Origin of the sequence: Actinophytocola sp. (genome assembly GCF_036378875.1) — a bacterium.
In the GTDB taxonomy this organism is placed as follows: Bacteria; Actinomycetota; Actinomycetes; order Mycobacteriales; family Pseudonocardiaceae; genus Actinophytocola.
This window is the reverse complement of sequence record NZ_DASUVO010000011.1, coordinates 1-57671: the sequence shown is the minus strand read 5'-3', so window position 1 is coordinate 57671 and position 57671 is coordinate 1. Positions and strand designations below refer to the sequence as shown.

The window sequence follows — 57671 nt, the reverse complement described above, 5'->3', positions numbered from 1 at the left end:
CTCCAGCAGCGACGGCCCGATCCGGGTGCCGCCGTCCGCGTCCCGGACCACGTTCGTGAGCGCTGACAGCGCGGCGTCGACGTCCCGTGCGCGCAGCGCTGGAGTGACATGGGTGAGCCGCGTGCCGAACGTGAACACCTCCGCCCGCTCGCACGACGCGACGACGGCGTGTGCGAACCGGAGGTGGTCGCGGCTGTGCTGTTTCATCGAGCCGGACACGTCGATGAGCACGAGCACCGGCCGTTGCCGCGTCGGGCGCCGACGCCACCGGAAGCGGACGACCTCACCGCCGGCCCGCCAGGCGTCCCGGTGCACTCGACGAACATCGAGCCGGTCACCACGTCGTGCCGGCACCCGGCGCCGCGACCGGATCACCGGCATCGCCGCGGGCAGGTCGGAGCGCAGGCGCACCAGGAGCCGACGCTGTCCCGCTGTCGTGGCGGCGAAGACGGCGTTTCTGTCTACTGTGGACCAACTGGCCCGGTGTCCGGAGCCTTCCTGTACGGCGCCGTCCGGCTGCGTGTCGTCACCCATGCCGCCGGTCCCCGTCTGTCCCGGCTCGTCCATCTCGGACAGTTCCGGCAGACCGCGTCCCGTGAACCAGTGCGCGAAGACCGGATCGAAGACCTCCCGGTCCGCCACCGACGTGGTGAGCGTGGCGACCGCGATCCTGTGCAGGTGCCCCACATCCCGCGGCGGCACCTTTGTGAGCGCACACATGAAGTCGCGCTGCTTGACCACCGGCACCGGCAACCCCGCCGCCCGCAGGCCACGCAGGAAGCCGAGTAGATGGTCGATAGCGGTCATGGGGCGATCAGTTCGTCGAGGTGGTCCCGGACGACCGTCATGTCCTCCGCGTCCTTGATCAGCAGTCCGAGCGCGCGGCGTAGCGCGACCGGCCACGGGTCACCGTTGCCGGCGAGTGCCGTGGCGCCGCGTGCCCATTCCACCGACTCGGCGATGCCCGGCCGCTTCAGCAGGTCGAGCCGCCGCGCGCCGGACACCGCACGCACCAGCGATTCCGCCGCGTCCTCGGCGATCCGCGGCACGTGCGCGCGCACAATCGCCCGCTCACGGTCGGTGTCGGGGAACGGGATCCAGTGGTACAGGCACCGGCGTTTCACCGCGTCGTGCAGCTCGCGGGTGCGGTTGGACGTCAGCACCACGATCGGTGGGACGGCGGCCCGGACGGTGCCCAGTTCGGGAACGGTGATCTGGAAGTCGCCGAGGAACTCCAACAGGAACGCCTCGAACTCGCTGTCGGCGCGGTCGATCTCGTCGACCAGCAGCACGGACGGCCGGCGCAGCGCACGCAACAACGGCCGCTCCAGCAGGAAGTCCTCGCGGTAGACGTCCGTCGCGTCGGCGCGCACGTGCAGCAGCTGCTTCGGATAGTCCCACTCGTACAGCGCCTGCCCCGCGTCGAGCCCTTCGTAGCACTGCAACCGCACCAGCTCACGACCGAGCACACGCGCGAGCACCGCCGCCAGCTCGGTCTTGCCGACACCCGGCTCGCCTTCCAGCAGCAGTGGCCGGTCGAGCGTCAGCGCCAGGTACACGGCCGTGAGCAGGCCGTCGTCGGCGAAGTACCGTTCGGCACGCATGCGTTGCGCCAGCTCGGCTTCGTTCATGACGAGCGTAGTGCGTCGAGACCACGCAGCACGGCCTCGGGGGTGAACGGCATCCGGGTGAGGCGCACGCCGCACGCGTCGTGGATCGCGTTCGCGATGGCGGGGATCGGCGCGTTGGCCGTCATCTCGCCGATTCCCTTGGCGCCGAACGGACCCGTGTCGGTCGGCCGTTCCAACAGGACACTGTGCTGGTCGGGGATGTCACCGGGGCCGGGCATCAGGTACTCGCTGAAGTCGGCCGGACCGTGGTCGCGGGCCGGGTAGTACGGCTCGGTCGCCTCGAACAGCGCGTGTGACAGGCCCATCCACGCGCCGCCCTCCACCTGCTGTGTCGCCATGGCCGGGTTGAGGGCGCGGCCCACCTCGTACACGCTGTACATCCTGAGCACGCTCACCACGCCGGTCTCGTCGTCCACCTCGACCTCGGCGACCGTGCACGCGTGCGCGTGGCAGGAGTCGGGGTCCATCTCGCCGGTCTCCGGCACGACCTCGCTCTTGTCCTTCATGAACACGCCGCGACCCGAGATCGTGCGGCCGTGCGTGAAGTGCGCGGCCATCGCGAGGTCCGTGACGTGGATCTTCTTGAGCTCCGCGCCCTTCACCTTGACATAGCTGGAACCGTCGGTCTCCAGGTCCGCCGCGTCGACCTCGAGCTCCTCGGCCGCGACGTCGAGCATGATCGCCCGGGCCTCGGTGGCCGCCATGACGACGGCGTTGCCGATGCGGTGCGTGCCCCGGCTCGCGAACGTGCCCATACAGTGCGGCCCGGTGTCGGTGTCGGCGGTGTCGACGAGGACGTACTCGATCGGCAGGCCGAGTGTCTCGGCCGCGCACTGGGCCACCACCGTCTTCAGTCCCTGTCCGAGGTCCACGGAGGACAGTGAGATGACGAAGGTGCCGGTGGTGGTGGCGTGGATGAGCGCCTGTGACGGGTCGCCGCCGAGGTTCATCCCGGTCGGATAGTTGACCGCCGCGTAGCCGCGACCACGCAGCATCGTCATTGTCCCTCCACGGAGGACAGTCGACGGTCCTCTTCCGACAGCTCGTGCCCGACCAGCTCGGCCGCCTTCTGCATGACCTCGATGAGCGCCGTGCCCTCGGCAGCCTTGCGGTGTGCCTTCATGTCGCCGTCCCGGTAGGCGTTGTGCAGCCGGAACCGCAGCGGGTCCATGCCCAGCTCCCCCGCCACCCGGTCCATCTGCGACTCGATGGCGAAGTCCCCGATGGTGACGCCGAACCCGCGCATGGCACTCGACGGCGTGCGGTTGGTGAACACGCAGTGGCAGTCGATCCACACGTTCGGAATCCGGTACGGGCCAGGGAAGTGCGCGGCCGCCTTGGTCGTGCCGTACGGCGTGTGCCGCGAATAGGCGCCGGCGTCGATGTAGTCGATGACCTGGCGGGCGACGATCGTGCCGTCGCTCATCACGCCGTCCTTGACATAGATGCGTTCCGCGGCCCGAGGAGAGGACACCTGCATCTCCTCGTGGCGGCTGTAGACGAACTTCACCGGCCGGTTCGTGGTCATCGCGGCCACACAGGCGACCGGCTCGACGACCACGTCGACCTTGCCGCCGAACCCGCCGCCGACCGTGCCGCCGACGATGCGGAGCTTGTTGAAGTCGGTACCGAGGATCAGCGCGGTGTTGTCCAAGGTGAAGAAGCATGCCTGGGTGTCGGAGTGGATGCGCAGCCGCCCGTCTGGTTGCGGCACCACGACACAGCCCGTTGTCTCGACCGGCGCCTGCTCGATGGGCGAGGACTGGTAGCGCCACTCGAAGACGTGGTCGGCGGCCGCGAAACCCGCTGCCACGTCGCCGAAGCGGACTCGGCGGCAGTGATGTCCCTCGTAGGTGAAGTAGTTGCGGCCGTGGTATTCGTTCACGATCGGGGCGCCGTCGGCCAGGGCCTCCTCGACGTCGAACACGGCGGGCAGGTCCTCATAGGACACATCGACCGCGGCGGCACCCGCGAGTGCGGCCGCCTCGGTCTCCGCGACCACGGCGCAGATCGGCTCACCGAGGTAGCGGACCTTGCCCTCGGCGAGGATCGGCTCGTCGTCCGGGGTGACGCCGATGAGCTTGAGCGGGGTGTAGAGGTTGTTCGGGATGTCCTTGTGCGTCAACACGGTCACGACGCCGGGCACCGCACGCGCCGCGGTGGTGTCGACGCTCACCAGCCGGGCGTGGTGGCGGGCGGAGCGGTGCATCTTGAGGTGCAGCAGACCGGCCGGGCGGATGTCCTCGAAGAACTCGGTGCGGCCGGTGACGTGGCCGCGCGCGTCGGTCCTCGGCACGGCCGAGCCGATGACGGAGAAGTCGCCGGTGCGCTCGTTCGCGAAGTAGTGGTGGTCGATGGGCGTCTGCCGGTACGACATCAGGCGGGCCTCCTCGAGACCCGCCGGCGCTCGGCGGCGTCGAGGATCGCGGCCACGATCGGCGCGTAACCCGTGCAGCGGCACACGTTCCCGGAGATCGCCTCGACCACCTCGTCGCGGGTCGGGTTCGGGTTGGTGGCCAGCAACGCCTCCGCCGTCATGATCATGCCCGCGGTGCAGAACCCGCACTGCGTGGCGAAGTCCTCGAGGAACGCCTGCTGCACCTCGTCGAGCTGCCCGTCCGCGGCGACGCCCTCCAGCGTGCGCACCGAGGCGCCGTCGACGGTCTCGACCGGCACGAGGCAGGCCGGCACCGGCCGCTCGTCCAGCAGCACCGTGCACGACCCGCACGCACCCTGGGCGCAGCCGCGTTTCGCCGCTGTGAGGCCGAGGGTGTCGCGGAGGGCGCTGAGCAGCGAGGTGCCGGGACGGGCGAGCAGCTCTTCTTGTCTGTCGTTGACGGTGAGGGACACGATCCGGGAGGCCATGCATTCCCCTTCAGTCTTCGCCCAGCAGGGCCCGGCGCACGTGGACAGGGAGGACGCGGGTGCGGTACCAGGCCGAGGCGTACGCGTCGTCGAACGGTTCGATGCCCTCCCGCGCGGCCTCGGCGGCGGCTTCTGCCGCTCCGGGCTCGGCGGCGAGGATCCGCTCGGCCGCCCGCGCGCGGATGGGGCGCGGGGCCACCCCGCCGAGCGCGATGCGGGTGTCGTCCCCGAGCACGGCGGCCACCGTGACGATCGACGCCGAGTTGTGCTTGCGCCGCATGGCCTTGCGGTAGCGCCACTGACCGTTCGGCAGTCCGAAGTGGACCTGCGTGACGATCTCGTGCCGGGCCACGGGCGCGTCGACCGGGATCGTCCGCGTGCCGTCCACGCTCAGCACGTCGATGCGCGCGTCGAGGGCGAGCAGCGCCACGGCGAGGTCGCCGTGCGGTTGCGGGACCAGGAGGTTCCCGCCGACCGTGGCCAGGTTGCGCACCGGAGGCGAGGCGATCGAGGAGATCACGGGATGAAGGAAGCGGAGCTCGTCGTGGGCGCCGAGCTCCGCGAGCGTGGTGGCCGCGCCGATCGTCACCGTCCGCCCGGCGACGCGGATGCCGGCGAGCCCGGCGTGTCGCAGGGAGATCAGGTGCTCGACGGGCACAGCGCCGGTGTTGACCTTCGGCATCACGACGGTGCCGCCGCCGATGACCCAGCCGCCGAGCCTCAGGAGGTCGACAGCTTCTGCCGCCGAGCACGGCAGGTGGAGCTTCGAGAGCACAAGGCCTCCTCATCGAGGCTCGAATTATCGATAATTGATAATCTATGTGCGACGCTACGGTTGCCGACGACGACCGTCAAGCCCCTCCGGAGGAGCACAGTGACCGAGACGACGCCCCTCCCCCGGCTCACATTGGGCCGGCAGATCCGCGACGCGCTGGTCCGGCGCATCGTGACGGGTGAGCTGGAGCCGGGCACGCGCCTGGTGGAAACCCGGATCGCCGACGAGTACGGCACGAGCCAGGCACCGGTGCGGGAGGCGCTGCGCGAGCTGGAAGCCATCGGCATGGTGGAAACCCGCCCGCGGCGCGGCACGTTCGTGCGCCACTTCATCCAGCAGACGCTGAAGGAGAGCTACGTCGTACGCGCGGCACTGGAGGAAACGGCGACCCGCCTCGCCATCCCGGCCGGCACCCTCCCGTTCGAGGACCTACAGGCGGACGTCGACACCATGCGGAAAGCAGCGCGTGCGGGCGACACCCAGGCGATCGGCGCCGCGAGCGTGTCGTTCCACCGCCACGTCATCGAGGCCGCCGGCAACGAACTGCTGAAACACGCCTGGGAGGCCCTACAGATCGAGGCCCGCACGGCGGTCACGTTGCTCGCCGTCGAACCAAACCTCCCCGAGGTGGCCGACGAACACGCGGAGTTGTTGCGAGTACTACGATCCGGCGACCTGGAAGCGGCGTGCCAACTAACCCGCGACCACCAGTGGCACTACGCCGACCTCCCCCACGACGCCCACGGCCGCGCGCGCTGACTTCGTTCCGACCCCGCGGGAACGCGACGGGCGGCGAAGAGAAGCGATTCGTCCGAAACGAGTCGACCACACGCCGTCACGCTCCTACCCTGCACGGCATGCAGCTCACCAGCCTCGATCCCCAACCCCGGTCCTACGCCCAGGGCGCACTGATCACCGACGTCGACCGCATCCTGTTCATCAGCGGCCAGGTTCCCGAAACACCCGACGGAACCGTGCCCGACGACTTCGACGCCCAATGCCGCCTCGCCTGGCACAACGTGCTGACCGTCCTCAAAGGCGCCGGTATGACCGAACGCGACCTCGTCAAGGTCACCATCTTCTTGGCCGACCGGCGGTATCGGGACGCCAACGCCCGCATCCGGCACGAGGTCCTCGGCGATCACAACCCCGCGCTGACGATCATCATCACCGGCATCTACGACGAAGCTTGGCTGCTGGAGATCGAAGCAATCGCCGCCGCCTGACCTCCACCCAGCCTCCAGTTCGCACATTCGACGAAGGGACGGGAGAGGCGGGCCCCAGTACCGGCCGGCCGAGGCGATCTGTGACGAGTTCGAACTCACCCCGCGCGCACGCGGGCATCGCCGCCATGACCGCCCCGGCGTGACAGGCCCATCTCAAGGGCTCCCGGCGGATCAGGGCGTCGGAACCGGGGCCTGGTAACCGTGTTCCACGATTCGCTTGGCGGACTCGGTGTAGGCGGCCGGGTCTGCCGGGGCCAGGGTGGCCAGGCCGTCGACGTAGCGGTTGTACATGCAGAACGCGGCCGCGATCAGGACCGTGTCGTGGATCTCGAGGTCGGTGGCGCCCTCGTCGCGGGCGGCGGCGACCAGTTCGGTGGTGACCTCGCGTCCTGACTTCTGTACCGCGGCGGCGATGTGCAGCAGGGCACGGAGTTTGGGTGAGACCGGCGCCTCGTCGACGCTCGCGCGGACCTCGTCGACCAGTTGCATGCCGGTCGGTAGTTGGGCCGCGGCGAAGGCGGAGTGTGACGAGCAGCAGAAGTTGCAGTTGTTCAGCCCGGACACGTACGCCGCGATCAGTTCGCGTTCGCCGGGGGTCATGGAGTGGGGTTGGGCCCGTAACAGGACTTCCGCCAGCTCGTTCAACGGCTTGGCGGTCTCCGGCCGGTACATCATCGGTCCCCTGATACCAGGGAACTCGGTCTCGTCGACGCCCAGATCGATGTGTGCCATGCACATGAACCTAGTCGCTGCAAAGGAGGTTGCACAGACTCGGTCAAGTGGAGATCAAGGGCCCCGGTGCTGGAGCGTGTGCTCCAGCACCGGGGTGGGACCGGCCGGCACCGGTCCCGGTCGGTTATGCGGTGAGCGCTCCCTTCAGGACCGTCGCGACGGCCGTCAGCTGGGCGCGGACCTCCGCGTTCGGGACCTTCGCCGCGATCGAAGCGAAGCGGTCAAGTGACGCTGCCGCCAACTGGTCCAGTCCCACCTGGCTGAACACCTCCGCCGCGCGGAGGAACACGTACAGCTGGAGGTAGTAGCCCAGTCCGAGCTTGCCCTCCGCGCGGTAGCGGGTGAGCAGCTCGGCCGCCGTCTCGTAGGTGACCGCGATCGTGAACGGGACCACCGCTTCCGCGGCGTTGCCCGCCTCATCCGTTGCCACCACACGGAGTTCGTGCGTGCCCGCGGTCGGGGTCACCGACAGCGGGGTCTGCACCGGCTTACCGTCCAGACGCACCTGTACCGAACCGACACCGGAGGCCGGGTCGTCCGCGGCCGCGGCGAGGTTGAGCGCCGTGCCAACGTCGTAGCTGGCGCCGGCCGCGACCCCGGTGACCGTCACCGCGGGTGCGGTCTTGTCCACCAGTGCCATGGCCGCCACCGGCTCCGACACGTTGCCCGCGGCGTCGACCGCCCGGAACTCCAGCGAGTGCGTGCCGTCCTCGGACAGCACCACCGGCGCGGTGTACGGCGTCCACTCTCCCTCACCGGACCGGTACTGGACGCTGACGCCGTCCGTCCGGTTGTCGGTGGCCTCCGCCGTCACCGTCGCCGGTGTGCGGTGCCAGCCGTTCGCACCGTCCGGCTGCGACACCGTCGCCGTGACGACCGGTGCCTCGCGGTCCGGCGGCCCGCCGACCCGGAAGTAGTCGAACGCCACCGTCACCGGCGCCGTCTGCTCCGGACCCATCGCCATCAGGCCGAACGAGGTCAGGTCGGCGTCGTTGGTCACCGGGTCACCCAGGGACCGCCAGTTGACGCCGCCGTCGCTGATCTCGGCAGCGTAGGTGTCGCCCGTCTTCGACAGCCGCAGGTGGAACCATCCGCTCTCGGACGTCTCCGCGATGTCGATGTTCCGGTTGCCGCCGTTGCCGAACTGACCGTTCTTCTCGGAAACCAGCTCCGCGACCAGGCTCTTCGCCGAGCCGCTCGTGTTGTTGGCGAGGATGTCGAACTTCACGTAGTTGTCGTCGTTGCCGTACACGATCAGGCCGGCCAGCTGCCACTGGTGCAGCATCGCCGGTGTCACCCTGGTCTCCGCGGTCCAGTCGCCTTCGGGCACCCGCTGGAGCACGAAGTTACGCGGATTCTGGTTGTCACCGCCGTTGATGTCGCCCAGCTGCGTCTTGATCCGCAGCTGACCATCCACAACGGACAGGTGGGCCGAGTCGTACCGCACCACCCTGTTCCACCGGCAACCGTCGATCGCCGTGCCGTCGAACTCGTCGGTCGGCGCCCGCTCGCCCGTGTCGGTCGAGTCCGGGGTGACGGTGAAGTGGTCGAACGACGCGTCCACTTCGTGTGCCGCCGTGTCACCGGCGGCCAGCAGGCCGACGGTGGCGTTCGGCAGCAGTGCCGCCGAGCCGGGCAGTGCCGTCCACGTCTCGCCGTTCGTCGAGTACGCGGCCGTCAACGCGGTGCCGTTGCTGGACAGTCGCAGATGGACAGTGGAGGGGAAGTCCGCCGGGAGCGCCTGGTTCGCGTGCCATGTCCGCGTACCGTTCGCCTCCGTCTGGAACTCCATCAACCGGCCGCCCGAGTTGTTGCGGGTGAACGCCAGCTTCACGTAGTCGTTGTCGCTGCCGTGCACCAGCATGCCCGCGTGCTGCCACTGCCGGGTGTGCGGGATCGACAACGTCGTCGTCGCCGTCCACTCACCGGAGCGCGCCGGCTGGCCGACGTAGCTGATCGGGCCGGTGGCGCCCTCGTTGATGTCGCCGTTCGTCACCGGCAGCACCAGCTTGCCGTTCTCGACCCGCGCCGGCAGGTCGTTCGCGCCACGCACGGTGCTCCACCGGGTCCGGTTCAGCGCCGACCCGTCGAACGCGTCGGTGCCCTGTACCTGGCACGTGGGCGCAGGCTCGGGCTCCGGGTCCGGACCCGGGGTCCACGCCTCGTCGTCCAGGTCCCACCCGGAGAACTCGACCTCGCTCGTCGCCGCCGCGTTGTGCGCGGTCACCACGAGCCCGATGTCCTGTGTGGACGCCGCGTTCGGCAGGGTCACCGGATCGCCGACGGCGGTGAAGTTCTCCCCGTCCCGGCTCCAGTAACTGGTGTAGGAGTCGCCGTCGCGGACCAGCCGCACCCATGCCGGGTAGCCGGTGGTACCGGCGCCCGTGCTGGAGTCGAGCGTGCCGTTGCCATCGCCGTCCCGCAGCCACTCGAAGCCCGGTCCCGGTCTCAGCACCATCGCCGCGTAGCCCGGCGACCTGCCCGGCTGCGTCACGTCGTTGCGGACGATGATCCCAGCCTTCGCCGAGCCGGCCGAGTTGCCCTGCCGCTCGATCTTGACGGTGGCCGTCCACTCCGTGTCGGCCCCACCCGGCAGGTAGACCGAGCCGTACTCGTCGGTACCCTGCCACATGTTCGCGCCGCCGGCGTTGATGATCCACCTGTCGGTGTCCGGGCGGTCGAAAGTGGACTGGACGTTCGTGAACGTCTGCCAGTCGCCGAACAGGTCACCGACCTCGGCCTGCACGATCCTGGACGTGGTCGACGCCCCGCGATCGTTCGTGGCCACCGCGGTCAGCCGGTAACGCCGCTCGTCCGCCGCGTTCCACGTGACCTCGTACGGGGCGGCGGTGTCCACGCCGATCGACTGACCGTCCACGAAGAACTCGACCTGGGTGATCGCGCTCTCCGCGTCGGTGGCGGACGCCCGGACCGGGATGGCTCCCGGCTCCAGGTCAGCCTCCGCGGTCGGCGCGGTGATGGCGACCTTCGGCTTGGCCGCCGGGGAGGCGCCCTTGCCGTCGGCCTCGATGAAGTTCACCCGGCGCTCCCCGGCACCCGGGAAGACCGCGTACAGCGTGAACGACTCACCCGGGTCCGTCACCGACACCGGAACATCCACATAGGACGTCGGACCGGTGGCCGGGACATCTGCCGTGCCGAGCAGCGGACCGTCCGGTGCGCCGCGGCGCAGCTCGATCTTGCCGGCCGCGTTCGCGGACGCCCGCACGACGAGAGCGTCCACATTGTGCAGGTTCACCGGGTCGTACGCCGCCCACGCGCCGTTCTGCCCGATGACCGCGTCGCCGTGGCCCTCCATGTCGCGCGACGGACCGACCGTCACCTGGCTGGACCTGGTGAAGAACTCGCCCTCCCGCTGCTTGGGGAACAGCAGCGTGGTCGCGGAGCCGGTGAGCGACGGAATGCCACCCGGGCCACCGTTGTCGGCGTAGCGGCCGTCGATCGCGTAGAAGACGTTCATGCCCTCGGCATGCCCGCCGCCAAGCGATGTCGTGACCGTGCCGGTCCGGCCGTGCAGCGGATCCCCGGGGTGCGCGTGGGCGTCATGCCCGAGCGCGGCCTGGATCACCACGGACTCGTCGGGAATCGTGGTGTCCTCGGCGTCGGAGACGTCGACCTGCCAGCTGATGTCGTCGCCGAAGTCGAAGAACGCCCCGTTGGGCGGCAACTGGAAGGCCAGGTTCGGCCTGGTGTTGCCGACCGTGATCGGCACCGTGGTGGTGCCGGTCTTGCCCGCGGGGTCGGTCACCGTGAGCCGGGCGTCGTAGACCCCGTTCGCCGTGTAGGTGTGCGACGGCGAGACCTCGGTCGAGTCGGTCGTGCCGTCACCGTCGAAGTCCCACGCGTACGTGAGCGTCTCGTTCTCCGGGTCCGTGCTCGACGATCCGTTGAACCGGGCTTCGAGTGGCGCCTGGCCCGAGTCCGGGGTCGCCGTGGCCGTCGCGGTCGGCGAGCGCGAACCGGACACGTAGTCGATCCGGTACAGCCCCGAGTCCGGGTTGTCCCGGCCGAAACCACCGCCCCAGTCCAGCACGTACATCGAACCGTCCGAACCGAACTTCGAGTCGATCGGCGCGAGGAACTGCGTCTGCGGCAGGAACGGGTTGACCTTCTCGACAGTCCCGGCGCGGTCACCCTCGCCGGGGATGACCGAGTACATCTTGTTGCGGGACCACTCGTAGAAGAAGGCCTTGCCGTCGTAGGACGCCGGGAACTTCGTGTCGGAGTCCAGGTTCTCGTCGAAGTCGTAGAACGGGCCGCCCATCGGCGCGAGACCACCGCCCTGCGGGATGACCGCCGGCACCGAGGAACGCTGGTAGCCGTACCACATCTTCGCCGGCTTGGCCGGCGGCAGCTGGGTCAGCCCGGTGTTGCGGATCGAGTCGTTGACCGGGTTGGCGCAGTCGAAGTACGGACCGACCGTCACCGGGTTCGTCCGGTAGTCGACGTCCCGGAACGGCTCGTTGTTCCCCATGCACAGCGGGAAGCCGTAGAAGCCCGGCTCGTCGACCAGGTTCCATTCGACGATGCCGGCGGGTCCTCGGTTCGGGTTGTCAGTGCCGGCGTCCGGCGCGTAGTCCGCCACCCCGAGCGCACCGGTCTTCGGGTCGATCGAGAACCGGAACGGGTTGCGGAAGCCCATCGCGTAGATCTCCGGACGGGTCTTCTCCGTGCCCGGCGCGAACATGTTGCCCGACGGGATCGTGTAGGTGCCGTCCGGTTGCGGTGTGATGCGCAGGATCTTGCCGCGCAGGTCGTTGGTGTTGGCCGAGGTCGCCCGCGAGTCGTGGAAGGTTCCGTCCCGTTCGGACAGTGGAGCGTAGCCGCCGGACGGTTCGGAGTGCGGGTTCACGTCGTCGCCGACGCCGAGGTACAGGTTGCCGTTCTGGTCGAAGTCGAGACCCCCGCCGGTGTGGCCCGGCTCGTCGGGCAGCCGGCGGGCCGGCACCTCGAGCAGGACCTTCTCCGATGCCGGGTCGATCTGCGAGCCCCCGCCGACGGTGAAGCGGGACAACCGGTTGAAGAAGTTCGCCGGGTCCGTGTCGTTGGTGCTCGCCGGCGAACGGTAGACGTAGAGCCAGCCGTTCTCCGCGAAGTTCGGGTCGAGCGCGATACCGAGCAGTCCGTCCTCACCACCCGAGTAGACCGGGAGGGTGACGGCGGTCGAGGTCGTGCGCGTCTCCGGGTCGTACACCCGGATCTGACCGCGGACCAGCTCGGTGAAGAACACCCGGCCGTCGGGGGCGACGTCGATCGCATACGGCGCACTGGTGTTCTGGTCGAGCGGGACACGCTCGAACTGGTCCCACTTCGTGCCGCCGCAGTCGCCGGCCTCCATGCCGGCGGCCCACTTCACGCCCCCGAGGATGTGCTCGACGAGCCCCGTCTCCTGGGTGTAGTGCGCGCCGAAGTGCCCCATGCCGGTCATCCACGCACGGCCGCCGTCGTACGGTTTGCACCACGAGATCGGATGGTCGTAGCCCATGGCGTTGCCGCCCGGGTCGTACGTGGTTTCGTCCATTGTGGCCAGCACGTGGGCCGAGCCGCGCACGTTGGCCGAGAAGTTGTACCACTCGTCGGCGCGGTTCCAGCGCTGCGGCAGGTGCTTGGTCGACGGGTGCGTGCGGTCCTCGACCCGGACGGTGCCGGGGAGGCCGGGGCTTGAGCCGGTGGCGGCGTGACCGGGCATCAGCGCGCCGATCATGTTGTCCCACCAGGCGTAGTTGCCACGCATGTCGGTCGCGTTGTGGATTGCGACGATGCCGCCGCCGCGTTGCGTGTAGCGTTCGAGTGCGGCCTTCTCCGCGGCGTTCCACGGATCGCCGGACGCCTGGAACATCACGAGCGCGTCGAAGTGGGACAGTGCCTCGTCGTTGAAGACCGAGGAGTCCTCTGTGTGCTCGGAGGTGATGCCGGCTTCCTCGAACGAGGCCCGGAGCACGGGCACGCCCTGCTCGATGGCCTCCGTGTGCCGGAACTGGGTGGTCTTGGTGAAGATCAGGACGTGCGCTTCGCCGTGGTCGCCCGGATGGGCCGTGGCCGGCGCGCCGCCGAGCATCGAAAGCCCCACGGCGCCGGCGGTCACAACGGCCAGCGATCTGCGTAGGTTCATGAGAAAGTGGTGCCTCTCCACTGAGGAACTACGTGGATGTCATGACCCGTGCGGCGTGCCGGCGCCGATGGGGTGGTGCAGGGGGTTACGGCATCACCTTCCTCAGGAACGCCAAGCCGTCCGTGGCGATGTGGTCCTGTGTCGGGGCGAGCGGCCGCCACACGGATGCGGCGGTCGCGATGGTCGCGTTCTCGGCGGTGAACGACTCGATCACGAGCGGGCCCTGATAGCCGGCGTCGTCCAACGCCGCGAGGAAGCCCTGCCAGTCAAGGTGATCCGTGCCCGGCGCGCCTCGGTCGTTGGCGCATACCTGGACGTGCGCGATGCGGCCGCCCGCACGACGGACGGCCGCTGGCAGGTCGGTCTCCTCGATGTTCATGTGGTAGATGTCCAGCGCGATCCCGCAGGTGTCCGGCAGGCCGTCGAGCGCCTCGAGTGCCTGGTCGACGGTGTTGATCAGGCTGGTCTCGTAGCGGTTCAACGGTTCAACGGCCACGCGCACGCCGGCCGAGGCCGCGTGCTCGACCACCGGCACGAGCCCGTCCCGAAGCTCCGCGTACCGGGTTTTCCTCTCGTCGGGCGACATCCGCCAGGTGCGGCCGACCGACGCGTACGCGGGACCGGCGATCGCCGGGGAGCCGACCGCCGCCGCCACGTCGACCACGTGGCGCAGGTAGTCCTGTGTGGACAGGACGGTGGTGGCGTCGGCCGCCACCAGCTCCCGACCGGCGCCCATCACGAGCACGACGCTGGCGGCCAGCCCGAGGTCGGCCAGCAGCGTCGCGGCTCGTGCCGGGTCCCAGTCACCCGGGTTCTCGACCGGGAGCTCGACCACGTCGAACCCCCAGCCGGCAATCCTCGGCGCCAACTCCGCGAGCGAGGCATTCGTGAGCGGGGACGTCCACACCCAGGTGTTGACGCCGAGGGTACGTCTCAACTCAGCGGTCCTTCCAGGCGGTCGGGAAGCCGGGCAGGTCCTCGCCGCCGAACTTGGCGTAGTGCAGGCTCGGCATGTCCTTGTTGCGGTCGAGATACTCGTCGCGGTCGGCGTCGGTGATCGGCTCCTGCGGCAGCACCCACTCCTTCGCCACCTGCTCGCCCTTCCAGATCTTCACCGCGGCGAGGATCGGCGTGCGCCACTGGAAGTTCGAGTACACCGGCGCGATCGCGGTCATCCCGGTGTCCTTCCACTTGCGCATGAAGGAGAGCTCGTCCTCTCCGGCCATCACCGGGTAGTCCTTGCCGGCGTCCTCGAACGCCTCGATGGCCGCGACCGCGCCGTCACCGGCGTCCATCCAGATGCCGTCGACGTCACCGCGCTGCAGGTACTGGGTGACGATGTCCTTGATCTTCGCGCCGTCACCGCCGGTGAACTCGTCACCGAGGACTTCCAGCTCGCTGTCGCCGAAGATCTGCTGTGCTGCGGCCCAGCGGTGCTCCAGCACGTCGACACCCGGCAGGATGCGCAGTGCCAGCACCTTCGAGCCCGGCTCCAGCTTGTCCACAAGGAACTCGGCCGCGTCCGCGCCGTAGGCGTAGCCGCCGATCGGGTGGATGAACGTGACCATGCAGTCGGTCTCGACACCACGGTCGAACACGATGACCGGCACGCCGCTCTTGCACGCCGTCTCGACGGCCGGGGTCAGCGTCGCGGTCGTGGACGGGGAGATGATGATCGCGTTGCAGTCGCCCGCGTCCACAAAGGCCTGGATGTCGGAGATCTGCTTGTTGTCGTCGTCCGCGGCGTCGGAGACCCGGAACTCGCCGATCTCACCGGCCTGCTTGAGGACGTCCACCTGCTGCTGCATGGTGATCCAGCCGGTGACGCGCCACGGGTTGCTGATCGACGCGTTGGAGAAGCAGAGGGTCTTGCCGTCCTGTTTGTACTGGGCGGTGTCGACCATCTGGGGTTCGATGGCCTGCAACCACGGCTGGTCGGCGGGACCCTCCGGGGTGGCGTCGCGCTGGGCGAGCTGCTTGTCGTAGACGGCTTGGTCGAACCACTCGCCTTCCTGCGACTGCTCCTGTTCCGGCTGCTCGCCGCCGGGTGCCGACTCGGTCGGGGTGTCGGTGGCGCAGGCGGTCAGCGTGAGCGCCGCGGCGGCGATCCCCGCGACCAAAGTTCTCCGCATCGGTTTCTCTCCTCCTAGAGCTTGGGGGTCGAAGTTGCTCGTTCGCGGGCGGCGTAGGCGACGGCCGCGATGATGATCAGTCCCTGCACGGTCGGCCGCCAGGTGGCTTCCAGCCGGAGCTGGTTGAACAGGGTGAAAAGGGCCTCGACGGTGAGTGCGCCGGCCATCGCGGCCAGGACCGTGCCCCGGCCGCCACCGAGCACCACACCACCGAGGACCACCGCGGTGATCGCGGTGAACTCCAGGCCGTTGCCGACCTGTGCGTCGACCCCCGCGTAGCCGCCGATGAGCACGGCGGCGACGGTGGCCAGCACACTCGACAGCACGAACGCGACCGTCCGCACCTGCCAGACACGGACGCCGGCGAACGCCGCCGCCTTGTCGTTGTCGCCGGTCGCGACGAGCGTGCGACCGTAGGGGCGCCGCATCAGCACGGCCACCACCACGACGACCGCGACCGCCACCAGCACCGCCCACGGCAGCTGTCGCACCACCGGCAGGTCGATCCCCTCGCGACCGACCTGCCGGAAACCATCGGAGAGCGCACCCGTCGGCGCGCCGCCGGTCCACAACCGGATCGCGCCGAACAGCACGAGCATCATGCCGAGCGTCGTGATCAGCGAGTGGACTTTGAGGAGGGTCACGACGAGCCCGTTGACCAACCCGACGAGCACGCCGAACGCGATCATCACCAGCATCACCGGCAACGTCCGGCTCTCCTCGCCGTCGATCAGACCGGCAGCGATCGCCACCTGAGCACCGACGAGCGAGCCGACCGACAGGTCCATCTCCCCGCACACGATCACGAGGTACTGCCCCACGGCGAGCACGACGAGCGGCGCGGCCTTCTTGAGGAACGCCATGAGCGACGGCGGCTCGAAGAAGCTCGGGTTGAGGAAGAAGATGACGGCGAAAACCACGAAGAGCAGAGCGAAAACGGTGGCGCTGCCGCCGCCGAACAGCCGCCCGAGCGTGTCCCGCGCGCTGGAGGCACGGGTAGCGGTGGCGGTCATCGACCCACCCCCGAGTTGTCCACAGCAACGCAGTTGTCCACAACCGGCCAGTAACAACCGGGGAATGTCAGCCCCCACCGGTAGACTGGCACGGCGGGACGCCCCCGGGAACGGGTGGGGGCTGGGTAACGCGCGCGCGAGATCATCGTGTCGCTCCCTGCGTTGCCGGGGCCGGATCAGGGGTTGGCGCCGGTTCTGGTGGTGCGCCGCCGTTTCCGCCGAAGCGCGGACGGCTTGCCTTGCGGTCGATCTGGCGGCGGGCGTAGATCGCGACCGCGGCGATGATCACCACGCCGCGCAGCACGTCCTTGAAGAACGGGTCCACCTGCAGCAGGTTGAACACCGTGTCGAGCACCGCGAGGATCAGGACCCCGCCGAGCGTGCCCGCGGCGCCGCCGCGGCCACCCATCAGCAGGGTGCCGCCGAGCACGACCGCCGCGATCGAGTCGAGGTCGTAGCCGGAGCTGTAGACCAGCGCGCTGCCGGTGCCGAACCGCGCCGCGATCAGCAGCCCGGCCACGCCGGCGGCGACCGAGCACAGCACGTGGGCGGTGACGATCACGCGCCCGGTGCGGATCCCGGACAGCCGCGCCACGTCCTTGCTGCCGCCGACCGCGAACATGTGGTAGCCGGTGCGGCTCTTGCGCAGGTACAGGATGCCGAGCACGACCGCGATCAGCATCACCGCCGTCGACAGCGGCACGAACCCGATGCGGGTGTAGCCGAACTGCTGGAACGACGCGGGCACGTCACCGGCAGGTCCCTGGTAGTTGGTGTCCAGGTAGCCCTTGATGATCAGGCCGACGCCGAGGGTCGCGATGAACGGGTTGACCTTCAGCACGGACACGGCCAGCCCGTTGACCAACCCGATCCCGGCGGCCACCACGAGCACGGCCGCGATGCCGAGCGGCACCTTCGCCGGGTCGCCGGCCATCGTCGTCGCCCCGATGAGGCTGCACAGCGCCATCGTGTAGCCGACGGAGAGATCGAGCGAGCCGCACAGGATGACGAACGTCTGTCCTAACGCGACGAACCCGAGCAGGCTGGAGCGGGTCAGCATGTCGACGAGATTGGCCGTGGCGAACAGGTTCCCGCCCTTGGTGGCGACGAGCACCGCGCCGATCAGAAGTATCCCGACCAGGGCCAGGTAGACCAGCTCGGTACTACCCAGCCGCGCCATGAGCCGGGGCTTGATAATGGTCGTCATGCCGCCTCCTCGCCCGCTCCGTGGCACCGGAACGCTCCGCAGGCGCCGCTCATGCCGTCTCCACCTGCCCGGTCGCGACCGCCATCACACTCTCCTCATCGGACCCCGAGGGCAGTTCTCCCGCTATACGGCCATCTCTGAGCACGACGACGCGGTCGGCCATGCCGATGACCTCCTGAAGCTCGGAGGAGATCATCAGGATCGCCACGCCGCGCTCGCACAGCTCCCGCATCAGCGTGTACACCTTCTGTTTCGCGCCGACGTCGATACCGCGCGTCGGTTCGTCGAGCACGATCACGGCCGGATCGGTGGCGAGCCACTTCGCCAGCACGACCTTCTGCTGGTTGCCGCCGGACAGGAACCGGACCTCCTGGTCGGGTCCTCGGGACACCAGCTCCAGCGACGAGAGGATGCCGGGGATCCGCTTGGCCCCCCGGCCGGCCTGTCCGGGCAGCACCGCGTCGAGCACGAGCCGGGCGTTCGCGGCCACGGACTGGTTGAGCACCAACCCTTCCGCCTTGCGGTCCTCTGTCACGAGCGCGAGCCCGGCCTTCACCGCCTGGCGTGCCGAGCGCAGCCGTACCGGCTTGCCGTCCAGCTCGACCGTGCCCCTGGTGAACCGGGCGACACCGAACAACGCGTGCGCGATCTCCGTGCGGCCACTGCCCTGCAGCCCCGCGAGCGCGGTGATCTCACCGCCCCGCACGTCGAGGTCGATGCCGTCGAGCTGGTCGTTGCCGCCGCCGCGGATCCGCAGCCGGACCTCGCCCACCTCGGTGCCGGGCAGCTTGTCGGGGAAGAAGCTCGTGATCGGCCTGCCGACCATCTTGCGGACCAGCTCGTCCGGGGTGATCTGCGCGGTTGCCACCGTGTCGACGAGCGCACCGTCCTTGAGGATCGTGACCCGGTCGGAGAGGTCGAAGATCTCCTTGAGCCGGTGGGAGACGTAGAGGATGGCCACGCCGCGTTCGCGCAGCGTGCGGACGAGCCCGTAGAGCAGCTCGACCTCCTCGTCGGCGAGTGCCGCGGTCGGCTCGTCCATCGAGATGATCCGCGCGTCGTACGACAGCGCCTTCACGATCTCGACGATCTGCTGCCCCGCAACGGAAAGAGTGCGCACCCGGCGTCGCGGCGTCAGCCAGTCGAGGCCCAGGTCGGTGAGCAGTGCCTCGGTGTCGGCGTTCATCTTCTCGGCGTCGACCAGCCCGCGCCGGCGAGGCTCACGCCCGAGGAACACGTTTTCCGCGACCGTGCGCTCGGGTAGCAGGTTGAACTCCTGGAACACGGTCGAGACGCCGGCCTGCTGGGCCTGGAGCGGGTGGGCGAAGGCGACGGACTCGCCCGCGAGCTCGATGGTGCCGCCGTCGGCCTGGTAGACCCCGGCAAGGATCTTCATCAGCGTGGACTTGCCCGCGCCGTTCTCCCCCATCAGCGCGTGCACCTCGCCGGCGCGCAGGTCCAGGTCAACCCCGTGCAGGACGGGCACTCCGAGGAACGACTTCCGGATGTCACGCATCCGCAACACGGTGCCGGTGAGCGGCGTCACTGCCATGCCGTGAACCTAACCCGACTTTTGACACTTAACAATCAAAAGTTGCGATGTTGTTGCCATCGTACGTTCTGGGCATCCGGCAGAACCCCCGTGTGTTTCACTGTTGACGTGGTAGAAGGCCCGGTGGTGAGCTACGTAGCCGACGTTGGTGCGGGCGCCGGCGCCCTGTTACGCCTGATGCGTGACGGGCAGCCCCGCACCCGTTCTGAGCTGGCCGCCATCACCGGGCTCGCCCGGTCGACGATCGCCCAGCGGATCGACGCGCTGCTCGGCGCCAACTTCATCGGCCCGGCCGGCGAGGCCACGTCCACCGGCGGCCGGCCGCCCGCGCAGTTCGCGTTCAACCCGTCGGCGCGGGTCGCCCTCGCCGCCGATGTGGGCGCTACCCACGCCCGCGTCGCCGTCACCGACCTGGCGGGTACGGTGCTGGCCGAGAACCGGGACGACCTGGACGTCGCGCTCGGCCCGGAGACCGTGCTCGGCTGGACCATCGACCGCTTCCACGAACTGCTCACCAGCATCGGCCGCAGCCCGGCCGAGCTGATCGGCATCGGCGTCGGCCTGCCCGGCCCGGTCGAGCACTCGAGCGGACGCCCGGTGAACCCGCCGATCATGCCCGGCTGGGACAACTTCGACGTGCAGAGTTATCTGCGGGACCGCCTCGGCGTCGTGGCCATGGTCGACAACGACGTCAACATCATGGCGCTCGGCGAGCACTTCACGCAGTGGCCGATGGCCGAGCACATGATGTTCGTCAAGGTGGCGACGGGCATCGGCAGCGGCCTGATCAGCCACGGCCGCCTGCACCGAGGCGCCCAGGGCGCGGCAGGCGACCTCGGCCACCTACAACTACCGCACGGCGCGGACATCGTGTGCCGGTGCGGCAACACGGGTTGTCTGGAGGCCGTGGCCAGCGGTGCTGCCATCGCGGCGAAGCTGACCGAGCAGGGCCTGCCGGCCACGACCAGCCGGGACGTGGTGACGCTGGCCCGCGGCGGCTCAGTGGAGGCACTCCACCTCGTCCGCCAGGCGGGCCGCGACATCGGCGAGGTCCTGGCGGCGGCCGTGTCGCTGTTCAACCCGTCGGTGATCGTGATCGGCGGTTCCCTCGCGCAGGCGGGCGAGCACCTGATCGCCGGCGTGCGAGAGGTCGTCTACAAGCGGTCGCTCCCACTCGCCACACAGGACCTGCGAATCGTGCAGTCCCGCACCGGCGACCGGGCGGGCATCATCGGCGCCGCGGTCATGGTCATCGACCACGCACTGTCTCCCACCCAGGTGGACGCACTGATCAGCTCGCAGGCCGGCTAGCGGTGTCAGTATCCCGTCAGGGCGCCGTGGCGCTCACGCTCGCGGTCGAGTAGTCGCATGACCGGGGTCGCGGTGATTCCGTGTAGGACGATGGAGCCGATCACGACGAGGGTGACGATCCGCCAGAGCGTGTCCGGGAACTGGCCGGCCTGGAACGCGTAGGCCACATAGAACACCGAGCCGACGCCACGCACACCGAACAACGAGATGACGGTCCGTTCGCGCGGTCCGGTCGGGCCGCCCACCAGCCCCACGAGGCTCGCCGCGGGCCGGACGACGGCCAGGACGAGAACGGCGAACAGCACCTCCCGCCACGTGGTGCCCGCGAGCAGTCCGGTGGCAGCGGCCCCGCCGAGCAGGAAGATCACCAGCACGGTCAGCATCCGCTCGACCTGTTCGACGTACTGGTGCAGAACGCGGTGGTAGCCGTGGGCTCGCTCGCCCGCGCGGAGAGTGCACGCGCACACGAACACCGCCACGAAACCGTAGCCCTCGACGACTTCCGCGAGGCCGTAGGCGAGGAAGGTCGCCGCGAGCACGACGAAGCCTTCCGCGTGTTCGGCGAGACGCACCCGCTCCGACGGCGCGTCGAAGAAGAGCTTGCGCAGCGCCCAACCGGCACCCAGGCCCACAAGGAGACCGGCGGCCAGGCGCCACACGACGTCCACGCCGAGCCAGTGCCACACGGACGGCGCCGCACCGCTGACGGCGATTGCCGCGTAGACAAAGGGAAAGGCCAGGCCGTCGTTGAGTCCCGCCTCGGAGGTCAGCGCGAACCGCACCTCGTCCTCTTCGTCGTCCGGGTGTGCGGCCGGCTCCGCGACCTGTACCTCGGTCGCCAGCACCGGGTCGGTCGGCGCGAGCGAGGCCGCGAGCAGCAACGCCGACGCGAGCCCCAGACCGAGCACGGCCCACCCGAGGAACCCGACGGCCGCGATGGTCAGCGTCATCGTGATGCCCAACAGTCGCCACGTGATGGACCAGCGGCGCCAGCCGACCGGGCGGTTCAGCGCGAGTCCGGCCCCCATCAACGAGACGATCACGCACAACTCGGTGAGGTGCAGCGCGACCGCGCTGTGCTGACGCGGATCCGGCGCCGGCAGCGGTTCGATCACGGTGAACGCCAGCGCCCCGACCGCAAGGAACACCATCGGCATCGACACCGGTGCGCGCCCGAGAACCCGCGGCAGCAACGCGGCGGCAAGAGTCGCCGCGCCGGCAGCGGTGTAGACCACCGCTACCGCGTCCGCCACGAACACCCCCTCCGTCGGCTGGTGGACATACCCACCGAGCGGAGCGACAAACCGAGGGCTCTCAGCTGACGTGAACCGACAGCTCCTCATCGGAGTGTCCGATCACGCCGACGAACACCAGTCGATCAACGGAGGTCACGTTGATCTCCATGCGGGAACCGTTCGAGAACCGCAACGTCAACCGTTCGGCACCCGGCGCCGCCACCCCGACGAAGGTCGAAACGTAGGTCTGCTGGTCCTAACCTTCCGGCCATCGGTGGACGACATCCACCGCGCCCCGGAGAACAGCGACCGCGAGGTCCTCGGTCGAGCCCACTCTCACCCCTGGTTTCAGGCCGTTCGGACGACGGGCTCCGAACGTGCGCGACTGGTCAGCAGGTTACCCAGCCAGAAGCTCGCGGCGAGCCCCGTCACCAGCAGTGCGATGGCCTTCACCTCGGCCGGCAGGACCAGCGGCCGCTGTGCCACCGCGAGCAGCACGAGCACCGGCCCCTGCAGCACGAACGCCGGGAAAGCACCGCGTGCGCACGCGCTCGCGAGCGGTCCGGACCATGTGAACCGCCGCTGTGCGAGACCGAGCAGCCACACCGAGCCGAACACCACCAGCACACCTTCCAGTGCCGCGGTGAGGAGTGACTCCCAGTGCCAGCCGCCGACGTAGGCGTCGACGCCGGAGGCCGCGCTGGTGACGCCCAGCACGAGAGCCAGGATCGGCACGAGGACCAGTGTGCCGCCCGCGACGGCCCCGGTGAGCCGGAACAGGCGGTTCGGCAGTCGGCGCACCCAGTCGGAGCGTGCCGCGGCGACGCCGAGCAGGAACATCCCCAGGCACTGCGGCCACTGCCACAGGTGGAGGTCGCCCGGTTGGCCGCTGCGAGCCGGGAACCACAGCCGGGTGACGAAGCTGCCCACCGTGATGGCGCCGGCCGCCACGACCAGGTGACGCGCGGCCGGCACGGTGCCCCGCGCCCGCCACGGCCACAGGGCGTAACCCAGCGAGAACAGCAGCAGTACGAGCGCGAACCACAGCGCGCCCGAGTCGAGGAACGGCTCCCGGTCGGCCAGCACCGACCACGGGGTCGCGTCGTGCCCGGCGGCTCGGTAGGCGATCCACAGCGACAGCGGCCACAGCAGCAACGCGGAGAGCAACCACGGCAGACCGAGGCGCCTGAACCGATCCAGCACGAAGTCGCGACGCCCCTTGCGCCGCACCGACGCCGGCGTGAACAGCCCGGCCACGAAGAAGAACGCCCCGATCACGAACAACCCGGAAGGGCCGATCAGGATCGTGAGCACCAACTCGGACCCCGGCGCGAAGGTGACCTCGTTGACCTCGTCATACGCCCAGCCACCGACCGTCGAGTAGCCCATCAGGGCATGAGCCCCGATCACCCACGCCACCATCATGGTGCGCAGGTTGTCCACCTCAGACACACGATGACCGCTCACACTGCTGAGGGTAGGACAGTGCACCGACACCTGCCTCCCCTGAGAGCCACAGAAGGCGATGTCACCAGCAGGCACCTTCCGGCCACACTGGGTCCGCGCCCCGGTTCTGAACATTGTCCAATACCCGGCCCTCTGGTAGAACCTGTTCTAGATTCGCCATGCGGGAGGGTGTCATGGGTGACGGTTCGGCGGAGGTCGTCTCCGGGCAGGCGTGGGCGGAGTTCTGCCGTGCGCTGGAGAAGGCCGGCGAGGTCGTGCTGCGGGACAGTGCCCCGGCCACCCCGCTCGACCGGGTCGAGGGCTACCGGTACCTGACGCGGCTGGTCCGCGAGATGCTCTACTCCACCGTCGAGAACGCCGACCCCGATTTTCCCCGCTTCCACGAGCTGGACCGGGTCAAGATCGGGGCCGACAACCCCGACAACGTCTACCTCTCGGCGAACATCCGGGGCGACCGGACCTACCGGATCACCGGCACGCGGGGCACCATCGCCTACTTCAGCATCGGCTCGAAGGCCAACCGGTACGCCAAGGACGGCACCATGGCCTCCACCGGGGAGCTGTCCGACCGCGATCTCCTCGTCGACGAGGACGGCACCGTGGAGATCATCGCCAGCGCGACGCCGCACGACAAGAACTGGTTGCCGCTCGCGCCGGACTCGACCGGGCTCGTCGTGCGTCAGACCTACCTCGACCGCACGACCGAGTCGCCAGGGCAGTGGCACATCGAGCAGGTCGGTGGGCCGGCGACGCCCAAGGACCTGGAGCCCGCCTTTCTCGCCAAGGCGTTGAAGCGCGCGGCCCTGTCGGTGCACGGCACGGCGGCGACCTTCGCCCACTGGACCGAGCTTTTCTCCAGCCGCCCCAACGAGTTGCCGGACTTCGGGCAGGACATGTTCCAACGGGCCGGCGGCGATCCGGAGATCTTCTACCTGCACGGGTACTGGACGCTGAAACCCGGGCAGGCGTGGGTGATCGAGACCGAGGTCCCTGACTGTCCATACTGGAACTTCCAGCTGGACAACTGGTGGATGGAGTCGCTCGACCACGAGCGCCGGATCACCGTCAACAAGCACACGGCGAAACTCGACGGCGAGAAGCTGACGATCGTCGTCGCCGAGCGGGATCCGGGGTGGGGCAACTGGATCGACACCTGCGGCCACACCAGCGGCACCGCGCTGCTGCGCTGGCTCGGCGCCACGAACCACCCCATACCAACGTGCCGCGTGATCGACCTGGAGGCATCGTGACAGCTCTCGATCTCGACGACCTGCTCACCACGGCACGCGAGAAGACCGGGCTGAGCGACTACGGCGACGAGTGGTTCGTCGAGCCCCTACGCGTGCTCGTCGGCGCGCTCGCGACCGAGGCGCGCCTGTCCGAGTTGGGGCTGGCGCTGACACAGCGGCGGCTCACCGCGTTGCTCGCGGATCGCCTGCGGCTGCGGCAGCTGCAACGCGAGCACCCCGAGGTGGTGGCCGAGGAAGTCGCTGTCGCGGCGGAGATCTGTGGGCTGCCACGCACGGGATCCACGCTGTTGCACCGGCTTCTGGCGTCCTCACCGCACGTGACCTCCACGCTGTCGTGGGAAACCTCGTACCCGCTGCCGTTCCCGGGTGAGGGACCGGACGCGGCACAACGCAAGCAACGCGCGCAGGACCGAGCGAAGCTGTTCCTGGAGATGACCCCGGAGTTCGGCGACATCCACACGATCGAGTGGGACGGGCCGGAGGAGGACGTCATCCTGCTCGACCGCACGTTCACGTCGATGAGCTTCGACTCGTTCTACCAGGTGCCGACGTACGGTCTGTGGCTGCGCAAGGTCGACCAGGGCCCGGCCTACCGGGAACTGCGTGAGTGGCTGCAGGTGCTGCAGTGGCAGGACCCGTCGCGGCGCGGCAAACCGTGGGTGCTCAAGTCGCCGCACCACCTCACCGCGGTGGACACGGTGCTCGACACGTTCCCCGGTTGCAAGATCGTCATGACGCACCGGTCCCCCGCCGAGGCCGTGCCGTCGTACGCGTCCATGGTCAGCTCGATCTGCCGGCAGTACAGCGAGGACGTCGACCAGGTCGCGATCGGCCGCTACTGGCGCGACCGCTTCGCGACGACGCTGCGCGAGTTCATCGCGGTTCGGCGCCGCCGGCCGGACCGGTTCGTGGACGCTCGGTTCCGGGACGTCGTGGCCAACCCGGTCACGGAGGCAGCGCGCGTCATGACCGGGCTGGGGCTGCCCGCGGACGAGGACGCGTTCGCCGCGTACCTGGACCGCAACCGCGAGCAGCGACACGGCTCGCACACGTACACGGCGGAGGACTTCGGGCTCAGCAAAGCGGAACTGACGCGGGACTTCGCATTCTACGAGGAGGTCATTCCATGATCTTGGACGGTGAGGTCGTCATCGTCTCCGGTGTCGGGCCGGGGCTCGGCTCGAAGCTCGCCGCGCGGGCGGCCGCCGAGGGCGCGAAGGTCGTGATGGCCGCCCGGTCGAGCCAGGTCATGGACCAGGTGGCGAAGGAGATCGCGGCGGCGGGCGGGGACGCGGTCGCGGTGCCGTGCGACGTGCGCAAGTCCGACGACGTGGCTCGCGTGGCGGCGACGGCCGTCGAGCGGTACGGCAAGGTCACCGGCCTGGTCAACTCCGCCTACTCGCACCCCGGGTTCACCGATCTCCTTGACACGCCGGACAAGCAGCTGCGCCGGTCGCTGGACATCATCCTGCACGGGTCGCTGGAGATGGCCCGCGCGGTGGTGCCGCACATGACCTCCGGCGGCTCGATCGTCAACGTTGGCACGCAGTCCACCCGCAAACCCATGCGCGGCGAGGGCGGCTACGCGGTCGCGAAGGCCGCGATGGGGTGCGCGACGCAGTATCTGGCGCTGGAGCTCGGCGAGCGCGGAATCCGGGTCAACCAGGCCGTTCTCGGCTGGCTCGACGGTCCCGGGGTGCGGTTCTACCTGAAGATGACGGCGGAGCAGCGCGGAGTGTCCGAACAGGACATCTACGACGAGATCGCCGGCCGCAACCCGCTGAACCGCATCCCGCCCGACGAGGCGTGCGCCGGCGCGATCCTGTTCCTGCTGTCGCCCCTGGCCTCCGAGGTGACGGGCGCGGTACTGGACGTCAACGGTGGGGAGTACATGCCGGCATGACGCACGTAGTCACTTCAGTCAAGGTGGAGATCGCGGCGCCTGCGGCGTTCGTGTGGGACGTGCTGGTCGACTACCCCAACTATCCACAGTGGAATCCGTATACGGTCTCGGTGGCGACGACCCTCGAGATCGGGTCCCCCATCGATCTCACGTTGCCGGCGGTGGACGGGTCGGACAGCACGTTCCTCAACCGCGAGTACGTCCGGATCGTCGACCGCCCGCACCATCTCCAGTACGACACCGCCGAGGAGATGCCGGGCATCTTCGCGATTCGCGACCAGTGGATCGCTGAGCTGGGCCCGGACCGCTGCGCCTACCACACCACGGACACGATCAGCGGCAAGTACGCCGACAGGGTCATGGAGATGACCGGCGACTGGATCAAGGCCGGCTTCGACTCGGTCGCGCACGCACTCAAAGTCCGCGCGGAACAACTCATCCGCGCCTAGCCCCAACCTCGCGAGTCTCGCTCTCGGCCCCCGCGACTCGCGGGGGCTGAACGCGCGACTCGCGGGGTTACCAGACGCCGCTCGTGGTTAGGTGGGCCAGTACCGCGTCCGCGGCTTGTTCTGGGGTCAGTTCTGTTGTGTCCAGGTGGAGTTCTGGGGTGTCCGGGCGTTCGTACGGGGAGTCGATGCCCGTGAAGTTCGGGAGTTCGCCTCGGCGGGCCTTGGCGTACAGGCCCTTCGGGTCGCGTTGTTCGGCTACCTCCAGTGGGGTGTCGACGAAGACTTCGCAGAACTCCTCGGCCGCGACCTTGCCGCGGGCCAGCTCACGCTCCGCACGGAACGGGGAGATGAACGACACCAGCACGATGAGGCCGGCGTTGACCATGAGCGCCGCCACCTCCGCGACGCGGCGCACGTTCTCCACGCGATCGGCGTCGGTGAAGCCCAGGTCCTTGTTCAGCCCGTGCCGCACGTTGTCGCCGTCGAGGACGAACGTATGCCGGCCCGCCAGGTACAGGCGGCGTTCCACCAGGTCGGCGATCGTCGACTTGCCCGCGCCGGACAGGCCGGTGAACCACACGACACAGCCGCGGTGCCCGTTCAGCCTGGCGCGCATCGTCTTGTCCACCGACATCGACTGCCAGTGCACGTTCGTGGCCCTGCGCAAGGTGTGGCGTACGAGGCCGGCGCCGACCGTCGCGTTCGTCAGGTGGTCGATCACGACGAACCCGCCGAGGTCGCGGTTGGCGCGGTAGGAGTCCAGCGCGACCGGCTGTTCGAAGTGGACGTTGCCCCTGCCGATCTCGTTGAGCCGTAGCGTCTTCGCGGCAAGGTGGGTTCCCGTGTCGATGTCCAGCCGGTGCTTCGGCGCGTCGACCGTGAGCCCGACGGTCCTGGCGCCGACCTTGGCGAGGTACCGCCTGCCGGGCAGCATCTCCTGCTCGGACATCCAGATCAGGTCCGCCTGGCACGCGTCGGTGACCTCCGGCAGGTCGGTCGCGGCCAGCACCGCGCCGCGCGAGACGTCGAGATCGTCGGCGAGCACGACCGTGATCGACTGCCCGACAGACGCTTCAGCCAGGTCGCCGTCGAACGTGACGATGCGCGCAACCGTGCTGCTGGTGCCGTCGGGCAGCACGCGCACCTGGTCTCCCACCTTCACCGACCCGCCGACCACGAGCCCCGACACGCCGCGGAAGTCCGCGTCCGGCCGGTTCACCCAGCGCACGATCATGCGGAACGGCCCGGGCCGCACCGCGTCGACGGGCACCGTCTCCAGCCATTCGAGCAGGGTCGGGCCGTCGTACCACGGAGTCCGCGCGGCCCGGCCGACCACATTGGACCCGTCGATGGCCGCGATCGGCACGCACGTTACCTCGTCGATGCCGATCCCGGCGGCGAACTCGCGGTACTCCTCGGCTATCGCGGCGAACCGTCCCTCGTGGAAGCCGACCAGGTCCATCTTGTTGACCGCGAGCGCGACACGGCGAATGCCCAGCAGCGACACGACATGGCTGTGCCGGCGGGTCTGCCGCAGCAACCCCTTGCGCGCGTCGAGCAGGATCACCGCGGCGTCCGCCGTGGACGCGCCGGTGACCATGTTGCGTGTGTACTGCTCGTGGCCTGGCGTGTCCGCGACGATGAACCGCCGCCGTGACGTGCCGACGTACCGGTACGCCACGTCGATCGTGATGCCCTGCTCCCGCTCGGCGAGCAGCCCGTCGACGAGTGAGGCGAGGTCCATGCCCTGCGACGTGAGCGCCGCGAGCTGGTCGGTGTGCAGGGCACGGCTGTCGTAGAGCAACCGCCCGATCAGCGTGCTCTTGCCGTCGTCGACACTGCCACACGTAATGAAGCGCAACAGATCCATCAGAAGTACCCGTCCCGCTTCTTGCGTTCCATCGAGCCGGACTGGTCCCGGTCGATGACCCGGCCCTGCCGTTCGGACGTGTCGGCGGCGACGGTCTCGTCGATGATCTCGCGCAACGTGGTGGCCGTGCTGGGGATCGCGCCGGTGAGCGGGTAGCACCCCAAGGTGCGGAACCGAACCATCTCGTGCGACGGCTGTTCACCAGGACGCAGCGGCAGGCGATCGTCGTCGACCATGATGAGGGTGCCGTCCCGCTCGACCACCGGACGGCGGGCGGCGAAGTACAGCGGTACCACGGGAATCTCCTCGCGTTCGATGTAGCGCCAGATGTCCAGCTCGGTCCAGTTGGACAGCGGGAACACGCGGATGCTCTCGCCGGGCGCCTTCCGCGCGTTGTACAGCCGCCACAGCTCGGGCCGCTGGCCACGTGGATCCCACTGGTGGTCGGCGGTCCGGAACGAGAACACGCGTTCCTTGGCACGCACGGGTTCCTCGTCGCGCCGCGCACCGCCGAAGGCCAGGTCGAACCGGTGCTTGTCGAGCGCCTGGCGCAGGCCCTGCGTCTTCCACAGGTCCGTGTGGGTGGCCGAGCCGTGGTCGAACGGGTTGATGCCGAGGGCCAGGCACTCGGGGTTGCGGTGGACGATCAACTCCAGGCCGAGCTCAGCCGTGACGCGGTCCCGGAAGTCGATCATCTCACGGAACTTCCACGTGGTGTCCACGTGCAGCAACGGGAACGGCGGCTTCGACGGGTAGAACGCCTTGCGTGCCAGGTGAAGCAGGGTCGATGAGTCCTTGCCGATGGAGTACAGCAGTACGGGACGCTCACTTTCGGCGGCTGCCTCGCGCATGATGTCGATGCTTTCCGCCTCGAGCCAGTCGAGATGCGTTTGCACCCGACCGATGGTAGGCCTCTTTTGAACATCGTTCAATATGCACTGAACGTTGTCCGAACTTGCTAGGGTGGTGATCGTGACAACGGAGACCACTGGGGAGACGACTGCCTGGGGCGACGCGAAGGCACGCAGACGCGACATCCTCTCGTCCGCGGAGAAGCTGCTGGCCGAGTCCGGTTACGCGAGCCTGACCATGCGCGCCATCGCCGTCGGCGCCGGGGTCAGCTCTGGCACGCTGTACCAGTACTTCGAGGGCAAGGAGGACGTGTTCGTCGCGTTGATGGCCGCCCGGCTGGAGACGCTGCGGACCACCCTCGACGGGCTCGACCGGGGCATCGGCATCGCGGGCCTGCTGCGGGAGATCGTCCCGCAGGTACGGGAGCTCTGGCGGCTGTTCGGCCGGTCCGCCCAACAGTGGGAGTCGAAGGTGCTGGCCGGCGGCCCGAAGGGCAAGCGCGCGGTCACGTCGGCGACGATCTTCCGGAAGATGGCCCGCTCACTGGAACGCGCACTGTCCGAAACGGCCGCGGCGGCGGGCCACACGCTGGTCGACCACCCGGCGATGGCCTACTGGGTGTGGGACTCGCTCATCGGCCTGGCCGACGACATCGTCCACGGCGGCTCGCTGCAGGCACGCGTCTCCACGACCCGCCTGATCGACTTCGCCACCGAGGCGATCGAACGAGGCATCGTGGCACGCGCATGACGAGAAAGATGTAGCCGATGTCTCGGACAGGCGGGTGCCCGAGACATCGGCTACCGGGATCGCCGGCATGTCCTGAGGGGGTAGGCAGGACATACCGGCGGAGTGCCTATCGCCGCCGTGCCTGTTGGCGTGGGATGCGGTCGCGCGGATCGACGTGCCGGGAGGTGCCCAGCTGGCTCACCCCGTGCCGGTTCGGGCCGGGCGTGTGCCGGGGCGCGAGGGGCTCCTGGTCGGGGGGCATCTGCGACAGGGCGGTCCCCGCGCTCGGCGGGTCGTCGCTGTCGGACCACGTCGAGGCCATCAGCACCGCGTAGATCGGGATCGCCAGTGCCAGCACGGCCAGGACGAACACCGGGAAGAGGAACGTGAACACCTCGACACCGGTCGGGGCGGGCGCGGCCAGGTCGATGTCCACGTTCACCGCCGCCATGCCGGTGTAGTGCATGCCCGTGACCGCGAAGGCCATGATCAGGCCGGCCACCCCGCGGAGCACGACGGAGTCGAACAGGACCGTGAACAGCAGCGCGGCGGTGGAAGCGACGATCGCGATCGCGACCGACAGCCACACCATGCCGTGGTCGTAGCTGATCCGGCCCTGGACCTGGACCGCCCACATGCCCGTGTAGTGCATCAGGTTCACCGCGAGGCCCATGATCAGGCCGCCCAGCAGCAGCCGCCACACGGAGAAGCGGGGTCGGACGCCGAACACCACGAGCCCGACGAACACCGCGCTGATCGACAGCACCGCCGAGATGACCGTGCGGCCGATGTCGTAGCGGACCGGCAGGCCCGGCGTGTCGAAGCCGAGCATCGCGATGAAGTGCATCAACCAGATACCGACGCCGCCGATGGACACCGCGGCGAGCACCAGCCAGCCGATTCGCGAACTCCCGTCACCGCCGCGGCGGGCCTGCAGCGTGCACGCCAAACCCACCACACAACCCACGACGGACACCAAATACGCGAAGAACACCAACCAGCTACCCATCGCAAAATGGTGGACGTGCCCGGCGGCGACAAGCATCACGAGGCCCCCTTCCTCTTTGACCGCGCGCCCGCCCCAGCTCAGCGCTTGAAAAATACCCTTACCAGACTCACTACTCCAGACGAACCAAGATAAAAGTCCAGTTGGTCATACCGTGTCAAGCCCCTTACGTGCCAGGTCGCTCGCGTGCAAATTGCAGCAGGCAAGAAGCTGAATTGACCGAATTGACATGTCAGGAAATCACAAAAAGCGACGCGGATCGCAACTAGCGGCGATCCGCGTCAATTAGCTACTCACGGGTTCAATAACACATGAGCCCACTCAGGCGTTCAATAGCTGGTCGAAGAACGACCGATACTCGTGCATTGCGACCCGCAGTTCCTCGGTGTCGCCGCTGTCACGCCACCGGCCGCCGAGGCCGCGCTTGCGTTCGGACAGCTCACGGATCGCCTCGTCGACCAGTTCGTCGGCACTTTGCAGTGCGCGCGACGGGTCGTCCACGAAGTCGGCCTGCAGCTCGCGCCACCGGTCCCGGAACCGGCTGACCGCGCCCTCGTCGAAGAACCCGGTTGCGGCCGGCAGCTCGGCGGAGCCGGTGGGGGTAGCGGGCTCCTCGACCGTCTCCACCGGTTCGATCGTCTCGACCTCGACCGTCTCGGCCACGGGCTCGTCGGGCTTGTCGTGCTTGTCGTCCTGTCTGTCGGCGACACTCCCGTCCCGCGGAAGATCACCCATAGCGGGGATACGGTCGGTCGGCGGATGGTCGAAGCCAGCCGGCTCCTCGACGATCCGTTCGTCGCGCACCGGTCCCGGTGCGGTCCTGTTCTCAGCCATACGTTGTCGCCTCCAGCTCAGCGTTTGACGTGCGTGCGGTCCACCTGACGGTCCGCGTTGCCGTCGCTGGCCACTCGTGCCTCCGGGATCTCGCCCGCCCGGGTGTCGGCGCGACCGACGGCCCGGGTGTCGGCCTGACCGACCAGCTCGCGGAAGATCGTCCGGTAGTGCACGACCGCCTGCCGCAAGTCCTCGGTGGCGGCCTCACCGCTCTCGTGCCTCGTGCGGATGTGGTGGCCGGCGCGGTAGTTGTCCACGACCGACGCGTGCTCGACGGACAGGTCGGCCGCCTGCTGGTCGAAGCCGTCGGTCGGGTAGCCACGGTCCCGCATCACGGCGTGGACCAGGCCGTCCGCCTCGACGACGGCGTCACCGGGTTCGTCGACGAACCGCTCCTGCACCCGCGCCCACTGCTCGAGGTAGGTGGCACGCTGGCTGTCGGACAGCGGCCGCAGCTTCAGCTGCGCGTACCGCTTCTCCCTCTCGCTGAGCTCCCGCTCGGCGGCCCGGCGGTTCTCGGCCGCCCCGACGCTGCGCTCGTACTCAGGTCCGAACCGGTTGCGCAGGCGGCGGCTACGCGCGAACCCGCCCAGGAACCAGCCGGCGGCGAACAGCGCCGCGAGCAGCACTACAACAAGCACAATAATTGCCGCGGTCGACATCGCGCGCTCCTTCCTCACGTGGACGTTGAGCAGGAACGGGGTGCCCGGCACGGTCGGAATGAAACCGTCGGGTCCGAGATTGCGCCGCCCGGAGCAGCACCGGCCCACCGCTCGGCAGAGCTGGGCCGCAAGCCCACGGCAGAAGGTCTGACCAGGACAAACGACCCGTCAGCGCAAGGTGACCGTGAAGGTACGGCCGTAGGCCTGATGAGTGGTGACTTTCACGAGCGTGCCGCCCGGCACGCGGCGCACCTGGACGCCGTCGTCCGCGGCGATCGCTCGCAGTGGCGCGCCGTGGACGACGACCGAGATCTCGTCGCGGTTCATCGTCGGGTCCGAGATGGCCAGTGTGACCACGTCCTCCTTTCTGAGCAGCACGGACGCCGGGCCGTGCACGGTCAACCGGTCGGGGTGATGCCAGCCGCCGGCGAAGGTGTTGACTCCCAACAGATGCAGTCCCGGGTGCGTGACGGCCTGCACCTCAGCGGTGTTGACGACCACCCGCACCCGTGTCGCCGGGCGGGCGCCGGCGTTCGGGACCAGCGCGTATGCCAGCGCGTCCCTCCTCGGCGCGACCGTGGCGCAGAAGACGTTCTTGGTGACCGCGGTGTCCGGGTTGGACGTGCGGACCACCCGCCGGCTGCGGGTCACCGGCGACAGCTCGACCGTCACCTTCTGCCGGTCGAGGAACACGTAGCCGAGCGAGGTGCCCTCGGTGTCGTTGGCGTACCGCAACCACGCCAGCTCGGCCGTCCCCGTGCCACCCCACGGGCGGCCGTCACGCCGGGCGCCCGTGACCACGACCGCGTCAGAAGGCTCGGCGATCCTGCTGTCCACAGTGGTCACCACGGCACGACGGGCCGGGTCGCGGATGCCGGCCGCCAGCACCACGATCTCGTCGTCGAACAGGAACCACGACTTCGCCGAACGGGCGTTCTGGTACGCCACGAAGTCGGGCGGCAGCAGGGCCTTGTCCACCCACGGCACGTCGTCCGACTGGACCATGCCGGCGACCCCGTAAACGCCGAGCGTCGCGCCACCGGAGAAACCGTTGGTGCCGCGGGGAAAGTACACGTACCTGTTCTGCGACTCCGACGATGACGTGAAGCCGGCGGCGGGGTTCTCGTACCAGAACCGCCCGTACAGCTCGGGCACCGTCCGCCGCTCCTCGACCGGCGCGGTGATGCCCGCGAGCCGGTAGGGCGAGACGGTCGTGTAGTAGTCGACGCCGAACGCCTTCGTCTGGTCCTGCCCGGACAGGTACAGGTAGTAGGCGCCGTCGCCCTGGAACCAGGGCATCAGGTTCTCGCCGTTCATGTACTCGTACCTGCTGATCCGGTCCGAGCTGCGGGCGAGCGCGAAGGCGTAGCCGGGCCGCAGGTGCACGGTGCGGTCCATGGCGTTGAACGCGACACTGCGGGACGGCGGGTTCACGTCGGCGGCCGGGATCGTGCCGTCGGCGAGGATGTCGGCGTAGCGCCGCACGCTCTCCGGGGAGACGAACGCGGCCGGGTCCGTCGCGGCGGAACGGAGGAACTTGACGTATCCCTTCAGCGGCAAGGGATCCGTGACGTAGTCGGCGAGGTCCACAATGGCCTCGACGACCACCGCGACGTCGGCGTAGCCGGTGGTGGTCCGCGACACCGCACGGCCCTTGACGATCTCCATCAGCCAGCCCTCGAAGATCAGCGGCGCGAACCCGTTCACCACCCAGCCGCGTACGACGTCGGCCAGCCCGGCGCCGCCCGCGTACGGGGTGCCGTCGAGCATCTTCACCGCCTGCACCACGCGGGTCAGCAGCGCCTTGCCGTAGGAGCCCGTGTAGGCGACTGAGTGGTGCTGGATGAACGATCCGTCCGTGTAGTAGCCGTCGGTCACCCCGTGGTCGAGGCGGTAGGGATCGATGGTGGCGAACACGGTGGCCTGGTCCGCGACGGCCTTGGTGACCCTGGCCTCGTCGCCGAGCAACGCGCCCTGGAGCATGCGGTTGGTGGTGATGTCGGCGAGGTTCGCTCCCGTGTGGAACCTCGAGTCGAGGTCGACGTCGCCGTTCTTCCCGTTGCGCAGGTAGGCGTCCATCGAGGTGACATAGGTGGCGACGAGGTCGGTCGGCACGTTCTCCAGTAGCGCCAACATCTTGCTGACGTGGGTGGAGATGCCGATCTCCCAGCTGTGCCAGTTGCCGTAGTAGCCGGCCGCCTGGTCGCCGTAGTAGCGGTCGTGCAACCAGACGAGCCCGTCGAGCACCCGAGTGGCCGCGTCCGCCGGGACATCGGCGCCGGGAGTGCGGGTGGCGAGCGCGATCTCGTACAGGTTCTGGAAGGCGCGGACGAGGTTCGGGTCGCTGGTGCCGAGCGGCAGGCCGGCGAACAGTTCGCCGTCACCGGCCGCGTCCATGGCGGCCAGGTTCGTCCGCGCGGCCCGGCTGATCGCGGCGATCTTGGTCGCCACCTCGGGCCGCGCGTTGGACTCGGCGGTGCCCGCGAAGATCGCCACGGTGTTGGTGACGAGCCGGGACAGACCGGTGGCCGGTTCGGCGGCGGAGATGCCCGGCCGGGCCACGGCGAGCAACCCGGCGGCGGGAACGAGCGACAGCACCTGGCGGCGGGACAGTTCCATGCGCGGCTCCTCGAAACAGATCGTTCCGAGGATTCAAACAGCCCGACCGGTACTACGTCACGTCCTAACGGTTCATTTGGTGGAGAATTGACGATCAGTGAGCAGCGCCGCCGCTTCCTCCGGGTGTACCAGGAACCCGACGTGGCTCGACTCCAGCGTGCGCACGTCGAACGGGTTGTCCGGGGTCAGCGCGTCGGCCTCGCGGATGAAGCGGTCCTGCAGGGCGATCGGGATGGACGTGTCCCGTGCGAGCCGGATGTACGTGCGCGGGATCCGGCCCCAGGTCGCGGCGTCCACCCGCTCGGTGCCGGCGTCGAGGCTCTCGTCCGGCTCGAGGGTGTTCAGGTAGGCGAGGAACTCCTGCTCGCTGCCGTCGGCGAGCATCGCTTTCTTCAGCGCAGCCAGCAGCGCCGGATCGGCGGTGCGCCAGTTCATGCGCAGCGCACCGAGCGTCGCTGGGTCGCCGGTCAGCACGCCCGCGGTATCGCCCAGCGCGCTGGTCGCGTACTCGGGCGTCGCCATGTACTCGCCGACGGTCAGGTCGACGCAGCACCAGGCGGAGATGTAGACGATCCGGTCGACGAGCTCCGGAGCCTTGTTGCCGACGCCCGTGAGCGTGGCCCCGCCACGGCTGTGTCCGACGAGGAACACCGGGCCGTGCTCGCCTGCCCGCCGAAGAACGCCGATCACGTGGTCGACCGCGTCGGCCAGGGTCACCCCGGCCAGGTCCGACGGCGTACTCGCCAGCGCTCCGAGGTCCTGGGGCGCCTGGTAGGACACCGGGAACGGCGCCGAGAAGCCATGGCCGGGCAGGTCGACGGCCAACGCGCGGTGCCCGAGGAGGGCGAGCTCGCGCATCAGCGGCGCCCAGCTGAACGAGTTGCTGTTGGAGCCGTGGACGAACACGTAGGTCGGGTCGGTCACGTACAGGCCTTCCTGAGCGCGTCGAGGCGTTCGGTGTTCCGCTTGACCCAGCCGGCCACCACGCCGGCGTCCTCGATCCGTTCCTTCTGCACCTGGAGGTAGGAGTCGGCGAGCCCGAGGATCGAGGCCTTGACATCCTCGTCGGCGACGTCCTCCGCCAGCTCGCGCAGGCGGCGTTCCTTGTCCTCGGCCCGCTGCTTGAGCCGCTCCTGGTCGACGAGCGGGTTGAGGTCGGCGAGCCCGAGGGCCTCAGCGCAGACCGACGCCTTGTCGGCGACCGCTCCCGCCTCGTCAACGGCCGAGTTGACCTCGGCACATCCGGCCAGCACGAGCAGCGATGCCAACCCGACGCACATTCCCCGCAGCCCCATGACGTTCAACCTACAGATGCGGCCGGCAAAGAGCGTCGCCCGGACGGTTGGTTCCGTCTGGGCGACGCGTGGGTGATCAGTCGTTCAGTACGAAGAACCCGGCGACATCGAAGATCAGGTCGACGTTACCGGAGTTGTTGTTCATGCCGTCCACCGCGTATTCCTCGAACTTCACGCTGTAGCCGACCCCGACGGTGACCGCGTTGGCAGCGGTCTGGCCGGTCGTGAGGTTGAGGTTCGACGTGGCCAGGCGCCGGGCACTGGCCGGCCAGAGCGTGATGTGCTGGTCCTGGGTGGCGTTGGTGCCCGTCAGGTTCGCCGCCACGGCGGTGACGTTCTCCTCGAAGCCCCGGAAGGTGATGCCTTCTTCATTGAGGCCGAACGCGCCGCCCGGCCGAGTGTCATACCATCGAATCGGGGTGACCGCGACGAAGTCACTGCCGACGCCGTCACGGTAGTAGCCAAGGACGTCCACGACGAAGTGCACCTCGCCGAAGGCGTTGTGCAGGCGCACCGTCTTGGTGCTGTCCAGCGGCACCGTGACCTGGTTCGGCACCACCTCACCCGGTGAGACGTTCAGGTTCGACGTCGGCGGCTTCGGCTGGCCGGAGGTGTACGCCGTCACGACGGTCCTGCGTGTCGCGTCCACCGCGGTCACGTTGAGTACCACCGCCTTCGGCTGGTCCCACGACGGCAGCGACAGTCGCACGTCCACCACGCCGCCAGGCCCGATCGGCGGCATGATGGTCCGGGTGTCAATCGCCCGGCTCGCGGGGTGCTCGGCGGTGAACTTGGCGCCCTGGTCGGTCGCGTAGTAGCCGGCGATGTCGACGACCACGTGCGTGGTGCCCACGGAGTTGTACAGCGTCACGCGCCGGTCCGGACTCAACGCGACGGTCACCGCGTTCGCCCTTGTCTGGCCGGGAAACAGGTTCAGGTTGGACGTCGCGGGCAGCGGCTGGTCCGAGGGGTAGGCCGTCAGGAACGTGCTGGCGGTTCCCTCCGTCCCGACGACGTTCAGCACCACCGCCACCGCGGTGGCGGGTGTCTGCCCCGACAGGTCCACCGTGATCGTGCCGCCCTGGCCGACGGGTGTCCTCGTGTCCCGCGTGTCCAGCACCCGCTGCGGCGTCAGCGCGACGAACCGCGAAGGAGCCGACTCGTTCGCCTGCGCCGCCGCCCCACTCGGCAGCTCTTGTTCGGCTCCCGCATCGACCGCCCCCGCGAGCATGACCGACACGACGGCAGCAGCCATCGCAAATCTTCGAACGTTCATTTCGTTGTCCCCCAAGGACATCGATGCACACGCCCCCGCACGTGCACTTGCATGGATCTTTCGGACAGGGGACGTGCCGTCGAACCACCGGTTGCTCCCGCCGTTCAAAATCTTTTGGCATGAGGAGGTTTTCGGTGCGGGAGCAAGGGGTAGGCACTGGGTGCCGGGGCGGAAGCAGGGCCGCCGCCGGCGTGACGAGGACCGGACCGGCCGGCATTGCCCTCGTAGACCGGCCGGGTCCGGCCCTCCTCAGCCCGTTCCCTCCTGGGCACCGTCCGAAGTGAACGCCTCGTCCGCGCCGCTCTCCAGATACACGTGCTGGTGTCCGTAGCCCGCGTCGATGTTGATCTGGTCCAGCTGTGCCGCGCCAACCGACCACGTGGTGACCGCCAGGTCCCGCTGTCGCAGGGCCAGGTCGCGCAGACCCTGCTCGTAGGTGTCGACCGCGACCGCCAACTGGTCGACGGCCGTGGTCAGGCTGCCGCGCGCCACGTTGGTGGCGGTGCTGCCCGACGGAGGGTCGTCGAAGGATCGCGCCGCCGTGGTGACGGTCTGCCGCCAGGACGCCACGTCCGACGCCGGGGCCTCGCCCTCCAGGCCCGCCAGTACTGGGGCCAGGTCGTCCCGCATGGTGCGGGCCAGGTCGGTGAGGGACTTGATCTGCTCGGCGTCCCGTGCCGCGTCGGCCGCACGGATGTCGTCTGTCATCCGTTCCTGCTCGCTCGGCTTGCCGGCCAGGTAGCCGCCACCGCCGAACAGCACCGCGCCGACCGCGAACCCGATCAACGCGAACACCCACACCGGGCGTTTCTCTGGCGTCTGCCCCAGCCGGAACGACCGGGCGCGGCGCCGCACGGGCGCGGTGGTCTTGGACATGAGCAGGGTCCTCCTTGACCGGTGATCTGTACCGATCCTGCCCAACGACCGGCTCCCGGCGCCAGCCCCGGATACCTCCTATCCCCTGCTGCCCGCGAGCTGCGCGGTCTCGAGGCAGGACTCGTAGATCCGGGCCGTCTGCGCCGCGATGACCGACCACGGGTACCGCGACTCCACCCGGTCGCGCCCCGCGGCGCCCATGAACGTCCGCTTGATCGGGTCGCCGAGCAGCGATTTCAGGGCGGCGGCGAGCGAGGCGCGGCGACGCGGTGGCACGAGCACACCGGTCACGCCGTCGACGACGGTGTCGGTGAGCCCGCCGACCGAGGAGGCGAGCACCGGCACGCCGCAGGCCATGGCCTCCAACGGCACGATGCCGAACGGCTCGTACCACGGCACGCACGCGACCACGTCGGCGGAGCGCAGCAGTTCGGGCATCCGGTTGCGCGGCACCTGCCCGGCGAGCCGCACCCGTCCGGCGACGCCCAGTCTCTTCGCCAGCTCACGTAGCCGTTTGGCCTCCGGGTCGTCCGCCATCCTGGCCCGGGCCGGGCCGGCCGCGATGACCAGTTCGGTGTCCGGCAGGCTGGGCAGCACGGCGATCAGTTCGGCGAAACCCTTGCGCGGCACCAACCTTCCGACGCTGACGAGCCGGTGTTCGAGCTTCTTAGCCGGCCTTGGCCCGTCCGGGACGAACCGCGCACAGTCCACTCCGGACGGCACGATCTCGATCCGCTTCTTCGACAGCCCCATCATGCTCAGCTCGGTCACCTCGTCCGCACACATCGCGATGATCCGGTCGGCATTGCGGCCGACCAGGCGTTCGGTGGCGATCCGGCTCGGCGGGCTCGTGTCGACCTTGCCCTGGTAGCGCCGCTTCACGGTGCCGAGCGCGTGGTAGGTGTGCGTCATCGGCACACCGTGACGCTTCGCCGCCACCGCGGCGACGAGACCGGACATCCAGAAGTGCGAGTGCACGACGTCCGGCTTCTCGGTCCGCCAGTGGTCGTCGACGAACTCGGTGAACGCGGCCATGTGCGGCAGCTGCTCGTCCCTTGGCACCGAGCGGGGCGGGCCGGCCGGCACGTGCACGACGCGATAGCCCTGCGGGGTGGTGACGAACCGGTCCTGGTCGGGAGCGTTCTGTCTGGTGTAGACGGTGACGTCGTGCCCGTCGGCGGCGAGTGCCTTCGACAGCTCCGCAACGTGGAGGTTCTGGCCGCCGGCGTCCACTCCTCCGAGCACGGCGAGCGGGTTGGCGTGTTCGGAGATCATGGCGATGCGCATGTGTCGGATTTTTCCGAGCGCAGTCCTCGATAAACCGCATCGTCCCAACTACTACGCAGTGTGATCGGCGCATGGTTTGCCCGGAAACGGGTACGCGGAGCGCCATGCACGAGTTGGTCTCGGCGCGCGGACCGTTTGTCTCCGTCCATCTACCGCCCGGCACGGACGCGTCGGAGCTGCTCGACCCACTGGATGTCGGCGCTGCCACGCGCACGACGTTGAAGCGGACGCTCGCCTCCGGCGCCGGTGTGGACGGTCGCAGCGTCATCGTGGCCGGCTCGCACGTGCTGGTGGACGAGCCACCCGCGTGGTCGCCGCCGTCGCTGGCGTTGCGGGTGTCCGATCTTCCCTATCTGCTGCCGCTCGCACCCCGGCACGCCGTACGGGCGCTGGTGGGTTCCGTCCCGGGACGGGCGGTGTTCGACCAGTTCGTGATCGAGTCGGCCCGCCCGGAGGGGCTCGTGGTGGACGGGCTCGCCCGGTGCGCGGCCACGGTCAGCGCGGGGGACGCGGAGGCGCTGGTCGTGCGGCTCGACCTGATCGGGGACCGCGCTGTGTGGGTGGGCGGCACACACCGTGACGAGGTGGCGGCCGACCCGGAGACCACCCGCGCGGCCGGTCTGCCGCCCAACCCGCAGCGCGCCGACGAGGCGTTGCCGATGGCCGCGCTCGCCATCGGCGCCGAGGTGCTCGTGACCGAGGACCTGCCGCTCGCGGACGGTGTCGGGGTGTTGCTACGAAATCCGGAGTGAGTCCTCGAGGCCCGCTTCGGTGAGCAGCTCACGCGCCTGCGCGTGCTGCTCGTCGGCGACGAGGATGCGCGGGACGACGGCGCCGATGGACCCCTCGATGACGCTGATGTTCGAGTCGGCGACGGTGTGCTTGATCTTCGCGTCGTCGAGCAGCGACGCCGCGAACGAGATCAGCACCGGATCGTTGGACCGCAGCAGCTCCACCATGGCGGCTCCCCTCTCGTTGCCGACAGCGTAGCGCTCCAGCATGACATCCCGTCGCAGATTGTATACAGTATTCGTTTTTGCCTATAGTTTTGACACAAGACGACGAGAGGCCTCTGATGTACACAGTCACCAACCCGGCGACAGGCGAGCTGGTCGAGGAGGTCGCGAACGCCACGGACGAGCAGGTGCGGGCCGCGATCGACCGCGTGCACCACGGCTTCGCGGCGTGGCGGCGCAGGCCCGTCGCCGAGCGCGCGAAGATCGTCGCCAGGGCCGCCGAGCTGTTCGCCGAGCGCTCCGACGAGCTCGCGGCGATCATGACGCTGGAGATGGGCAAGCGGATCAACGAGGGCCGGGGCGAGGTCGGCATCGTCGTCGACATCTTCAACTACTACGCGGAGCACGGGCCGGCGCTGCTCGCTGACGAGCCGCTGCGGATCCGCGGCGGGGAGGCGGTGATCGTCAAGCAGCCGATCGGCGCGCTGCTCGGCGTGATGCCGTGGAACTTCCCGTGCTACCAGGTCGCGCGGTTCGTGGCGCCGAACCTGGTGCTGGGCAACACGATCCTGCTCAAGCACGCCTCGATCTGCCCGCGCTCGGCGACCGCGATCGCGGAGATCCTCCACGACGCGGGGGTGCCCGAGGACGTGTACGTCAACACGTTCGCGGCCAGCCGGCAGGTGCCCTCGATTCTCGCCGACCCACGCATCGTCGGCGTATCGCTCACCGGAAGCGAGCCGGCGGGCATCTCCGTCGCGACCGAGGCCGGGCGCAACCTCAAGAAGACCGTGCTGGAACTGGGCGGCTCCGACCCGCTGATCGTGCTGGACACCGCGGACCTCGACGAGACGGTGAAGGCGACGGCGACCGCTCGGATGCGTAACTGCGGCCAGTCGTGCAACGCACCAAAGCGGATGATCGTGCTGGCCGACCTGTACGACGACTTCGTCGACCGGATGTCCAAGCATGTCACCGACTTCTTCCAGCCGGGCGACCCGGCCGACCCGGCGGCGAAGCTGCCGCCGCTCGCGTCGGTCGCGGCGGCCGACGAGGTGGCGGAACAGGTGCGCAGGGCGGTCGAGCAGGGCGCGACACTGCGGGCCGGCGGCAACCGGATCGAGCCCGGCGCGTACCTGGCGGCGACCGTGCTGACCGACATCACACCGGAGATGGACGCCTACTACGAGGAGATCTTCGGTCCGGTGGTCGTCGTGTTCCGCGCGGAGACCGAGGACGAGGCGATCGCCATCGCCAACGACTCGCCGTTCGGGCTCGGCGCCAGCGTGTGGGGCACCGACCCGGCCCGCCTGCGCCGCGTCGCCGACCAGATCGAGGCCGGCATGGTGTATTTCAACCGGGCCGGCGGCTCGGTCGCGGACCTGCCGTTCGGCGGGATCAAGCGATCCGGCATCGGCCGTGAGCTGGGCCCGGCGGGCATCGAGGAGTTCATGAACAAGAAGGCGATCAGGTTGTAGCACCGAAACTTTCGGCCCACTTTCCCCGCTTGTTGACAATTGATCGCGACAATCTCTACATTAAATTCCGGGAACAATTCCGAAACTTCCGGAATTCGTAAAGGCGCGATCGACGGGAGAACCAGTGTGGCCGCCGCGAGAACCCTGACGTATCTACTCGTTCCGTTACTGGTCGTCGGCGCCACCATGGCCGCGACGCCGGCGCATGCGCAGCGGCATGCGCCGGCAACACCGGTGATCGTCGACTCGACACGGGATGGTGGGCGAACCGTGTCGCTCACCTTCGACGACGGTCCGGACCCGCAGAACACACCACGGCTGCTGAACCTGTTGCGGCGCACCCATGTCCGGGCGGTGTTCTGCCTGTGGGGCGACCACGTGCGGGAGAACCCCGGCCTGGTGCGGCGGATCGCGGCCGAGGGCCACATCCTGTGCAACCACTCGGCACACCACGACGACATGAGCACGTGGACGCCGGACGCCATCCGTGCCGACCTGCTCGAGACCAACGCCGCCATTCGGGAAGCCGTGCCGTGGGCCAGGATCCCGTACTTCCGCGCGCCGTTCGGGGCGTGGGGTGTGAGCCCTGACGTGGCTGCCGAACTGGGGATGCAACCCCTGGGGTGGCGGCTGGCCATCGGTGACTGGGAACCGCCGGGCACGGACGTGTTGGTCGAGCGAATACTGACCGGGCTCACCGAGGGCGCCGTGGTGCTCATGCACGACGGCGGCGGCGACCGCACGCAGACCATCGAGGCCGTGGCGGCGGTCGTGCCGCGGCTGCGAGCCGACGGCTGGCGGTTCAGCGTGCCGGCGCGGCGGGGGTGAGCGTGATGAACTCCCGCCTGCTCGCCGTGCTCGCGAGCTCCGCGCTGCTCTTGTCCGGGTTCGCCGCGGCCGACGGTGAGACCGGCGCCCCGCCACCCGCGAACTGGGTCGGCACGTGGGCGAGCGTGCCGACGGCCACCCCGGCCATCTCGACGCCGGCACTGAACAACGAGACGATCCGCCAGGTGATCCACACCAGCGTCGCCGGGAGCGAGGTGCGGTTGCGGCTCACCAACGAGTTCGGCACCCAGGCGTTGCGGATCGGCGAGGTGCACGTGGCCCGGCGGACCACCGGCACGAACATCGACCCGGCCACGGACCGCGTGGTCACGTTCAGCGGCACCCGCTCCCCCGTCATCCCGGCCGGTGCGCCACTGCTCAGCGACCCGGTCCGGCTGTCCGTGCCGGCCCGAACCGATCTCGTGGTGAGCATCTACGTGCCGGACCCGACGCAGGTCACCACCCTGCACGCGTTCGCCAACACCGGCAACGTGGTCGCGGCCGGCAACGTCACCGACGACGCCGCGGTCACCGGGCGCACGGTCGGCCAGTGGTACTTCCTGTCCACGGTGTCCGTGCGCGCCGACCGGAGCACGGAGGCGATCGTCGCGTTCGGCGACTCGATCACGAACGGCTCGGCGACCGAGGCGGACACCAACACCCGGTGGCCGGACCTGCTGGCGAGGCGGCTGCGCAACGACGGCGTGCTGAACCTGGGCGTGGCGGGCAACCGTCTGCTGCACGATCCGAACCCGCCACCGGGAAGCAACGCGGAAAGCTTCGCGAAGTTCTTCGGCGAAAGCGCCCTGCGTCGGTTCGACCGGGACGTGCTGGCACAGCCGGGCGCGGAGTACGTGATCGTGCTGCTCGGCGTGAACGACCTCGGCCACCCGGGCACGGTGGCGCCGCTGTCGGAGACGGTGACGGCGGAGGACATCATCGCCGCGCACCGCCAGCTGATCACGCGTGCGCACGCCGAGGGCCTCACGATCTACGGCGCGACGATCCTCCCGTTCAAGGACGACACGCTCGGTTTCTACACCCCGGAGAACGCGGCCAAGCGCAGGGCCGTGAACAACTGGATCCGCACGAGCGGCGGGTACGACGGCGTCATCGACTTCGACAAGGCGACCCGCGACGCGGCCGATCCGGAACGTCTCCGCGCGGAGTTCGACAGCGGCGACCACCTCCACCCCAACGGCGCGGGCATGGCGGCCATGGCGGCGGCGATCCCGCTCCAGTTGTTCCGCTGAGGTTTACGCGAGCGGCAGGGTCGCCAGGACCCCTTCGGCCTGGCGGCCATCCGCCGCGAGCAACCGGATGCCCACCTTGGCGGCCGCCTTCCTCGGCGTGAGCCAGAACCGCTGGTTGCTCGCCACCGCGAGGCGAACCGTGGCCGTGGCGTGGGGCGTGTCCCGGCTCAGCGAGTACGCGGTGGCCGTGAACATCGCCTCTGGCACGCACCGGCCGAGCAACGTCACCGCGTCGGCCGGTGCACGCGCGGTGAAGCAGGACTGGTGAACCGGCCCGGCGGACCAGTCGTGCCACGCCTCGACGGGCTGCGCGTCCGAACTGACACCGAGGGCGACCATCAACTCCTGACAGAGTTCCGGCAGGTCGAGCACGGCACTGGCACACCCGGCACCGGCGAGGTCACTGACGAGCCGCTGCGCGGCACCGGCCACCGCCTTACGACAACCGACGTCGCCACCGCCCCGGGCGAGCGCGGCCCACGGCGCGTCGGCGGCCCGATAGCGCAGGGCAAGCCAGTGCACCCGCACCGGCCAGGGGTTGGCTGGCACCGCCCACACCACCAACCGAGCACCACTGACGGGATAGTCCGTGCGGCTGACTGCCTTGTGCAGCAAGGAAACCAGGAGCGCGGGATCGGGGTGCGCCGCCGGCGCCACCCGGACCACGGCGATCGTGTCCTCACCGACGCACGCGATCCCGGTCCTGTTGCCGACCCGGTCCTCGTGCTGGAACACCTGTAGCCGAGGCACGACGGTGTGGACGGGAGTCGGCGCCTTGGCGGGAGAACGCCTGCGCCGCCAGACGAAGCGCGCGAACACCACTGCCCACTGGTATCCGCACAGGCCACCAACCCGAACCGAGGTCATCGCGACGAGGAGCCCCGCCAGTGCCATCACGGTCACCGAGACGGGCGTGACCCGGAAACCCGTGGCGAGCACGGCAAGCACGGCCACCTGCCAGGCGACGACCCGCCCAGCACCGAGGGGCAGCAACCACCCCAAGGGAGTCCTTCGTGGACGCCTCACGACAGCAGCGGCAGTCACCACGTCACCTCCGACGTCTCGAGCCAGGCCACCCTGGTCACCGCCCCGCCTGCCTTGTTCTGGACAGCACGCCCGCGACCACGACAGCGAGTACCGCTGCCCCGATTCCCAGCAGCGCCAGCACACCGGGCAACCTCGGCCGGGCCACGGCCGGTGTCGGCGCGGCGGCCGGTTCGACCGTGGCGGGTGACACCACGCCTCGGCTCCCGACCGGCAACTCAGCCGACACCGCCGCCGGCACGTCCAGTACTCCCCATCCCAGACGGGGATCGTGCCCGCCGCCCGGTGGCCGGTTCGCGGTCGCCGTCAGGCGGGCCAGTACCTCGTCCGGCCGCAGGCCCGGCCGGTAGGCCCGCACGAGCACCACGGCTCCAGCGACGTACGCCGCTGCGAACGCGGGATCCTTGACACCCCAACGGTGTCCCAGCTGCCCGCCGGTGCCGGCCGCCGTGCTGACCAGGCCGTCACCCGGCGCGGCGATCGACACGTAGTCCCCCGCCTCCGCCTGCATCGGCGCGCCGGCACGGTTGTGCGCGCCCACCCCGACGACTCCCGGCAGGCTGGTCGGGTACGACCGGATCCCCGGCTGGTCGCCGACCGCGGGCGACACCACCACCACGCCGGCGGCGACGGCGCGACGCACCGCGTCCTCCAGCGGCGGGCTGCTCACCAGACTCGGGACGACGACCAGCACCACACCGGCCCTGGCCGCGACGGCTCGGTCGAGTGCTTCGGCCAGCGCGTTCGGGTCCGGTCCCGCACGCCCGCTCTGGTCGGTCGTCTCGGTGTAGCGGACCGCGAAAACGTTTGCGCCAGGCGCCATTCCGGAAAACGTCGTCGCCGGGTCCTGGCGGGCGGCGACGATCCCGGCCGCGAACGTTCCTCGGCCGTCGCAGTCCGCCCCGTCCGAACCGGCCACCACCTGTCCGGGCGCGAACTGCGCGTTGCCCGCGTCCACACCGGTGCCGAGCACCGCGACGAGTTGTCCGGCACCGTTGGTGAGCGGCCAGATCCGGGTTGGGTCGGTGAGCCGCTGCGCCCAGCCGACGCCCTCCCGGTACACCCCGCCGGGCGTCGCGCACTGGGCCGCGACCCCAACCTGGGGGGCGACAAGCAGAACGCCGAGAGCGATCAGCACAGCCAGCGCACGCATCACGCCGACACCCGGAAGGCGACGAGCCCGTGCTCGATCGCGTACCTGGTGAGCTCGGACCGTCGCCGCAGCCCGGTCTTGTCCCTGATCCGATCCAAGTAGGACCGTACGGTGCGGACGCTGATCTTCAGGCTCCGCGCGATGTCCTCGTCGCGTGCGCCGCCCGCGAGGCGGGTCAGCACGTCGACCTCCCGGTCCGACAGGTCGAGCTGCGGGCTCGGGCCGTCCAGCAGCACGGACGGTGGCAGGTAACGGTTCCCGGCGGCGACCTGACGCACCGCCGCGACGATCTCCTCCGCCTCCGCGCTCTTGCCGAGGTACCCCACGGCACCGGCGGACATCGCGGCGCGGACCTCCTGGCGTGCGGTCTCGGCGGACAGCACCAGCACCCGGTGCCCGTGCCCGGTCACGGTCCGCACCGCGCTCGCGCCCGGCAGCCACGGCAACCCCGAATCGAGGAGTACCACGCAGTTCGCGCACCGCCGCTCGCTGAGGAACCGCGCGACCGACGCCGTGGCCGCACACAGCTCCAGACCGGGCGTCTCGACGACCAACCGCGCCAACGCCCCCAGGTACAGCGGGTGTCTGTCGATCACACCCACCACGATTCCCGTCATGCTCACGACAGTAGGTGACCACCCCGTTACCGCGGCAGCGGAGCTTTCCGTTTTGTTCATCCGGGCAGCGTCCGCCTCGCCTGCGCCTGGTCGAGGGTGACGCCGGTCGGGAACAGGGCGAGCACGGGCGCCGCCACCCCGTGGGGACGAACACCGCCGAACCCGAGCGCGGCGCGTGCCTCGTCACCGGCGACCGGGTACTTCATCCCGGTGTCGGTGATGACGTAGACGGTCCCGGACGGCTGCTCGGCGACCACTGCCCCATGTCCACCGGGCACGTACACCTCGTTCGCGGCGCCGGGAGCACTCATGATGATCGGCTTGACGGCACCGGGCGCACCCGCGCTCACGGTGACGTTCTTCCCGTCCGCACAGATCGTCGCATGTGGACTGATCGGCACCGGCGCCGGCAGCGCTCGTGGGTACCCGCGCGACTCGGTGGCCGAGCGGCGCGTCGTGGCGACGTCGGGCGGCGCGACCGACAGCGGCGCCGGCCGCGCGCCAGGGTAGGCCGCCGCGCTGCTCGGTGCGCCGAGCACCAGCCTGGCCTCGGTTTCGGTGACCACCGCGAGCCCGTCGGCACGCACGAGGTACAGCTCGTCCGCACCGGTGGTGAGCACCTGACCGACCAACGTCGCGGTCCGGCCGACCATCGGGCCGGGGCGTCCGGCGCCGGCCACGTCGACGGTGCGCAGATCGCGACCGGCGGGGATGGTGTTCAACCACGGGGGCGCCACGTCGACGACGTCCGCGGAGGCGAGCCCGAGCGCGACCACCGCCAGCTCGTCGGGCATCCGGTGCCGGTGTCCGCCCGTGACCAGGAACCGCTCCCCGGTGGGCAGCCGCGCCACGATCGCCTGAGCGCCACGCAACGGCGTGCCCCCGGCTCGCTGTCCCAACAGGACGGACGAGATCGGCTGGTCGCCGGCCGGCCGGTCCGGCGAGCGTCGCGTGCAGCTGGTCCATGGACCGGTCCGCAGCCGGCCGACCTGCGGCAGCGAGTCCGGCGCGCCGGCGATGCCGACCCCGACACCCCGTGGCACGCCGCTGAGCGACTTGGCCGGCACGGTCACGGTCGCGTTGCCGTCGCTGCCCGCCAGCAGCCGGGCCGAGGTGTAGTTGAGCACCGGGTGCAGCAGGCCGTCGGCGCCGATGACGAACCGCGCGCCGGTCTCCTTCTCCACGATCACCTGCCCGCCCTGGCGCCACTTCTCGGCGCGGGCCGGCGCGAGCAGGCCGACGATCCCGAACACGGCGGCCACGAGCACCGCGACGGCGAGCCCGATCGCGGTGCCGAGCACGAGCCGTTTCGACGGCGACACCGGGTCGTTCGCGTCGGCCGAGACCAGCGCGGACACCAGCCGGCGGCGCAGGAACTGGTAGGCCTGGATCCGGTCCTTCTGTGTCCACACTGGACGACTCCGGGATCAGTCGATTCTCTCAGGCGAGGTTGCTGTACGGGTCGTACGCCGAGTCGAGCTGTTGGTACTGCTGGCGCTGCAGCTGGTCCTGGTTCTGGTCGTAGCCCTCGTACTCCTTGCCGCTCTTCTCGACGTCGGAGCCGATCCCGTTGACGCGCTTTCCCGCGCCCTCCGCCTGCTTCGCGCTCCGCGAGGCGTTGGACTTGTTGCCCGTCTCGGCGTCCCGTGAGCCGGGCACCAGACCGAAGGAGCCCGGGCTGGCCACCGTCCCGTTCGCCGCCGCCTTGCTCACGTTGTTCAGGCGGTCACCCGAGGCGAGCAGCTTGGGCATCGCGCCGAACAGTTCGCTGGGCGTCGCGTTCATGCCGTTGCCGCCCGACTCGGACCGCTGGCCGGGCGTCTGCTGTCCGCTGTTCGACTGAACCGCGTTCCTGGCGCGGTCGAGGAACTGCCGGTAGTTGCCGCGGGTGTAGGTGGACCATGGTCGCCAACCACGCCGCTCGAAGATCGCGTGCGCGTTGCGTGCGTTGGTGGCCGGGTCGTAGTTCGTCGCCTCGTTGTGGTGTTGCTGCTCGAACCTGTTGGCGTGGCCGGGGTTCACCGACCGGATCTGCCACAGTCCGATGGACGGACCGTACACGTCCGTCTGGATGTTCACGTCGCCGACGGCGTCCGAGTCGCCACGCGACTCCGCGAGTGCCACGGCGACCGCCGTCTCCAGGTCCTGTCCGCTGAACCCGGCGTCCGCGGCGAGCCGGGCGATCTCCTGGTCGCTCAACCTAGGCATGTCAAAACCCTCCTCAGTAAGGGAAATCCACCGCCGGCCGGGCCGGCGAGTCCTCGCCGAGCACCGGTGGGGTGATCACCGAGGACTCACCCCAGACGTCCTCTGTCTCGGTGAGCCACGGCGGGATCCGCCGGGCGTTCGCGCCACCCGCGCCCATCGGGGCGAACGGCATGAAAGGCATGAACGGCATACCCATCGCGCCGGCCCCAGCCGCTCCCGCGGCAGCACGCAGCGCCGCTCCGGCCTGTGCGGCGACCGGACCGCCTGCCATACCCGGATGCGCGGCCGGTGCCGCCGGCGCGATACCACCACCACCGCCACCACCGAACTTTCCGCCGAGACCGCCACCGAGACCGCTCGCGCCCTTGCCGGCCTCCACCGGCTTGTCCTTCTCCGGCTCGGCCTTGTCCTTCTTCGCCCAGTCCGGCACCTTCGGCAGCACACGCATGCCGAGCCGGCCCGCGGTCGCGGCGGCCGCGGCCGCGACGCCGGCGGTGAACATCGTGCCGAACACCGGTGTCCCGTTGCCGGTCTCAGCGTCCTCTTCGGACTGCTCGACGTCCTCCGTGAACTGCCACGAGGTCGCCTCGTCCTCCACCGGCACCTCACGCGTGCCCGCCGCCTGCGGAGAGACGGGGATGCCTTCGTCGGCCACCATGTAGTCGACGGCCAGGTCGTTCATCACCACGACGGCCTGCGCGTGGGCCGAGTTGGACACCGCGACGGCCTCCTGGTACCTGGCGAGCTCCGCGCCCGCCTCGGACTGCCGCATCCGCAGCGCCGCGACGTCCTGAGTGGACGCGAGTGGGTCGACCTCCAGCGGCGTGGTCGCGAAGTACATCGTCGCCGGCGAGACGTCCGGCACCTCGACCGGGGCCGGCATCCGCGTCTTGGCGGTGACCAGGGCATCGCCGGCGTCGTGGGCGATGTCGCGCATGGCGAACATGGCGTCGCCGATCCGCCGCAGCCCCGCGCTCAGGTCCGTGATCATCAGCTGGTACTGCTCGGCCGCCCCGCCCTGCCACTCTTCGCGGAAGGCGACGAGCCTGGACTCCAGGTTGCCGGCCTGCTCGTGCAACCGGGCGCCGACGCCGTCCCAGGAGTCGGCCGCCGACCGCGGTGTGGTCTCGTCGCCCTGGTGCAGCATCTGGTAGAGGTGGCCGTGGCTGTAGCGGGAGAAGTTCGTCTTCGGTTGCACGTTCATCACGCCTTCGGGTCCACGATGGACAGGAGGCTGCTCGCGACGGCGTCGACGGCGCCGGTGACCGCGCCGAGCGCGCCCGCCGCCTTGTTGTCGTAGTTCTGGTAGGCGTTGCCGACCATGCCGGTCACCTCCTGCGCGAACTCGATCGCGTCGCGTGCCCGCGTCACCAGCGTGTGCAGCTCCGCGACCGCGTCGTGGTGTCGTTGCCCGAGCGCGAGAGCCTCACCGAACGCGCCGAGCCGCAACTCACGCTCCACAAGCGACTCCAGCTGGCTGAGAGGCTTCGTCATCCCGCCGAGCTGCGTCGCCAGTTCGTGGGCGAAGTCGGTGAGCGAGCGCAGGTCGACGGCGAACGATTCCGCTGTCATGGCATCTCCTCACACTTCCGTGGCCGGGTCAGGCGAGCGACCCGGCCACGTCGGTGCGTCCTATGCGTAGGTGGTCGGGCTCATGCCCTGGCCGCTGTTCCGGAACCCGTTGGACAGCGCGTTGTCGAGATCGGCCGCCTCCATGGCGGAGTTGCCCAGCAACGTGCCGATCCGAGTGATGATCTCGGTGATCGCCACGAGTGCGGCACGCAGCCCGGACTCGGCGGCCTGCGCCTCGACACCGGACTGGCTGCCGGACCGGTACCAGGTCTCACGCACCGGCCCCAACGCCGTGTCCAGCGCCTGAAGCGCGTTGTTGATCTCTCCCGAGTACTGGACCAGTTTCTCTCCCGCGCCGCTGACGGCGCCGTAGTTCATCGTGACGGTGCCCGCGGACGGTCCGGCGGTGGTCATGCTCGTCTCCCTTCCTTGTCCCGACGCGTCAGCCGTTGAGCCCGGTGACGACGAGGCCAGGTCCGGTGCTGAGCGGTGACGCCGCCTCGTTCAGCTTGCGTGCCTGGTCCTCGGCGTTCTGCCCGTGCACAGCCATCGTCTCGGTGAACTTGTCCGCGATGACGGTGAGCTCGTGCCCCGCCTTCTGGGTCTTCTCGTTCAGCAGGACCTGGTTCTGGTCGAACGCGAGCCGCTGCGCACCGTTGAAGTGCGTGGTGGCCCCGATCATGCCGGCCACGTCCGAGTTGAGCCTGCTCATCAGGTCACGGATGGCGGTCGACGTGTCGTTGAAGTCCTTGGCCGCCTTGGCCATCACGTCCTGGTCTAGCTGGAGTCCTTGGGGTGCCATGGATTCCTCCTTTCACCGGAAACGTATGGCGCGCGGGCGATCCGCCCAACGGCACTTTTACCCACACCGTCTCATTCCGCCGGTGGCGTCCAGCCGACCTGGATCAGCATGGGAGCGCCGCGGCGGCGCACGAGCGTGCCGCGGCCCTGTGGTTGCGGGCTTGGGCGCACGTCGCCCAACAGCACACCCTCGTCGCGACTACCGGACATGATCAGGCCCGGGGTGCCGAGTTCCCGCAAACGTTGGAGCACGGGGTCGAACATCCCACGCGCGGCACCGCCGCTGCCGCGCGCGACGACCAGGTGCAGCCCGATGTCCCGTGCGTGCGGCAGGAACTCCAGCAACGGCGCCAGTGGATGGACCAGTTTTCCCGGCGCGGCGACCAGTTCGTAGTCGTCGACGATCAGGAACAGTTCCCTGCCCTGCCACCAGTTTCGCTTGCGCAGCTGGTCGGGGGTGAGGTCGGGGCCGGGCAGCCGGGCTCGCATGGCCGTGGCGATCTGGGCGACGAGATCACCCAGCACCGGCTCCGAGCCGGCGTAGCCGAGCAGGTGGTCGTCGCCGACCGCGCCGAGCAGACCTCGGCGGTAGTCCACGATGATGATCCGCGCCCGATCCGGGGTGTACCGCTGGGTGACGCCCGTGGCGATCGCCCGCAGCATCGCGGTCTTGCCGCTCTCCACGTCGGCGAACGCCATGAAGTGCGGCTCTGCCGCGAAGTCCAGACCAACCGGCTGGAGGTCGGCCTCGGCCAGACCGAGCGGCACCAGGCGTTCCGGTGTGCCACGCAGGTTCTCGAGCGGGACCGTACGCGGCAGCAGCCGCAACGGCGGCGCGGGCGGGCCCTGCCACGCGGTGTTCACCCGCTCCACCAGGTCCTTGGTGCCCTCGCCGTGTGTCTCGGCGCGCTGGTCTCCGTCCACTCGGGACAGCGCGCCGAGCATGTGCAGGCGTTCGGCGGTGATGCCGCGACCCGGCTTGCCGGCCGGCACGTTCATCGCGGCACGCCGGTCGATCATCGAGTCGCCCGGGTCGCCGAGACGCAGCTCGACCCGCGTGCCCATGCTGTCCCGCAACGGGGTCGGCATGTTCAGCCACCAGGTCGTCGAGGCCAGCACGTGGATCCCGAAGCCGAGCCCCCGTGTGGCGAGCCGGATGATCGGGGCCTCGAGGTAGTCGAACTCCTGGCGGACGACGGCCCAGTCGTCGATGACCAGGAACACGTCGCCGAACTCCCTGCCGCCGGCGGGATCCTCCGCGAACTCCGCGCGGCGTTGGCGGAACGTGGCCACCGAGTCGACGTGCCGCTCGGCGAACAACTGCTCCCGCGCCGTGAGCAGGCTCGACACCTCGGCGACCATGCGCCGGCAGATCTCGACGTCGCGCCGGACGGCGTAGCCGCTCACGTGCGGCAGCTCCGACACCGGGCCGAGCGCGCCGCCTCCCATGTCCAGCAGGAAGAACTGCACCTCCGCCGGGGTGTGTGTGAGCGCCAACGCGCTGACCACGCCACGCAGGAACGTGCTCTTGCCGCTCTGCGGTGCGCCGATCAGCATCATGTTGCCAGCCGAACCGGCGAGGTCGAGCAGGAGTGGGTCGCGGCGCTGCTCGTACGGCTTGTCCACAGTGGCCACCGGCACGGTGAGCCTGCCGTTGCCCGGCCAGGCGGCCGGTTGCAGTCCCCGTCTGGGGTCCACCGAGAGCGGCGGCAGGAGCTGGTCCAGCGTCGGTGGTTCGGCCAGCGGCGGCAACCAGATCTGGTGCGCCGCAGGCCCTTTCCCGGTCAGCCGGGTCATCATCGCGCTCATGATCGTCTCGCCGGTGGCCGGCGCGGGATCCGGTGCGGCGCTCTTCGCCGGTTTCGGCGGCGGGGCAACACGGTTGAGCGTGAACATCAGCACCTGACGGCCTGGTGAGACCACGGTGTCGTCACCGGACACGCGCGGCGGCAACTCGCCGGACACAAACGCGGTCTTGAGCCGCCGCAACGTCTCCGTGTCGGTCTTGAGGTAGGCCGAGCCGGGCACGGCCGGCAGCTGGTAGGCGTCCGGCACGCCGAGCACCGCCCGGCTCTCCGACGCGGAGAACGTGCGCAGACCGATCCGGTACGACAGGTGTGCCTCCAGTCCACGCAGCCGGCCTTCTTCCAGCCGCTGCGATGCGAGCAGTAGATGCACGGCGAGGCTGCGGCCCAACCGTCCGATCTGGACGAACAGGTCGATGAACTCGGGCCGCGCGGACAACAGCTCGCTGAACTCGTCGATGATCACCAGTAGTGCCGGCACGGGGGCGAGGTCCGCGCCGCCCGCCCTGGCCCGTTCGTAGTCGCGGACGGACGCGAAGTTCCCGGCCGCCCGAAGGAGTTCCTGGCGGCGCATCAGCTCGCCGTTCAGCGCGTCACCCATCCGGTCGACGAGGGTCAGGTCCTCGGCGAGATTGGTGATGACCGCGCAGGTGTGCGGCAGGTCGGTCATGCCGGCGAACGTCGCGCCACCCTTGAAGTCGATGAGCGCGAGGTTGAGCGACTCCGACGAGTGGGTCACCGCGAGGCCGGTGACGAGCGTGCGCAGCAGTTCGCTCTTGCCCGAACCGGTGGCGCCGATGACCAGGCCGTGCGGGCCCATGCCGCCCTCGGCCGACTCCTTCAGGTCCAGTTCGACGGGCTGGCCGTGCGGGTCGAGTCCCAGCGGCACACGCAGCCGTTCGCGTGGTGACCGTGGGCGCCAGGTGACCGCCGGGTCGGTGTCCCGGGGATCACCGAGCCCGAGCAGTCCGGGCAGCCCGAACGTGCTGGCCAGTGGGGACTCCGGCGTGGGCGCCGCACCTCGGAAGCGTGGGGTGAGGCCGCGGGCCACGGCTTCGGCGCCGGTCGTGTCGAGAGCGTCCGGGGTGCCGAGGAAGCCGAGGCGCACGGACTGTCCAGACTCGACGAGCATGCCGAGCCGTCCGTCCGCCAGGTGCAGGAACAACGCGTTCGGGGCCGGCTCGTCCGGTGTGGACACGGCGATCTCGACGACGGTCACACCGTGCAGCCCGGCCCCGAGCGGGATCCGGGTGGCACCGTGGGTGCGGCCGCCGTCGACGATCACGACGAGGTGCGGCGCGTCGAACCCCATGCCGGACTGGCGGGTGAACGGCGGCCGGTTCTCGAGGTCGTCCCCGAACAGCTCGGCGAGCTCGTCCAGGTCTTTTGCCACCAGCCTGCTCGGACCGACGGCGTCGGTGTCGGTGGCGTGCACGGCGTGCGGCAACCATTTGAGCCAGTCCCAACCGCTCGCCCGGTCCGCCGCGACGCACAGCCCCACCCGCAGGTCGGTGGGCCCGTGAAAGGAGGCGGCCTGCGCCAGCAGAGCACGCACCAGATCCAGCACGGCCTCGCGCGGGCCGCTGACCCCGATCCGCGCGAACGCACGCAGCGAGATCGCGACCGGCAGGGTGGGCACGGTCGAGTAGGCGCGGATGAAGTGCCGCAACGAGGTCGCCGACACCGGGTCGAGGTCCTCGAGCGGTGCGGTCTGCGGTGGCCGCAGCGGGGTGGCCAGCCGTTGCGGCCCACTGCCCACCCGCACCTGTCCGAAGGCGGGGTCGGAGCGGCGCCGCTCCCACTGTGCTCCCTGGGCCGCGTACGTCCACAGGTCGACGGGGTCGGGCTGGCCGAACCCGATGGCGCCGCGTTGCCGCTCGGCGACGTCGTAGACCTGCTTGCGCAGGCCGGCGAGGTAACGCTGGTAGTCCCGGCGGTCCTCGTTGATCTTCGCCTTCGTCGCGTGCCGCCCGCCGGCCAGCGCCATCGTGATCATGCCGATCATGACGAGCAGGAACAACCCACCGAACAGGTAGGTCATCACGCCGCCCGCACGTCCTATGTAGACGAAGGACATGCCGCCCATGCCGAGCATCATCGGCACCATGAACAGCATGTGCATCATGGCCTGGGGGTTGCCCTTCACCAGGCCGGGCGGGGACTCCAGCATGATCTCGCCGGACGGCGGCTCAGGCACGGGCGGACGGCGAGGGCTGGGCATACCGCGATGATGCCCACGGGACTCTCGGGCGCGGGTGGGTATTTTTGCCGTCCGCACCCGGATCGCGTCCGCCATACGCTCGCCGCGAACGGAGGTGTGCGATGAGCTACGGCGAAGAGAACGCGCAGATCGTGTTCGGGGTCGTCGAACAGGGTCACCAGTACCTGGCCGAGGCGATCAGGAAGGTGACCGGCGACCCCGGCGAGCTGCGGGCGAAGGCGGACGAGTGCGCCAGGTGCGCCACCGAGGTCGGCGACACGGCGTCGTCCACCGACAAGATCCTGGCGAACCTGGGCCAGACGTGGCAGGGCAAGGCGTACGACTCGTGCAACCAGGTCACGACGGAGCTGACCAAGGAACTTGTCGAGGTGCTCAAACGCGAGCTGGAGCAGGAGAAGCAGCGGCTGGAGCAGTCCGCGCAGGCGTTGGTCAGCGCGAAGAGCCAGACCGAGCAACAGAAACAGAACTTCGGTCAGCAGGCGCAGCAGATCATCCAACAGATGCAGCAGGCGATCCAGGCGGCGAAGGCACTGCCGGACCAGCCCCCGCACATGAAGATGATCAAAATCATGCTGATCGCGATGGCCATCATGAACGCGTTCGGCAAGGCGACGAAGGCCAAGAACAGCGCCCAACAGGCAGCCGACTCGACGATGAAGGAGCTGAGCAACACCCTGACGTCGTTGTTCAGCAACAACAGCACCGCGACGGCGGCGTGAGGAGAGGTCCACGATGGACAGTGCGGGTTACTCCGACCCCGAGGTGGCGGACATGATCGCCCGGCTCGCCCGCCAGCAGGAGGAGATACAGCAGGCCAGGCAGGCCATCGAGGCGATGCAGGTCAAGGGCGGCTCCCGAGGCCGCGAGGTGGTCGCCACGATGCGCGGCACCGGAGAACTGACGGAGGTCTCCATCGACCCGGAGGCCCTACGCCGCTTCGACGCCCACGACATCGGCGCACTGGTAACCGAAGCGGTAGCCGACGCACAACAACGCCTGGCAAAAGCGACCGACGCACGCTTCGCCCCGGTCCTGGCACTGACCGACCGCCCGACGTAGCGCACACCCGCGGTCCGCCACCCAGCACACGCCGCAGGCCGGTGCCTGTCCCACCCCAGCCGGCCGCAGCCTGTCCCACCCCAGCCGGCCGCAGCCCGCCACCACCCCTCACAGCCGGCTGCGGCCCCCCATCAGCCCCACCCCAGCCGACGGCAGCGCGACCCCGCAAGGACCCACCAGCCCTCATCCAGCAACCGACTACGGCCCACCACCAACCCACCCACAGACAGCCACAACCCACCACCACCCCTCACAGCCGACTGCGACCCCGACCACCACCCAACCCCCAGCCGACGGCAGCGCGACCACCCAAGGACCCACCGCAACCCACCAGCCCTCATCCAGCTCCGACCGGGCCCTCACCACCAACCCCAGCCGGCCACGGGGCCCCACCACCCAAGGACCCACCGCAACCCACCAGCCCCCATCCAGCTCCGACCGTGGCCCCCACCACCAACCCACCCACAGACCGCCACAACCCACCACCCC

General features: G+C 69.6%; 51 protein-coding genes and 1 pseudogene (1 of these 52 running past the window's edge). 14 read left to right on the top strand and 38 right to left on the bottom strand.

What is annotated here, in order from left to right; translation table 11 throughout:
* The 6 genes in view from VF106_RS03360 to VF106_RS03335 are tightly spaced (at most 10 nt apart) and all read right to left on the bottom strand, a layout consistent with a single transcriptional unit that may run on beyond the window.
* On the bottom strand, positions 1-807 hold the 5' portion of the coding sequence (locus VF106_RS03360; RefSeq protein ID WP_330838052.1) for a vWA domain-containing protein. The gene continues 276 nt to the left of window position 1, outside the view; 807 of the gene's 1083 nt are visible here — the first part of the coding sequence; the start codon lies at positions 805-807; the stop codon falls past the left edge of the window.
* Positions 804-1631 carry an AAA family ATPase gene (locus tag VF106_RS03355; protein WP_330838051.1) on the bottom strand — a complete coding sequence of 276 codons (828 nt, stop codon included), beginning with the start codon at positions 1629-1631 and terminating at the stop codon, positions 804-806. The genes VF106_RS03360 and VF106_RS03355 overlap by 4 nt, the downstream gene beginning before the upstream one ends.
* Positions 1628-2632 carry a xanthine dehydrogenase family protein molybdopterin-binding subunit gene (locus VF106_RS03350; protein WP_330838050.1) on the bottom strand — a complete coding sequence of 335 codons (1005 nt, stop codon included), beginning with the start codon at positions 2630-2632 and terminating at the stop codon, positions 1628-1630. The genes VF106_RS03355 and VF106_RS03350 overlap by 4 nt, the downstream gene beginning before the upstream one ends.
* The gene (locus tag VF106_RS03345; RefSeq protein WP_330838049.1) at positions 2629-4008 is read right to left on the bottom strand and encodes a xanthine dehydrogenase family protein molybdopterin-binding subunit; all 1380 of its coding nucleotides are present in this window, start codon (positions 4006-4008) and stop codon (positions 2629-2631) included. The genes VF106_RS03350 and VF106_RS03345 overlap by 4 nt, the downstream gene beginning before the upstream one ends.
* Complete coding sequence (locus VF106_RS03340) at positions 4008-4496, bottom strand: (2Fe-2S)-binding protein (protein WP_330838048.1); 489 nt, start codon at positions 4494-4496, stop codon at positions 4008-4010. The genes VF106_RS03345 and VF106_RS03340 overlap by 1 nt, the downstream gene beginning before the upstream one ends.
* A gap of 10 nt (positions 4497-4506) precedes the next feature.
* Positions 4507-5271, bottom strand: a complete 765-nt coding sequence (locus VF106_RS03335; RefSeq protein ID WP_330838047.1) for an FAD binding domain-containing protein — start codon at positions 5269-5271, stop codon at positions 4507-4509.
* 99 nt (positions 5272-5370) lie between these two features.
* Between VF106_RS03335 and VF106_RS03330 the strand changes: the two genes are divergently transcribed.
* Together VF106_RS03330 and VF106_RS03325 are read left to right on the top strand one after the other, a co-directional pair.
* Positions 5371-6030 (top strand): GntR family transcriptional regulator, encoded by a 660-nt coding sequence (locus VF106_RS03330; RefSeq protein WP_330838046.1) that lies wholly within the window; start codon positions 5371-5373, stop codon positions 6028-6030.
* A gap of 98 nt (positions 6031-6128) precedes the next feature.
* Positions 6129-6497 (top strand): RidA family protein, encoded by a 369-nt coding sequence (locus tag VF106_RS03325; RefSeq protein WP_330838045.1) that lies wholly within the window; start codon positions 6129-6131, stop codon positions 6495-6497.
* 171 nt (positions 6498-6668) lie between these two features.
* Here the strand turns inward: VF106_RS03325 and VF106_RS03320 are convergent, their stop codons facing one another.
* The 7 genes from VF106_RS03320 to VF106_RS03290 form a co-directional block, all read right to left on the bottom strand.
* Positions 6669-7229, bottom strand: coding sequence for a carboxymuconolactone decarboxylase family protein (locus tag VF106_RS03320; protein ID WP_330838044.1), 561 nt, complete (start codon positions 7227-7229; stop codon positions 6669-6671).
* A 124-nt stretch (positions 7230-7353) separates the two neighbouring features.
* Positions 7354-13362: a ThuA domain-containing protein gene (locus VF106_RS03315; RefSeq protein ID WP_330838043.1), complete on the bottom strand. Its 6009-nt coding sequence runs from the start codon at positions 13360-13362 to the stop codon at positions 7354-7356.
* Between the two features lie 85 nt (positions 13363-13447).
* Complete coding sequence (locus VF106_RS03310; RefSeq protein WP_330838042.1) at positions 13448-14299, bottom strand: sugar phosphate isomerase/epimerase family protein; 852 nt, start codon at positions 14297-14299, stop codon at positions 13448-13450.
* Between the two features lies 1 nt (position 14300).
* On the bottom strand, positions 14301-15494 hold the full coding sequence (locus VF106_RS03305; protein WP_330838041.1) for a substrate-binding domain-containing protein: 1194 nt from the start codon (positions 15492-15494) through the stop codon (positions 14301-14303).
* A gap of 14 nt (positions 15495-15508) precedes the next feature.
* On the bottom strand, positions 15509-16507 hold the full coding sequence (locus VF106_RS03300) for an ABC transporter permease (protein WP_330838040.1): 999 nt from the start codon (positions 16505-16507) through the stop codon (positions 15509-15511).
* A gap of 142 nt (positions 16508-16649) precedes the next feature.
* Positions 16650-17714, bottom strand: coding sequence for an ABC transporter permease (locus VF106_RS03295; protein ID WP_330838039.1), 1065 nt, complete (start codon positions 17712-17714; stop codon positions 16650-16652).
* 49 nt (positions 17715-17763) lie between these two features.
* Positions 17764-19266 (bottom strand): sugar ABC transporter ATP-binding protein, encoded by a 1503-nt coding sequence (locus VF106_RS03290; protein ID WP_330838038.1) that lies wholly within the window; start codon positions 19264-19266, stop codon positions 17764-17766.
* Positions 19267-19389: 123 nt separating this feature from the next.
* Here VF106_RS03290 and VF106_RS03285 point away from each other — a divergent pair, with 123 nt between their 5' ends.
* On the top strand, positions 19390-20577 hold the full coding sequence (locus VF106_RS03285; RefSeq protein ID WP_330838037.1) for an ROK family protein: 1188 nt from the start codon (positions 19390-19392) through the stop codon (positions 20575-20577).
* Positions 20578-20582: 5 nt separating this feature from the next.
* Here the strand turns inward: VF106_RS03285 and VF106_RS03280 are convergent, their stop codons facing one another.
* The 3 genes from VF106_RS03280 to VF106_RS03270 form a co-directional block, all read right to left on the bottom strand.
* The gene (locus VF106_RS03280; protein WP_330838036.1) at positions 20583-21830 is read right to left on the bottom strand and encodes a cation:proton antiporter; all 1248 of its coding nucleotides are present in this window, start codon (positions 21828-21830) and stop codon (positions 20583-20585) included.
* Positions 21831-21891: 61 nt separating this feature from the next.
* Positions 21892-22035 (bottom strand): hypothetical protein, encoded by a 144-nt coding sequence (locus VF106_RS03275; RefSeq protein ID WP_330838035.1) that lies wholly within the window; start codon positions 22033-22035, stop codon positions 21892-21894.
* Positions 22036-22160: 125 nt separating this feature from the next.
* On the bottom strand, positions 22161-23279 hold the full coding sequence (locus tag VF106_RS03270; RefSeq protein WP_330838034.1) for an acyltransferase family protein: 1119 nt from the start codon (positions 23277-23279) through the stop codon (positions 22161-22163).
* Positions 23280-23452: 173 nt separating this feature from the next.
* Here VF106_RS03270 and VF106_RS03265 point away from each other — a divergent pair, with 173 nt between their 5' ends.
* From VF106_RS03265 to VF106_RS03250, 4 genes are read left to right on the top strand one after another with little or no spacing between them, the layout of a single operon-like run.
* Positions 23453-24529: a DUF1214 domain-containing protein gene (locus VF106_RS03265; protein ID WP_330838033.1), complete on the top strand. Its 1077-nt coding sequence runs from the start codon at positions 23453-23455 to the stop codon at positions 24527-24529.
* A complete protein-coding gene (locus VF106_RS03260) occupies positions 24526-25659 on the top strand; it encodes a sulfotransferase family protein (protein ID WP_330838032.1) in 1134 nt (377 codons plus the stop codon). The genes VF106_RS03265 and VF106_RS03260 overlap by 4 nt, the downstream gene beginning before the upstream one ends.
* Positions 25656-26432 carry an SDR family oxidoreductase gene (locus VF106_RS03255; protein ID WP_330838031.1) on the top strand — a complete coding sequence of 259 codons (777 nt, stop codon included), beginning with the start codon at positions 25656-25658 and terminating at the stop codon, positions 26430-26432. The genes VF106_RS03260 and VF106_RS03255 overlap by 4 nt, the downstream gene beginning before the upstream one ends.
* Positions 26429-26881, top strand: a complete 453-nt coding sequence (locus VF106_RS03250; RefSeq protein WP_330838030.1) for an SRPBCC family protein — start codon at positions 26429-26431, stop codon at positions 26879-26881. Before VF106_RS03255 ends, VF106_RS03250 begins: the two co-directional genes overlap by 4 nt.
* A gap of 67 nt (positions 26882-26948) precedes the next feature.
* Here the strand turns inward: VF106_RS03250 and cysN are convergent, their stop codons facing one another.
* Together cysN and cysD are read right to left on the bottom strand one after the other, a co-directional pair.
* On the bottom strand, positions 26949-28751 hold the full coding sequence (gene cysN, locus VF106_RS03245; protein WP_330838029.1) for a sulfate adenylyltransferase subunit CysN: 1803 nt from the start codon (positions 28749-28751) through the stop codon (positions 26949-26951).
* Entirely contained in the window at positions 28751-29602 is an 852-nt protein-coding gene (cysD, locus tag VF106_RS03240; RefSeq protein ID WP_330838064.1) for a sulfate adenylyltransferase subunit CysD, read from the bottom strand. Before cysD ends, cysN begins: the two co-directional genes overlap by 1 nt.
* 121 nt (positions 29603-29723) lie before the next feature.
* Between cysD and VF106_RS03235 the strand changes: the two genes are divergently transcribed.
* Positions 29724-30353, top strand: a complete 630-nt coding sequence (locus tag VF106_RS03235) for a TetR/AcrR family transcriptional regulator (protein ID WP_330838028.1) — start codon at positions 29724-29726, stop codon at positions 30351-30353.
* Between the two features lie 277 nt (positions 30354-30630).
* Here VF106_RS03235 and VF106_RS03230 read toward each other — a convergent pair.
* The 9 genes and pseudogenes from VF106_RS03230 to VF106_RS03190 form a co-directional block, all read right to left on the bottom strand.
* Positions 30631-31377 (bottom strand): annotated as a pseudogene (locus VF106_RS03230) (MHYT domain-containing protein); the annotation flags it as partial.
* Between the two features lie 282 nt (positions 31378-31659).
* Entirely contained in the window at positions 31660-32172 is a 513-nt protein-coding gene (locus VF106_RS03225) for a hypothetical protein (RefSeq protein WP_330838026.1), read from the bottom strand.
* A gap of 17 nt (positions 32173-32189) precedes the next feature.
* Entirely contained in the window at positions 32190-32834 is a 645-nt protein-coding gene (locus VF106_RS03220; RefSeq protein WP_330838025.1) for a hypothetical protein, read from the bottom strand.
* A gap of 168 nt (positions 32835-33002) precedes the next feature.
* Complete coding sequence (locus VF106_RS03215) at positions 33003-35453, bottom strand: polysaccharide lyase family 8 super-sandwich domain-containing protein (protein WP_330838024.1); 2451 nt, start codon at positions 35451-35453, stop codon at positions 33003-33005.
* Between the two features lie 72 nt (positions 35454-35525).
* Positions 35526-36377: an alpha/beta fold hydrolase gene (locus VF106_RS03210; protein WP_330838023.1), complete on the bottom strand. Its 852-nt coding sequence runs from the start codon at positions 36375-36377 to the stop codon at positions 35526-35528.
* Complete coding sequence (locus tag VF106_RS03205) at positions 36374-36748, bottom strand: DUF8711 family protein (protein ID WP_330838022.1); 375 nt, start codon at positions 36746-36748, stop codon at positions 36374-36376. The genes VF106_RS03210 and VF106_RS03205 overlap by 4 nt, the downstream gene beginning before the upstream one ends.
* A gap of 76 nt (positions 36749-36824) precedes the next feature.
* Positions 36825-38003, bottom strand: coding sequence for a hypothetical protein (locus VF106_RS03200; protein WP_330838021.1), 1179 nt, complete (start codon positions 38001-38003; stop codon positions 36825-36827).
* Positions 38004-38273: 270 nt separating this feature from the next.
* Positions 38274-38900, bottom strand: a complete 627-nt coding sequence (locus VF106_RS03195) for a hypothetical protein (protein ID WP_330838020.1) — start codon at positions 38898-38900, stop codon at positions 38274-38276.
* A gap of 78 nt (positions 38901-38978) precedes the next feature.
* Positions 38979-40187: a glycosyltransferase gene (locus tag VF106_RS03190; protein WP_330838019.1), complete on the bottom strand. Its 1209-nt coding sequence runs from the start codon at positions 40185-40187 to the stop codon at positions 38979-38981.
* 104 nt (positions 40188-40291) lie between these two features.
* Here VF106_RS03190 and VF106_RS03185 point away from each other — a divergent pair, with 104 nt between their 5' ends.
* Entirely contained in the window at positions 40292-40939 is a 648-nt protein-coding gene (locus tag VF106_RS03185; protein ID WP_330838018.1) for a hypothetical protein, read from the top strand.
* On the opposite strand, the gene VF106_RS03180 is transcribed toward VF106_RS03185, so the two are convergent.
* Positions 40922-41188: a putative signal transducing protein gene (locus VF106_RS03180; RefSeq protein ID WP_330838017.1), complete on the bottom strand. Its 267-nt coding sequence runs from the start codon at positions 41186-41188 to the stop codon at positions 40922-40924. The two genes, VF106_RS03185 and VF106_RS03180, sit on opposite strands and share 18 nt — an antisense overlap.
* Positions 41189-41262: 74 nt before the next feature.
* Here VF106_RS03180 and VF106_RS03175 point away from each other — a divergent pair, with 74 nt between their 5' ends.
* From VF106_RS03175 to VF106_RS03165, 3 genes are all read left to right on the top strand, one after another.
* Positions 41263-42621 (top strand): NAD-dependent succinate-semialdehyde dehydrogenase, encoded by a 1359-nt coding sequence (locus tag VF106_RS03175; RefSeq protein WP_330838016.1) that lies wholly within the window; start codon positions 41263-41265, stop codon positions 42619-42621.
* A gap of 126 nt (positions 42622-42747) precedes the next feature.
* Positions 42748-43449 carry a polysaccharide deacetylase family protein gene (locus VF106_RS03170; RefSeq protein ID WP_330838015.1) on the top strand — a complete coding sequence of 234 codons (702 nt, stop codon included), beginning with the start codon at positions 42748-42750 and terminating at the stop codon, positions 43447-43449.
* Positions 43450-43454: 5 nt separating this feature from the next.
* Positions 43455-44702: an SGNH/GDSL hydrolase family protein gene (locus VF106_RS03165; protein ID WP_330838014.1), complete on the top strand. Its 1248-nt coding sequence runs from the start codon at positions 43455-43457 to the stop codon at positions 44700-44702.
* Between the two features lie 3 nt (positions 44703-44705).
* Here the strand turns inward: VF106_RS03165 and VF106_RS03160 are convergent, their stop codons facing one another.
* The 10 genes from VF106_RS03160 to eccCa all read right to left on the bottom strand — a co-directional run bounded on the left by VF106_RS03160 (position 44706) and on the right by eccCa (position 56123).
* Positions 44706-45704 (bottom strand): type VII secretion protein EccE, encoded by a 999-nt coding sequence (locus VF106_RS03160; protein WP_330838013.1) that lies wholly within the window; start codon positions 45702-45704, stop codon positions 44706-44708.
* A 79-nt stretch (positions 45705-45783) separates the two neighbouring features.
* Positions 45784-46899, bottom strand: coding sequence for a S8 family serine peptidase (locus tag VF106_RS03155; protein ID WP_330838012.1), 1116 nt, complete (start codon positions 46897-46899; stop codon positions 45784-45786).
* The gene (locus tag VF106_RS03150) at positions 46899-47516 is read right to left on the bottom strand and encodes a LuxR C-terminal-related transcriptional regulator (RefSeq protein ID WP_330838011.1); all 618 of its coding nucleotides are present in this window, start codon (positions 47514-47516) and stop codon (positions 46899-46901) included. Before VF106_RS03150 ends, VF106_RS03155 begins: the two co-directional genes overlap by 1 nt.
* A 56-nt stretch (positions 47517-47572) precedes the next feature.
* Positions 47573-48928 (bottom strand): type VII secretion protein EccB, encoded by a 1356-nt coding sequence (gene eccB, locus VF106_RS03145; RefSeq protein ID WP_330838010.1) that lies wholly within the window; start codon positions 48926-48928, stop codon positions 47573-47575.
* A 28-nt stretch (positions 48929-48956) separates the two neighbouring features.
* Positions 48957-49724, bottom strand: a complete 768-nt coding sequence (locus tag VF106_RS03140) for a transglycosylase SLT domain-containing protein (RefSeq protein ID WP_330838009.1) — start codon at positions 49722-49724, stop codon at positions 48957-48959.
* 13 nt (positions 49725-49737) lie between these two features.
* Positions 49738-50928 carry a WXG100 family type VII secretion target gene (locus tag VF106_RS03135; RefSeq protein ID WP_330838008.1) on the bottom strand — a complete coding sequence of 397 codons (1191 nt, stop codon included), beginning with the start codon at positions 50926-50928 and terminating at the stop codon, positions 49738-49740.
* On the bottom strand, positions 50928-51296 hold the full coding sequence (locus tag VF106_RS03130; RefSeq protein WP_330838007.1) for a hypothetical protein: 369 nt from the start codon (positions 51294-51296) through the stop codon (positions 50928-50930). Before VF106_RS03130 ends, VF106_RS03135 begins: the two co-directional genes overlap by 1 nt.
* 60 nt (positions 51297-51356) lie before the next feature.
* The gene (locus VF106_RS03125) at positions 51357-51710 is read right to left on the bottom strand and encodes a hypothetical protein (RefSeq protein WP_330838006.1); all 354 of its coding nucleotides are present in this window, start codon (positions 51708-51710) and stop codon (positions 51357-51359) included.
* A gap of 28 nt (positions 51711-51738) precedes the next feature.
* Positions 51739-52098 (bottom strand): WXG100 family type VII secretion target, encoded by a 360-nt coding sequence (locus VF106_RS03120; protein ID WP_330838005.1) that lies wholly within the window; start codon positions 52096-52098, stop codon positions 51739-51741.
* A 71-nt stretch (positions 52099-52169) separates the two neighbouring features.
* Positions 52170-56123: a type VII secretion protein EccCa gene (gene eccCa / locus VF106_RS03115; RefSeq protein ID WP_330838004.1), complete on the bottom strand. Its 3954-nt coding sequence runs from the start codon at positions 56121-56123 to the stop codon at positions 52170-52172.
* A gap of 101 nt (positions 56124-56224) precedes the next feature.
* Between eccCa and VF106_RS03110 the strand changes: the two genes are divergently transcribed.
* Both VF106_RS03110 and VF106_RS03105 read left to right on the top strand, forming a co-directional pair.
* Positions 56225-56842 (top strand): WXG100 family type VII secretion target, encoded by a 618-nt coding sequence (locus VF106_RS03110; RefSeq protein WP_330838003.1) that lies wholly within the window; start codon positions 56225-56227, stop codon positions 56840-56842.
* Between the two features lie 13 nt (positions 56843-56855).
* Positions 56856-57182 carry a YbaB/EbfC family nucleoid-associated protein gene (locus tag VF106_RS03105; protein ID WP_330838002.1) on the top strand — a complete coding sequence of 109 codons (327 nt, stop codon included), beginning with the start codon at positions 56856-56858 and terminating at the stop codon, positions 57180-57182.
* Positions 57183-57671 lie beyond the last annotated feature (489 nt).

Bases quoted from the DNA above. Each gene is read 5' to 3' on its own strand.
- VF106_RS03340 (WP_330838048.1), bottom strand. From the start codon at position 4,496: ATGGCCTCCCGGATCGTGTCCCTCACCGTCAACGACAGACAAGAAGAG.
- VF106_RS03200 (WP_330838021.1), bottom strand. From the start codon at position 38,003: ATGGCTGCTGCCGTCGTGTCGGTCATGCTCGCGGGGGCGGTCGATGCG.
- VF106_RS03295 (WP_330838039.1), bottom strand. From the start codon at position 17,714: ATGACGACCATTATCAAGCCCCGGCTCATGGCGCGGCTGGGTAGTACC.
- VF106_RS03255 (WP_330838031.1), top strand. From the start codon at position 25,656: ATGATCTTGGACGGTGAGGTCGTCATCGTCTCCGGTGTCGGGCCGGGG.
- VF106_RS03190 (WP_330838019.1), bottom strand. From the start codon at position 40,187: ATGCGCATCGCCATGATCTCCGAACACGCCAACCCGCTCGCCGTGCTC.
- cysD (WP_330838064.1), bottom strand. From the start codon at position 29,602: ATGCGCGAGGCAGCCGCCGAAAGTGAGCGTCCCGTACTGCTGTACTCC.
- VF106_RS03120 (WP_330838005.1), bottom strand. From the start codon at position 52,098: ATGGCACCCCAAGGACTCCAGCTAGACCAGGACGTGATGGCCAAGGCG.
- VF106_RS03225 (WP_330838026.1), bottom strand. From the start codon at position 32,172: ATGGCTGAGAACAGGACCGCACCGGGACCGGTGCGCGACGAACGGATC.
- VF106_RS03215 (WP_330838024.1), bottom strand. From the start codon at position 35,453: ATGGAACTGTCCCGCCGCCAGGTGCTGTCGCTCGTTCCCGCCGCCGGG.
- VF106_RS03205 (WP_330838022.1), bottom strand. From the start codon at position 36,748: ATGGGGCTGCGGGGAATGTGCGTCGGGTTGGCATCGCTGCTCGTGCTG.
- VF106_RS03125 (WP_330838006.1), bottom strand. From the start codon at position 51,710: ATGACCACCGCCGGACCGTCCGCGGGCACCGTCACGATGAACTACGGC.
- VF106_RS03180 (WP_330838017.1), bottom strand. From the start codon at position 41,188: ATGCTGGAGCGCTACGCTGTCGGCAACGAGAGGGGAGCCGCCATGGTG.
- VF106_RS03130 (WP_330838007.1), bottom strand. From the start codon at position 51,296: ATGACAGCGGAATCGTTCGCCGTCGACCTGCGCTCGCTCACCGACTTC.
- VF106_RS03165 (WP_330838014.1), top strand. From the start codon at position 43,455: ATGAACTCCCGCCTGCTCGCCGTGCTCGCGAGCTCCGCGCTGCTCTTG.
- VF106_RS03250 (WP_330838030.1), top strand. From the start codon at position 26,429: ATGACGCACGTAGTCACTTCAGTCAAGGTGGAGATCGCGGCGCCTGCG.
- VF106_RS03175 (WP_330838016.1), top strand. From the start codon at position 41,263: ATGTACACAGTCACCAACCCGGCGACAGGCGAGCTGGTCGAGGAGGTC.
- VF106_RS03135 (WP_330838008.1), bottom strand. From the start codon at position 50,928: ATGAACGTGCAACCGAAGACGAACTTCTCCCGCTACAGCCACGGCCAC.
- VF106_RS03155 (WP_330838012.1), bottom strand. From the start codon at position 46,899: ATGCGTGCGCTGGCTGTGCTGATCGCTCTCGGCGTTCTGCTTGTCGCC.
- eccCa (WP_330838004.1), bottom strand. From the start codon at position 56,123: ATGCCCAGCCCTCGCCGTCCGCCCGTGCCTGAGCCGCCGTCCGGCGAG.
- VF106_RS03140 (WP_330838009.1), bottom strand. From the start codon at position 49,724: ATGCCTAGGTTGAGCGACCAGGAGATCGCCCGGCTCGCCGCGGACGCC.
- VF106_RS03105 (WP_330838002.1), top strand. From the start codon at position 56,856: ATGGACAGTGCGGGTTACTCCGACCCCGAGGTGGCGGACATGATCGCC.
- VF106_RS03185 (WP_330838018.1), top strand. From the start codon at position 40,292: ATGCACGAGTTGGTCTCGGCGCGCGGACCGTTTGTCTCCGTCCATCTA.
- VF106_RS03265 (WP_330838033.1), top strand. From the start codon at position 23,453: ATGGGTGACGGTTCGGCGGAGGTCGTCTCCGGGCAGGCGTGGGCGGAG.
- VF106_RS03300 (WP_330838040.1), bottom strand. From the start codon at position 16,507: ATGACCGCCACCGCTACCCGTGCCTCCAGCGCGCGGGACACGCTCGGG.
- VF106_RS03350 (WP_330838050.1), bottom strand. From the start codon at position 2,632: ATGACGATGCTGCGTGGTCGCGGCTACGCGGCGGTCAACTATCCGACC.
- VF106_RS03150 (WP_330838011.1), bottom strand. From the start codon at position 47,516: ATGACGGGAATCGTGGTGGGTGTGATCGACAGACACCCGCTGTACCTG.
- cysN (WP_330838029.1), bottom strand. From the start codon at position 28,751: ATGGATCTGTTGCGCTTCATTACGTGTGGCAGTGTCGACGACGGCAAG.
- VF106_RS03110 (WP_330838003.1), top strand. From the start codon at position 56,225: ATGAGCTACGGCGAAGAGAACGCGCAGATCGTGTTCGGGGTCGTCGAA.
- VF106_RS03320 (WP_330838044.1), bottom strand. From the start codon at position 7,229: ATGGCACACATCGATCTGGGCGTCGACGAGACCGAGTTCCCTGGTATC.
- VF106_RS03315 (WP_330838043.1), bottom strand. From the start codon at position 13,362: ATGAACCTACGCAGATCGCTGGCCGTTGTGACCGCCGGCGCCGTGGGG.
- VF106_RS03220 (WP_330838025.1), bottom strand. From the start codon at position 32,834: ATGTCGACCGCGGCAATTATTGTGCTTGTTGTAGTGCTGCTCGCGGCG.
- VF106_RS03195 (WP_330838020.1), bottom strand. From the start codon at position 38,900: ATGTCCAAGACCACCGCGCCCGTGCGGCGCCGCGCCCGGTCGTTCCGG.
- VF106_RS03345 (WP_330838049.1), bottom strand. From the start codon at position 4,008: ATGTCGTACCGGCAGACGCCCATCGACCACCACTACTTCGCGAACGAG.
- VF106_RS03305 (WP_330838041.1), bottom strand. From the start codon at position 15,494: ATGCGGAGAACTTTGGTCGCGGGGATCGCCGCCGCGGCGCTCACGCTG.
- VF106_RS03355 (WP_330838051.1), bottom strand. From the start codon at position 1,631: ATGAACGAAGCCGAGCTGGCGCAACGCATGCGTGCCGAACGGTACTTC.
- VF106_RS03290 (WP_330838038.1), bottom strand. From the start codon at position 19,266: ATGGCAGTGACGCCGCTCACCGGCACCGTGTTGCGGATGCGTGACATC.
- VF106_RS03325 (WP_330838045.1), top strand. From the start codon at position 6,129: ATGCAGCTCACCAGCCTCGATCCCCAACCCCGGTCCTACGCCCAGGGC.